Source organism: Roseibium sp. 10G30-5, assembly GCF_055809635.1.
Window position 1 is genome coordinate 3,593,655 of record NZ_CM147918.1, and the last position, 57,671, is coordinate 3,651,325.

Below are 57,671 nucleotides of genomic sequence, written 5' to 3' on the forward strand. Positions count from 1 at the left end.
TCATGAAACACGAGAAGGCCCGACATCGTCGGGCCTTTTTGCGTCAGATCTTCTTTATCTTTGAAATGGGCCGATGGTTGCTTGATCAGCGTCAGGTTTTCCGGCCTGCTCGATCACGAACTGGCGGTGAGTGTGTTGACCTCGAAGCGATTCTTGCCGTCTTTCTTGGCCTGATAAAGGGCCGCATCCAGTGAGGCCAGGATGTCGCGGACATGCAAGTTTGGATCGCGGGCAATCACCAGGCCAAGACTGATGCTGGCGCGGACCATCTGGCCGCCTTCATCAATGGCAATAGGGTGATTGATTGCCGCCAGCAGATCTTCGCAGAGCCGTTCCAGCTCAGAAACAATGGTTGTGCCGTCGATCAGCAGAATAAACTCATCGCCGCCCAATCGACAGGCCGTGCCTTTCCCGACGATAATATCGGTCATGCGGTCGGCAACACTTTTCAAAACAACATCGCCAGCGGGATGTCCGTAGGTGTCGTTGATATGTTTGAAATCATCCAGATCGCAATGGATCAGCGCGAAAGGCTGTTGTCTCAGACGGGCGCGAGCGGTCTCCAGCAGGTCGTTGAAGGCGCGTCGATTTGACAGGCCGGTCAGTGCGTCATGTTGCGCGAGATAGGCGTTCAGTCGCTGGCTGGTATTCAGAGAGACCGTCAGGCGGCCAATGCGCCAGGCAAGACTGAAGGCGATGAACGCCAGAATACTGCTGACGATGATGATCACCGGGATGATCGTCGGCCACAAGCTGATGCCAAACAGATAGCTGCGCCATGCGAAGACACCAATCTGGCGGCCATCGATATCCTTGAGGGGCAGGGTGATCAGATCAGGCTGGTGCGGTGCCTGCAGCGCTGAAAGGTCAGGTCCGAAAAATTCAACTTTTCGTCCAATATGTGCAGCGCCGAGTGGTCAAGGTGTTGCAAGGAAATGAGGATCGTTGGTCCACCTTCTGGCAGATGTGGTTGCTCGTGATCGGGAAGGATGGGGCCGACAACGGCGAGGGACACTGTGCCGTCAATCTCCACGATGCCTGTGACGGCAATCTGCTCAGGTTTGAGCGTCTTTAAGGCTGGATAGCTCAGTCCGCCTTTCACCGCGATGTGGGTGCGGGTGAACATGTCGCGCGCTCGGGTCACCAGTTTCAACAATTGCGGCTGGCGCAGCACTCCTCCGGGTTTGAGAGATGCCTTGTCAGCCTTGGTGAGCGCAAGTAAACGATCATCCGGCGCGACGATCAGGTTTTCATCGAAGCCGAAATCCATCCAGAGACTTTTCATCGCACGCCGAATGATGTCTGGCTTGAAGTCAGTGATCACACTGTCGACGGTGCGATCTGACCGGGTCACTGTGAGTTGCTGGTGAAGCGTTACCTGGATCTGATCATCCACCGCATTTTGCATCAGCTTGCGTTCTGCCTCGATGGTCTGCTCGCGTGAGGCGGAAGATGCAACGAAGCCAATGAAGACCAAAGATAAAGAGGTCAGCGCGATGAGTGCAAAGGCGAGCAGAAAGGCCGTCTTCAATATCCTCTTGTCCGAGAGGCTGGCGTTGGCCTCGGATGTTGGAAGATGTCGGAAAGAGGTCAAGAAATGAAAGTTTCCCTGAAGAGTGTGCGTGCGAACAGACCTGTTTAAGTAAATCAATTTCTATGCGGCAGGACACAATAAAGTTCTAAGATATTTGGATGTTTCGACACACAATCATGTGTTGATTATCCTTGGTTGTAGCGCCGCTGGAAGCCTCTGTTCAGGATGCATTTCTTGTCTGGGCCTGCTTGAAAACGGGACCATGTCTTTTCGAAAGATGATTTATTTTCGCGACAATTTTGATTAGAAGCATGGCCTCATGAAGATGCATTACTTTGGCTATGGGTCTCTGGTGAATGTGAAGACACTTCCCTCGGAGACCGAAGTGACGTCTGGCCTGTTGACAGGATGGGCGCGAGAATGGCAGATCTGCGTGGATCGCGGTGGCGGCAAGGGCGTATGCTCGTTGACAGTGATCCCGGATGCGACGCGATCCATTCGTGGTGTTGTGGTGGAAGCGCCTCTTGCGGGGCTGGCGAAGCTTGAAGAGCGCGAGGCGGGCTATTTCAAGGTCGCTGAAATCTCAGACAGCTTTGCCTGCGATGCCTATGGGCGACCGGGGCCAGACGAATTGTTCCTCTTCCGCGCCAAACAAGAGCATCACCATTGGGGCAATGAGCAGTTTCCCATCCTGCAAAGCTATCTTGATTGCGTGCTTGCCGGATTTTACGCTTTCTGGGGACCTGAGGGCATTGATCACTTCATCGAGACCACGGATGGATGGCATGTGCCAGTGCTGGCTGATCGGGCGTCACCGCTTTATCCGCGAGCGGTGGCATTGCCGCTGGATCTCTATGATCTTATTGATGAAAAACTGACGCCGCTGAACCTCACCATGCTTTCGCCGCAAGCGGAGTTGTGACAGCGTAAAAAAGCGCCATTCAGCGCATTTTTTGTGGTCACCCATGTGGCCTTAGCCCGAGGGGGCGTGTATAAGTCATGCCTCTTCCGAAATGAGCAAAGTGTGGCCCGGACTTCACGAAATTCCGGGTTAGAAGCAGACGAAAGAGAAGGGGCCCGGCCTCTTCATGAGGAGTTAGGTGAAATGGCGGCGAAATGGACACCGGAAAGCTGGAGATCCCAACCGATCTTGCAGGTGCCAGAATATCCCGACAAGCAGGTCTTGGCTGATGTCGAGGCGCGTCTGGGACGCTTTCCGCCGTTGGTGTTTGCAGGTGAAGCCCGTGATCTGAAAAAGCAGTTGGCTGATGTTGCCATGGGCAAGGGCTTTCTGCTTCAGGGGGGCGATTGCGCCGAGAGCTTTGCAGAGCACCATGCCGATCATATCCGCGATTTCTTCCGGGCATTCCTCCAGATGGCCGTTGTCCTGACTTATGCTGGACGTCAGCCGGTTGTGAAGGTCGGTCGCATCGCCGGTCAGTTTGCCAAGCCGCGTTCGTCCGACAATGAAACCAAGGACGGTGTAACGCTGCCGAGCTACCGTGGTGATGTCATCAATGGTATCGATTTCACTGAAGAAAGCCGGATCCCCGATCCTGAGCGCATGACCAAGGCGTACCGTCAGTCGGCGGCAACGTTGAACCTGCTGCGCGCTTTCGCACAGGGTGGCTATGCCAATCTGGATCAGGTTCACCAGTGGATGCTGGGCTTTGTTTCGGGAAGCCCGCAGGGCAATCGCTATCAGGAACTGGCAGATCGTATTACGGAATCGCTCGATTTCATGCGCGCCTGTGGCGTGGATGCAGCCAGCGTGCCGCAGTTGCGGTCAACCGATTTCTTCACCAGCCATGAAGCCTTGCTTCTGGGCTATGAGGAAGCGCTGACCCGTGTCGACAGCACCAGTGGTGACTGGTACGCCACCTCAGGTCACATGATCTGGATCGGCGACCGCACACGTCAGCCTGACCATGCGCATGTCGAGTTTTTCCGCGGCATCAAAAATCCGATTGGCCTCAAGTGCGGCCCGTCGATGACGCCGGAAGGACTTCTGGAGCTGATCGACATTTTGAACCCGGACAATGAGCCGGGTCGCCTGACGCTCATCTGCCGTTTCGGTTCGGACAAGGTCTTCGATCATCTGCCGCAACTGGTTCGGGCTGTTGAGCGCGCCGGAAAGATTGTCGTTTGGTCCTGTGACCCGATGCATGGCAACACCATTACGGCGAATGGCTACAAGACACGCCCGTTCGAGCGCGTTCTCAAAGAGGTCGAGGATTTCTTTGCGGTTCATGAAGCCGAAGGCACACACGCTGGCGGCATCCACATCGAGATGACCGGAGCCAATGTGACTGAGTGTACCGGTGGCGCCCATGCGCTGACCGCCGACCAGCTTGGCGATCGCTACCACACGCATTGTGATCCGCGCCTCAATGCTGATCAGGCTCTGGAACTGGCGTTTCTTGTCGCTGAAAAGCTGCGCAACAGCCACGATGCGCGTGCCAAAGGGGCTCCGGTCGCCGTCAACGGCTGATCCGAAATAAGGCAGGGCGCTTGACGTCCTTTGAATGACAAACGCCGCGATGCAAGTCGCGGCGTTTTGTCTATTTGATCGGGTTTCTTGCGATTGAGAGACGAGGCTTGTGCTTTTCGTCGAAAAGCCGTGCTGGACAGTGTCTCGGCAGTGCTCCGCAGGGCATTGTTCTGGTGGGGCAAACAGGTTTTTGCTTGCACTGCACTGTCTTCTGTCGGAAACAAGCCGGTATCACGTTCATGCCGATGGCATGATTGCAAGTTTTCGCCGAAGCGATTAGATCGACCCCATGAGCGCATCTTCTTCCCAAAAAGTCTTCACGGACCGCTTTCGTCTCGCGGTCGCACAGATCAATCCCACCGTTGGCAATGTCTCGGGCAATGCCGACCTGGTGCGCGACGCGCGCAAGCAGGCGGCGGCGGCCGGTGCGGATCTGGTGCTTTTCCCTGAGTTGACGATCTCCGGTTATCCGCCCGAAGATCTGGTGCTGAAAGAGGCTTTCCTGAAGGCATGCATGGAAGAGGTCTCCCGGTTGGCGCGCGAGACCATTGATGGTGGTCCGGCCCTGCTGGTGGGCTCTCCCTGGTTGGAAAATGGTAAGCGCTACAATGCGGTCTGTCTGCTTGACGATGGAGAGATCAAGGCCCGTCGTTACAAGGTGGATTTGCCGAATTACGGCGTTTTTGACGAAAAGCGCGTTTTCGAGGCAGGCGATTTGCCAGGACCTATCGACTTTCATGGTCTGCGCATCGGTGTGCCGATCTGCGAAGACATCTGGAAGGAAGAGGTAATCGAGTGCCTGACCGAAACCGGGGCCGAAATCCTCATGGTGCCGAATGGTTCTCCTTATGCCATGCACCGGCTGGACGAGCGCTTGCAGGTGGTTGTTGCCCGTGTTGTCGAAAGCGGTCTGCCGCTGATTTATTGCAATCAGGTCTCCGGGCAGGACGAGTTGATCTTTGATGGCGGTTCGTTTGGTTTGCATGCAGATCGGTCGCTGGCTTACCAGATGCCGCAGTTCGAAACGGAAATAGCCGTCATGGACTGGACGCGCAATGAGGCGGGCGACTGGCGCTGTGACAATGGTCCGAATGCGCCCTTGCCAGACATTGATGAGGCAAACTATCGCGCCTGCGTTCTGGGTTTGCGCGACTATGTGCTCAAGAACGGGTTTCCGGGCGTGGTGCTGGGGTTGTCGGGCGGTATTGATTCCGCCATTTGCGCGGCCATGGCTGTCGATGCCCTTGGCGCCGACAAGGTTCATGCGATCATGCTGCCTTATCGCTATACGTCGAGCGAGAGTGTCACGGACGCTGCGGCTTGCGCCAAAGCGCTTGGCATTCGCTATGATCATGTACCGATTGCCGAGCCTGTCGAGGGCTTTGGCCGGGTACTGGCCAACCTGTTTGCCGATTGCCAGCAGGACACGACGGAGGAAAACATCCAGTCGCGTGCGCGTGGCGTCATCCTCATGGCGATTTCCAACAAGTTTGGCTCCATGGTGGTGACCACGGGCAACAAGTCGGAGATGTCTGTTGGCTATGCAACGCTTTATGGCGACATGAACGGCGGCTACAATCCGATCAAGGATCTCTACAAGACGCAGGTCTATCATCTGTCTAGCTGGAGAAACGAGAACCATCCCAAGGGGTTGCTTGGCCCTGCGGGTGAGGTGATCCCTTCCAACATCATCACCAAGGCGCCCTCGGCGGAATTGCGGGAAGATCAGACCGATCAGGACAGCCTTCCGCCCTATGATGCGCTGGACGACATTCTGGTCTGTCTGGTTGAGCATGAGATGGCGGTCACGGATATTGTGGCGCGCGGACATGCGCCCGAACTTGTTCACAGAATCGAACACTTGCTCTACATTGCCGAATACAAGCGGCGTCAGGCTCCACCCGGCGCCAAGATCACCGAGCGGAATTTTGGCAAGGACCGCCGGTATCCCATTACAAATCGTTTCCGGGACCGCAGCTGAGGAGGCTACGGTTCCTCCCGTTTGAGGATCTGGCACAGATGTGCCGCAACTCTGATGTTCTACGTGGACCGACTGGTCCGCGTCGGACGAGGGCGCGCGGCGCTCGTTGTCATGTCGTCAGGCGGGTGAGACACTTTCAAAAGACCTTTGGGGGGCCTGTGTCGTATATCCGTTTCCTGCGTGAAAACGCGCGTTGGCTGCTTGCCGGATTTTTGTTGTCGGGCTTTTCTGCCTTTGGTCAGACCTTCTTCATTTCGCTGTCGTCCGGCTATGTACGCGCGGAATACAGCCTGTCAAATGGTCAGTTCGGTCTGCTCTACATGATGGCAACGCTGGCCAGTGCAGCCCTTCTCACCTATGTCGGCAAGAGCGTCGACACTTATCCCTTGCAGCGCGTTGCAATGGTGGTGATGGCGCTGCTCGGGTGTCTGTGTCTGCTCATGGGCTTCAGCACCAGTGTCTGGCTTTTGTTTTTCATTTTATTCGGGCTGCGCATCTGCGGGCAGGGCATGATGGTGCATATCTCGATGACGGCCATGGGCCGCTGGTTTGAGGCGCAACGCGGCCGGGCCGTTTCTGTCGCCAGTATCGGGATGCCCTGCGCGGAGGCGATCTTCCCCATCAGTTTCGTTGCCCTTGCCGCATTGATTGGCTGGCGTGAGACATGGATGTTGGGTGCGGCGTTGATGCTCTTGGGGGCATTGCCCTTGATCTCCTGGTTGCTGTCCGAAAGCCGCCAACCGAAATCTGAGCCGCGCAAGGCGTCTTCCAAGGATACAAGACACAACTGGACGCGGCGCGACGTGTTGCGTGACCCGGTGTTCTGGCTCGTTTGCGTTGGCATTCTTGCGCCGCCCTTTATCGGCACGACGGTGTTTTTCAATCAGGTCTATCTGGTGCATTTGCGGGGCTGGACAATTGAGGTCTTCGCGGCTGCCTTTACTTTCCTTGCCGTCTCGTCCTTCCTGTCAGTGCTCTTCGTCGGGGACATCATCGATCGGTTCAGCGCTCGTTCGATCCTGCCCTTCGTGCTGCTGCCGCTCACGGTCGGGTGTTTCGTGCTGGCCTTCTATCATGGCACCGCGTCGATCTTCATCTTTATGGTGCTGCTGGGCTTTGGCAACGGCCTGTCGTCAACGTTGAACGGGGCGCTGTGGCCGGAAATCTATGGCACGCGCCACATCGGCTCTATTCGATCGGTTTCCTATGCGCTGCTGGTGTTTGCCAGTGCTGCAGGGCCGGGGCTGATCGGCGTGTTGATTGATGCCAATATCTCCTACGATCTGCAATTGGCTGGTATGGGTGTCTACTGCGTGATTGCCAGTGTTTCGCTCTTTGTTGCCTCGCGCATTCTGCTCACGCGGCGCAAGACCGAAGACCGGCTGGAGGCTGCCAACGCATCGCCGCTTTGATGACCTGTCGCACATGAGAGGCGGCGAAATCCGGGTGCGCCCTCGACATTGGCCTTGAAGTGCCGGACGCGGGCCTTTAGAGCAGAAATCCAATCTGTCGCGTGCCGCAGACGAGTGCGCATGCGAGCGGCAGGCCGAGCGCCTGTCTCCTTTTTCAGTGCGTTGCCTATCCAACGGCGCAAGAGCAACTCAGGCGAGGATCATGACCGTTACCGTTCGTTTCGCACCGTCTCCCACCGGACTCCTGCATATCGGAAATTTGCGTCCGGCTCTGTTCAACTGGCTCTTTGCCAAGAAAAACGATGGCCAGTTCATTCTTCGCTTCGATGACACCGATGTGGAGCGCTCGCGGGAGGAATACGTCGATGCGATCCACCGCGATCTTGGATGGATCGGAATTGCGCCCGACCGGGTTGAGCGCCAGTCCGCACGGGTGGCAGCCTATGATGCGGCGGCCGACAAACTGAAGTCTGCCGGTCTTCTGTATCCGTGCTACGAGACGCCTGAAGAGCTGGAGCGACGTCGCTCGCGCGCTCGTGCGCTTGGCCGTCCGCCAGTCTATGATCGTGCTGGCTTGCAACAGACGGCGGAAGAACGCGCCGCTTTTGAAGCAGAAGGCCGCACGCCGCACTGGCGCTTTTTACTGCCAAATTTTGCCGATGATCCGCTGACGCCCCAACGCACCGAAGAAAGCTGGAGCGATCTGGTGCGCGGTGATCAGCAGATCGATCTGGCCTCCATGTCGGACCCGGTGTTGATCCGTGGTGACGGCACCTATCTCTACACGTTGCCGTCCATCGTGGACGATATCGACATGGGCGTCTCGCACATCATCCGTGGCGAGGATCATGTGGCGAATACGGCCGTGCAGATTGCAATCTTCAAGGCACTGGGCGCTACCCCGCCGATCTTTGGGCATCACAACCTGCTGACCACCCGTGACGGCGAAGGCCTGTCGAAGCGCAAGGGCGCTTTGTCCATCGGTTCGCTGCGCGATGCGGGCTATGAGCCTATGGCGGTTGCGTCGCTGGCAGTTCTCACCGGCACGAGCCACGCTGTCGAGCCGGTGGCCGATCTGGACACGCTGGCCGAGAGTGTTGACCTGACCAGCGTGTCGCGGTCCTCGGCAAAGTTCGACCCGGAAGAGGTTGGTCAGTTGAACGCCCGTCTGGTGCATGCGCTTGAGTTTGATGACGTGGTCGAGCGGCTGGTGGCGCTTGACATCAAGGGCGGCGAAGATTTCTGGCTGACCGTGCGCGAAAATTGCGAAAAGGTGTCGGATGCCAAGGGATTCTGGCAAATCATTGAAGGACCGGTCGAAGGTGTTGTCGAAGACGACGACAAGGATTTTCTGATCAAGGCACGCGAGATGTTCCCGGATGGAGAGGTTTCCCTCGACACCTGTGGGGGTGGACATCAGCCTTGAAGGCGGAAACCGGGCGCAAGGGACGCGGATTGTTCATGCCCTTGCGCAAGGCGCTGACAGGCATGAGCTATGGCCCGGACATGAAGGCCATGCTGCCGCTTATCGGACGACAAAATATTTTGGACCGACTCGCCTGATCGGTTTTTTGGCGGGCAGATCCGAGCCAGTGGGATTGGCAGAGCCGGTGGTTGAAAAGGGCGCTTGCGCAGATGTCGCAGGCGCCTTTTTTGTGTCCTGAGCGGCGGCGTCATCGCTCGGCAGCGTCAATGGGCGCAAGGGGACATCTTTGTTTTGGCCGGATTGAGACGCCTGCACCTGACACCTGCACTGAGGCACCCAATGTTTGCGGTACAGCCAAGGCATTCTTGAGGTCGGTGTAGAGGTGTCCTTCCAGTGTGGTCATGTTTTCTTCCGAGCCGCCTGGATTGGGATAGACGTAGAGGGCCGAAGGCGCGCCGGGGCACAATTGGTCACACCGCTGCGCATCAAACGTCAGTTGCTGTGTGGGCGCGGAAAAGCTCAGGGGAAAGAAGTATCCATCGCAGGTGCGCACACACAAGGTGCGATAGGTGCGCGCACGGGGGAGATGCCACTGGCCGTAATCGGGCATATAGCTCTCATCAATCTGCGGGTCCACAGGGCTGTCTGATGTGAGTGGCGTCAAACCGCTTGTGCTGTCCAACGTGCCACGCAGGGTGCTCAAGGGGGAGGGTTCCCGCAGGGGATGAGGGGAGGCCTCGTGCCGTCCGGTCGAAGGGGTGAGGGTGCTGTGAGAGCGCAGTTCCGGCAAATTGCTGTCCTCACAGGAATGCACTTCGATCAACCCACCGTCCTTGCTCGAAGGGGCGGCGTTTTGCTGTACCCGACTGCCTAAGGCATGTGGAGTGCGCGCCGGCGCGCGCCGATGTCGTCTCGGTGCACACAACACCAGTCATTGCTGAGAAAGCCAGAGAAACGGAAAGAATCAGTTTGATTCGCTTGCGCTGCAGCGTCAATGAGGGGGCAGCCATGCGGTTTTTCACTAAAAAAAGAAAGAACATTTGAACGGGCGAGACCAGATCTTGATGACGTTGCGTTGCCAATAGCCTTTGCAGGTCTTTCGGTTGTGGTAGCCTGACAGTCTAACGTTTGGCGTGTGGGATGTTGCGTCTTTTGGCCATCTGGTCAAACCTGCCACGAAACAAACACGTTCTTGGTATTGAGCTGCCTGTTTGCTTGTCTGCATAAAGCGTTATAGCAGACAGCCCGAAAAGACATCCCCTTGCAAGGCAGATGTCTCTGTCTTGCGGTGCGCATGGCAGGCGAAGGTGGCTCCAGATTGCCGTTTCGTTTGCTGCCTTAGCGCGACCTTTGCCAGAGAATGCTGTCGCAGCCCGAAAAGTGCGGACGACTGTCCGGATCAAGAAAAGCAGGTTTATGTATGAGTCAGACCGTTTCGGCTTCAAAGATCAAGATCGCTCACCAAAGCCTCGGGCATGGCTGCCACTCATTTGCAGTTGAAGGCGGCTCCAACACGGGCGTGATCATCGGGCAGCGCGGCATTCTGGTTGTCGATCCGCAGTCGTCTCCCGTCCTTGGCGCAAGGGTTCTGGAAAAGATCCGCGAAATCTCTGACAAGCCCGTGAAGCATATCGTTCTGACGCATCATCATTGTGACAGCACAGCCGGGGCGGCTGCCTTTGAGGATGCAGAGATCATCTGTTCGGACCTGACCAAGCGTATGCTTGATGATCGGGGCGAGGATGATCTCGAAGTGGCTCAGACACGCTTCCCAGGTCTTTATTCTGACGTGAAAACGCGCTTGCTCCCCCTTGCGCCAACGCTGTCGGTGGCCTCTTCGATTTCCCTGAACCTTGGAAACCGCGATGTGCGCATCATGCACCTTGGTCGCGGTCATACCATGGGCGATATGGTTGTCTGGTTGCAGGATGGCGGCGTTGTGTTTGCCGGTGATCTCGTGGTCAATCGCGTGTCGCCCTATTGCGGCGATGCGCATCTGAACGACTGGCCGCGCGCGTTGCAGCGTGTGGGGGTCTTTCGTGTCAATGCTCTCGTGCCAGGGCGTGGGGCGACGTTGCAAGGGGCGGATGCAATTTCCACGGCCTTGAGCGCGACAGGATCGTATGTCGAAACGCTTCGCAACACCGTCGGGGAATGCGTTGAGGCTGGTCAGGGGCTGAAAGAGGCTTACAGAACGGCTCTCGGTCGTCTGCAAAGCCATTACGGTCAGTGGGACTTGTTCGAAACTCTGCTACCCTACAATGTCGCTCGGGCCTATGACGAGGCGCAAGGCATCGACAAGCCCCAGATCTGGACATTGCGCAAGGATAAGGATCTGGCGGATCTGCTGGCGGGCGCTCATGCCGATGACGGTGCGCCTGTTTCCGAGACCAGGCAGCCGACTGCCGGGCTGGAGGCCGACGAGGGGCTTGAGGACATCGCAGCCCCGGTCGATGACAGTGCGGAAGAGCCCGCTGTCGACGATCATGAGGATGATGCGGGTGACGAGATGGCGGGTGCGGCAGGTCTCGTGGATCTGGGGTTGCTGGAAGATCAGCTGTCCGATGGCGCTGGCGAGGTCGACGAGGCTGATGTTGAAGACAACAATGATCGGGATGATCTGACGGCGTCTGACGCGGAAGACGAGACAGTCTCTGAGGATAAGGTTCAAACCGAAAAGGCGTGAGCCCCTTCCCCTCGTTCTTCATGGTAAGGTCTCCCGTGTCTGAAACTTGGCCTGTTTGCGGCTCGCTCCACATTTTTTATGTGGCGCACGTTGCCAGTTTGACGACCATCTGGACAGGCACGCAAGTGTGCGGGCAAGCACTCAAGCAGGAGAGATCAAGCGGTGATGGGGGAACAACGGATGAAGACTGTTGCAAAAGGCCTTGGGGTTCTGGCAACCGCATTGGGGCTGATGTCAGCAAGTGCAGCCATGGCCGCCGAGCAGCCCGACCTGATCTTCAAGAAATCCACCGTGTGGAAGTTCCTAGGGCCGGATCACAAGCTGGCCACTTACGCCATTGATGATCCTGTCGTGAAGGGTGTTGCCTGTCACTTCACCGTGCCGGAAAAGGGCGGCATCAAAGGCTGGCTTGGCGTGGCCGAGGAAGTATCAGACGTGTCGCTGGCCTGTCGCCAGATCGGACCGATCTCATTTCGGGAAAAGTTTGAGCAGGGCGATGAGGTGTTTCGCCAACGCCGGTCGCTTTTCTTCAAGAAAATGCGGATTGTGCGTGGCTGCGATGCCAAGCGTAACGTTCTGGTCTATGTCGTTTATTCGGACAAGCTTGTGGAAGGTAGCCCGAAGAACTCGACCTCGACCGTGCCGATCATGCCGTGGGGTACGCAGATGCCTGTCAAATGCGGCGAGTATCTCAAGAAATAGTCACCGCCGACACTTCGACCACCTGATTGGCGGGCTGTCGTGCTTGTGCTCAGAAGCTGTAGCGTGGCTCGTCACAGCCAATGCCTATGTAGGAGCAGGCACCACGTTCGACCGTGGTCTTGACGGTGCCCAGATAGTTTGCGGCAATCTTGTTGTCTCGCTGAAGATCGACAAGATGTCCCATCAGCGGCGCCATGGGGGCCGTCAACAAGATGATGATAAAACTGATTACAAACAGACGTTGAAGCATGTCAGCCCCCTGCATTCGTCAAGACTATGCTCAAACTGTGGCATGCCGCCCTTGAACCAGCCCTGATATAGCCATTCATACAACATTCAGAATGATGAATCAGCGGCTATTGACAGCCTTTCAGAATTTACCCGCGCTTCTCTGGCAAGGCTTGACCCGGCTTGTGAAACCGGTCAATAAAGGCGCATGAAAACGGCACATCGCACCCTCATCGCGATCACGCTTATTTGCAGCTAGCACCATTGCTGGCTGTGGCCGTTCCCTCTTGGCAAAATTCTCTCTGAGGTGGATCGCCCGGCCAGCCGGCCAGGAGACGATCTGACATGAGCGCACCCGCGTCCGCGTCGCAAGAGCTGAAGCTCACCAACACATTGACCCGGCAGAAAGAGACCTTTCAGCCGATTGATGCCAAGAACGTGCGTATGTATGTCTGCGGGCCCACGGTGTATGACTTTGCTCATATCGGCAATGCGCGTCCGGTCATTGTTTTTGATGTGTTGAACCGGCTGCTCAAGCACCTCTATGGCGCGGAGCACGTCACCTATGTGCGCAACATCACCGATGTGGACGACAAGATCAATGCGCGGGCGCTGCGCGACTATCCGGACCTGCCGTTGAACGAGGCCATTGCAAAGGTCACGCAGAAGACGGCCGATCAGTTTCATGCCGACGTAGCCGAGCTTGGTTGTGAAGAGCCGACCATCGAACCGCGTGCCACGGACAATATTCCCGGCATGATCGAGATGATTCAGGTTCTCATCGAACGCGGCCATGCCTATGAAGCTGCTGGGGAAGTTCTGTTCGACACCAAGTCCATGCCCAATTACGGCGGTCTGTCGAAGCGTAATCTGGATGACCAGCGCGCAGGTGCGCGCGTGGCCGTTGAGACGCATAAAAAGAACCCGGGTGATTTCGTCTTGTGGAAGCAGTCTTCAGCGGAAGAACCCGGCTGGGATAGCCCTTGGGGGCGTGGGCGTCCGGGGTGGCATATTGAATGCTCGGTCATGAGCGCGCGCTATTTGGGCGAGACCTTCGATATTCATGGTGGCGGACTGGATCTGATCTTCCCGCATCATGAAAACGAGATTGCACAGTCCTGCTGCGCGCATGATACCGAGGTGATGGCCAACTACTGGCTGCACAACGGTTTCGTGCAGGTGGAAGGGCGCAAGATGTCCAAATCCGAGGGCAACTTCTTCACCATCCATGATCTGCTGCACACTGATACGTTCGGTGGTCGCAAGTGGCCGGGCGAGGTGCTGCGCCTCGCCATGCTGATGACCCACTACCGCGAGCCTATCGACTTCTCGGTCAAGAGACTGGAAGAGGCGGAACGTCTTCTGACAAAGTGGCCTGATCTGGTGGAAAGCAATGGCGCTCCGGCAGACGAAGTGCTTGCGGCTCTCGGCGATGACCTGAACACAGCATCAGCAGTGCAAGCCTTGCACGGACTGGCAAGTGAAGCCGTAAAAGATGCCGGGAAGATGGCCAGCTATTCGGCGACGGCCCGGTTGCTTGGTGTCGCGCCTGTTGGCCGCGAAATGGGAAGCCTCGATGAAGCTTCCATCGACGCTCGTGTTCAACAACGTCTTGATCTTCTGGAAGCCAAGAACTGGGCGGAAGCGGATCGTATTCGCGATGAACTGGCCTCTGAAGGCATCCAGCTAAAGGATTCAAAAGACTCTGAAACCGGCAAGCGCGTCACAACATGGGAAGTGAAGCGCTGATCGGCTGACACGTCGGGACAGCGGAAGGAGAGGTGCATGACAGACGCAGCAGACATGACCGCGACAGGCGGGTGCCAGTGTGGTGCCATTCGCTTTCGTGTCGACGGACCGCTGGGGCAAGCCTCCATCTGTCACTGTCGCATGTGCCAGAAGGCCTTCGGCAGCTTCTACGCGCCGCTTGTTTCCGTGCGTGAAAACGAAGTGGTCTGGACGCGGGGAGACCGAAAGATCTTCCAGAGCTCCAATCACGTGAAGCGTGGCTTCTGCGCCGACTGTGGCACACCGCTGACCTATGAGGCACCGGACGGAATGGCGCTTGCCATTGGTGCATTCGACAGGCCCGAAGCCGTTGTTCCAACCAAACAGTTTGGCACGGAGGGCAAGCTTCCCTATGCCGATGGTCTGTCAGAGCTGCCCGGCATGGGCAGTCTGGAAGACCCCGAGGCCTTGCCTTTCCTGCGGACGCTGGTGTCCTACCAGCACCCCGATCACGACACGAATGTGTGGCCCGAGAAAAGGGCTGCAGAAGGATCCGACCATGAGTGACACTTTGCGCAAGCTTTATCCCGAGATCGAACCCTATGACAGCGGCATGCTGGATGTGGGCGACGGCCACCAGATCTATTGGGAGCGTGCGGGCACCAAAGGCGCAAAGCCCGTTGTGTTTCTGCACGGGGGGCCGGGTGGCGGCTGTTCAGCAGACCACCGCCGCGCGTTTCACCCCGAAAAGTATGATGTGCTGTTGTTCGACCAACGCGGCTGTGGGCGCTCTGTGCCACACGCCAATCTGGATGCCAACACAACCTGAGCATCTGGTGGCGGACATTGAACGGCTGAGAGAAATGATTGGTGTCGATAGATGGCAAGTCTTCGGGGGATCCTGGGGATCAACGCTGGCTCTTGCCTATGCTGAAACGCATCCGGATCGTGTGTCCGAACTGGTACTGCGTGGCATCTATACGCTGCAAAAGTCCGAGATGGATTGGTACTACGTCGAGGGCGTGTCCAGCATGTTCCCGGAGAAGTTTGAGCGCTTCCGCGATTATATTCCGGCCGATGAACGTCACGACATGATCGCGGCCTACAACAAGCGACTGACGGCAGATGACCGGGCGACACGCATTGAAGCGGCCAAAATCTGGAGCTTGTGGGAAGGCGAGACCATCACGCTGCTGCCGCATGCGTTTAATTCGGCGCATTTTGCCGAGGATGATTTTGCGCATGCTTTCGCGCGTATCGAAAACCACTTCTTCTTCAACAAGGGCTGGCTTGAGGAAGGCCAGCTTTTGCGCGATGCCCACAAGCTGAATGGCATTCCTGGCGTCATTGTGCATGGGCGCTACGACATGCCGTGCCCGCTGAAGACTGCCTTCCAATTGGACAAGGCGTGGAAGGATGGCGAGTTGCAGGTGGTCGAAGGGGCGGGTCATGCGTTTGACGAGCCGGGCATTCTCGACAAGCTGATCCGCGCGACGGATCGCTTTGCCGGACTTTGAGGGCACACAGGAGACGGTCGGGGCATTCCCGGCCGACAGAATGATTTTGAGGGGAGGGGCGTGATGCGGCAGCGAGTCTGGCGCGCACGCAGGGCGAGACTATGATGAAAGAACGTCTTTATCTGTTCGACACCACTTTGCGCGATGGCGCGCAGACCAGTGGCATCGACTTTTCGCTGTCGGAAAAGATGGCAGTGGCCGAGCTGCTGGATCGGCTGGGCGTCGACTATGTCGAGGGCGGTTATCCGGGTGCCAATCCCACCGACAGCGAATTCTTCACGGAAAAACGCGTCACACAGGCAACCTTTACTGCTTTTGGTATGACCAAGCGAGCCGGGCGATCTGTGTCCAATGATGCTGGCTTGCAGCAGATCCTCTCGGCCAGCGCTGATGCCTGCTGTTTCGTGGCCAAGGCGTGGGATTATCATGTGCAGGTGGCTCTGGGCTGCACGCTGCAGGAGAATCTCGAAGGCATCGCCGAAACCGTTCAGGCTGCGGTGGCAATCGGGCGTGAAGCCATGATTGATTGCGAGCATTTCTTCGATGGTTACAAGGCCAATCCGGAGTATGCATTGGCCTGCGTCACCACGGCCTACGAAGCGGGCGCCCGCTGGGTGGTGCTGTGCGACACCAATGGCGGCACGCTGCCCGGTGAAATCCGCAAGATCGTCGAGACGGTGATCGCGCATGTTCCCGGCGATCATCTGGGCATTCACACTCATGACGACACTGGACATGCGGTGGCCAATGCGTTGGTCGCGGTTGAGGCGGGGGTCCGCCAGATTCAGGGCACACTGAATGGGTTGGGCGAACGTTGCGGCAATGCCAATCTGATCACCCTCATTCCGACCCTTATGTTGAAAGCGCCTTATACGGATCAGTTCGAGCTGTCCTTGAGCGACGAGCAACTGACCAGTGTATCGGCCATTTCACACGCCTTTGACGAGATTCTTAATCGCACTTCGAACCGCCACGCGCCTTATGTGGGCGAAGCAGCCTTCGCCACCAAGGCGGGAATTCATGCCTCCGCCATCCTCAAGGATCCGCGAACCTATGAGCATGTGATGCCGGAAAGTGTGGGCAATCAGCGTCGTGTGCTGGTGTCCGATCAGGCAGGAAAAAGCAATCTTCTGGGAGAATTAAAGCGCATTGGTCTGTCGGTTGACAAGGCCGATCCGCGTCTTGACCGGTTGCTGGCAATGGTCAAGGAAAAGGAAGGTCAGGGCTATGCCTATGAGGCCGCAGGTGCCTCGTTTGAACTATTGGCTCGCCGGACCTTGGGAGATGTGCCGCAACATTTCGACGTGGAAGGTTTCCGCGTCATGGTGGAGCGGCGTCACAATGCAGTGGGTGAACTGGTCAGTGTGTCGGAAGCGGTGGTCAAGGTCTCGGTCGACGGCGAGACCCGTATGTCTGTCGAAGAAGGCAATGGCCCCGTCAATGCGCTCGACAGGGCCCTGCGCAAGGATCTGGGTCGGCTGCAATCCATCATCGAGCCGATGGAGCTTGTCGACTATAAGGTGCGTATCCTCAATGGCGGTACCGAGGCGGTCACCCGAGTTCTGATCGAAAGCCGGGACACACGCACTAACAGGCGTTGGTTTACCATTGGCGTCTCAAGCAATATCGTCGATGCTTCGTTTCAGGCGCTGGTTGATTCTGTCAATTTTGCCCTGCTCAAAGCGGACAAGATCTGATCCTCTCCGATGACTGAAAGGGGTTTCCTTGCGCAATGACGGCAAGGGCTCCGGCTAGAAGGTACTCATAAAATGGCTTCGAAGGCACCGTCGGTCGCGTCTGGCGACGACATTCGTGCGGGCTTGCTCTTTGCGCTGGGTGCCTATGGCATCTGGGGTTTTTTGCCACTCTATTTTCACATCATGACGGATGTGTCGCCCTACCTGATTGTTGCTCACCGGATCATCTGGTCGGCGCTTCTGGTCGGGGGCTTTCTGATGCTTCGTGGAAGATTCTCCGAGGCGCTGGCGATCCTTTCCACTCCGCGGTATCTCGCAGGTCTCAGCCTGTCCGCGGTCACGATCAGTGTCAATTGGATCGTCTTTATCTGGGCGGTGGGGCAGCACCGGGTGCTTGAAGTCTCGCTTGGGTATTTCATCAACCCGCTTGTCAGCATTCTCATTGGCCTGATTATTCTGCGGGAGCGGGTCAGCCGTCTTCAGGGGCTGGCAATTGCCATCGCCGCTTTGGTCGTGGCCATCAAGGCGGTGCTGACCGGCGGGGTGCCGCTGATTTCGCTGGCACTGGCTTGTTCCTTTGCCACTTATGGCTTTATTCGCAAGGTCACACCGGTGCCTGCGACGCCGGGCCTCTTCGTTGAAACACTGGTGCTCAGTCCGTTTTGCCTGCTGTATATCTTTTATGTTCAGCAGCAAGGACAGATCGCCTGGCATTTCCAAAACCCGGGTACGCTGGCTCTGTTGATCGGCAGTGGCGTTGTCACGGCGGTGCCGCTGGTGATGTTCTCCGCCGGTGCCAGACGCTTGCCAATGGTGCTGATCGGACTGATGCAATATCTCGCCCCGACCTTGCAGTTCCTGTTGGCGGTCTTCTTGTGGGATGAGCCGATGGACACGGCAACTCTCTTGGAGTTCGTCGTCATTTGGGGCGCGCTGGCGCTGTTTACCTATGATTCGCTGTCTCGCTGGCGTCGCCGGATGCGACAGAGCGCCGCAGAGACCAAGACTCCGGTGATCTGAGGCCTCAACGGCATTGCGCTTTGCGGCCGTCTTGGCAAGAGTGAGGCGTTCTTGAGCTGCACGACCCGTCAGGTGCCGTGCGGTCTGGCTTTCCCGATGGGTATCCGATGCTGTCCAAGTTTCTGTCCGGCGGTCGACGCAGAGCATTTTCCTCTCTCAACGAGCAGGAAATCCTGGCGCTCGCCATTTCGTCTGAAGAGGACGATTCACGCATCTATCAGGCCTATGCCCGTATCCTGCGAGACGAGGCCCCGCATTCCGCGCAGGTGTTTGAGGAAATGGCGCAAGTGGAAGATAGTCATCGCCGTGAGTTGATCGATCAGTTCAAGGTACATTTCGGTGATCTCATTCCGCTGGTCCGTCGTGAGCATGTCTCCGGATTTTATGATCGCAAACCTGATTGGTTGATGCAGAACCTGTCGCTTGAGACCATCCGCGCTGAAGCCGCCTTGATGGAAGCGCAGGCCGCACGGTTTTACCGCGAGGCTGCCAAGTCGGTTTCCAATGCAGATATTCGCAAGCTGCTGGGTGATCTGGCGCTGGCCGAGGATCACCATGAACAGACGGCCCTGACCCTGTCTGAGGAGCATCTGACAGAAGATGTTCAGGAGGAAGAGGACAAGGCGGCGCGGCGGCAGTTCATCCTGACCTATGTGCAGCCGGGTCTGGCTGGGCTGATGGATGGGTCCGTCTCGACCCTTGCTCCGATCTTTGCGGCGGCCTTTGCGACGCAGAATACCTGGCAGACCTTCCTGGTGGGCCTGTCCGCGGCTGTCGGAGCCGGCATTTCCATGGGGTTCACGGAAGCGGCGCACGATGATGGCAAGATTTCAGGGCGGGGCTCGCCGCTCAAGCGCGGTCTGTCTTGCGGCCTGATGACGGCGCTGGGAGGGCTTGGTCATGCCCTGCCGTATCTGATCCCGTCTTTCTGGCCGGCGACCATTCTGGCAGGCATCATCGTTTTCATCGAGCTTTGGGCAATCGCCTTCATCCAGAACCGCTTCATGGAAACGCCGTTCTGGCGAGCCACTCTTCAGGTGGTTGTGGGTGGTGCCCTGGTGCTGGCCGCAGGGATTGTGATCGGGGCGGGCTAGGCGCGCGCCCCGATGTTGGCCGAGCACGTTATGCCCCGATGTTGGCCGAGCACGTTATTAAGGGGTGGGGCGGGGCAAGGCTCCTGCCTTTTGAGGTCTCAGCGTCAGAAGTTGTCTTCGTTGATCGCCTGTTCGTTGAGTGACGGGTCTTCTGGATGGCGCTGCAGAGCTGGGACAATGTCCTCGATCGTGTTGCAGACCATATAAGGCACGTCGCTGGTGCGTCCGATGAATCCTTGCGCCCGCATGTGATTGATCAGCGAAATCAGTGGCGCCCAGAAGCCATTGATATTGGCCAGAATAACGGGTTTCTGATGACGCCCGAGCTGGCCCCAGGTCATCATTTCCACGGCCTCTTCCAGAGTGCCAATGCCGCCGGGAAGCGCGATAAAGGCATCTGCCTTCTGGAACATCAGTTGTTTGCGCTCGTGCATGTTGGTGGTGACGATCAGTTCGTCCAGGTCATCAAGCATGTGTTCGCGCTGTTCCAGAAAATCCGGAATGATGCCGACAACGCTGCCGCCTTCATCGCGCGCCGCACGTGCAACGGTGCCCATCAGGCCAACGTCGCCGCCACCGTAGACCAGCCGCCAGCCTGAATTGGCGATCAGGCGTCCGAGTTCATTCGCGGCCGCCTCGTATCGTTGGTCGGTCCCGAAGCTGGAACCGCAATAAACACAAACGCTTTTCATCTTGCTCATGAACAATGAGTCGCATCGGGCTGAAAGAACGTCAAGCGCTGCTTTCTCCCGTAATTTATAATCCCCGAATACCTTGTTGAACGGCTGGAATTCTTGCCGTTTCTAGCAAACCCCATTATCTATGGAGCTGTCTTTCAGGCAATGTTAGGCTTTTGCATGCTGGGCGGTGTTTCACCGCGCTTTTGGAAATGATATATCGCGGCGGGCTTGGGCTGATGAGCCGGACGTGGTGAATGGGGTGCTGAATGTCGAAAAATGCTGTGATCCGCATGGTTATCCTTGCGGCGATCGTCGGAGCCATAGCGGTTGTGACCGGATATGTTTATCTGGAAAAACCGACATCCTCTTCCGGCGGGTCCGTGACTGCAAGTCAGGAGAAATCTTCTGGCTCTATGACATCCGGTGCCAGTGAACAGGCTTTGGAGGCCAATGCCGGTTCTGATGCCAAAGGCACGGCCCAAGATGGGTCCTCCGAACAGGTAGCCGCAACCCCGGCACCAGTTGAAAATGCACCGGCCACGACACCATCAGTCACAGGCACACCGGGGGCAGACACACAGGGTACTGGCACCTCGGACGCAGACAGCAAGAATAGCAGTGCATCGGCGGATGTGACCGCCCCCACCGACAAGGACCAGTCCAAGCCGGGTCTCGCCAAGCAGGATCAGACTGGGCAAGAGCAGGCCCGCAAAACCGGCGAGATGGACAAGACTTCTGCGGGGACGCCCAAGACTGCAGATGTGCAGAAATCGTCTGCTGCGGACACCGCCGAGCTTTGATGTAGTCGGCGTTCAGCCCAATGGCGATACGGTTGTTGCGGGGCGCGCGGATGCTGGCTCAATTGTTGCCCTGTTGGCCAATGGCAAGGTGGTTGGCAAGGGCGTTGCCAACACCGAAGGGGAGTGGTCGATCATTCTTGACCAGCCGCTAAAGCCGGGTGACTACAATGTTGGCCTGCAAAGCGAAGACAAGACCACCAAGGAAAAGACGAATTCCACCGACGAACTGGCTGTGTCCATTCCAAAAGATGGCAAGAGCCAGCCGCTCGTCGTGTTGAGTGCGCCAGATGCGGCTTCCAGAGTTCTGCAAGAACCGAAGCCAAAAGACGCACCAACGCAGGTTGCACAAGCTGAGACAGCGCCTAAGCCAGAACCGACGACTACGACCGCTACGGACAAGGCGGATACCGCGTTGGCACAGGCGGACGATAAGGCGGAAATTCAGACCTCGACGGCTTCCGAGAAGAAGACCGATCTGGCCGACCAGTCTGCTGCGGCAACGCAGGCCGATACTAGTCAGCAGGCCGTTCCGGGTCAGATCCCTGACGCAGCGAAGACGGCTGACATGCCCTCGGAAGCCGAGATGAATGACGCGGCCGCTATGAGTGATGCGGCGACTGCACGCGCACCCGCTAAGGAAGAGGACGATACTGCGAAGGATGCGTCGCAGAACGCCGCACCGGAGACGTCGACCGTCGTTGCGGAAACGCCAAGGACGGATGACCAATCTGCCGAGATGGCCAAAACCTCGACAACACAGGCTGCCAAGGCAGGGATGCCGGGCGCAGGCGAGAGCGTTGCCGCTGCACCAGCCAAGACGGACATGCCGCTTGCGGTTGAAACGCCCGTCGTCACCGTCGATACGGTGGAAAGCCAGACCGGGACCGTTTTTGCTGCAGGCAAGGGCGGAAAAGGTTTGCAGGTTCGGGTCTATGTGGCCGACAAATTGTTGGGTGAAACCGATGTCACGCGCGATGGAAGTTGGAACACCAAGGGCGACATGAAGCTCAAGGTCGGCAGCGTTGAAGTGCGCGCCGATATGGTGGATCCCAAGACCGGCAAGGTCGTGGCTCGTGCCGCAGTGACATTCGACAAGGAGCCAGAGGCCGTCGTGCTGACCCGCATGGATGCGACTGGCTCGTCGGACGTTGGCGATGCAGGGGGGCAGGGCAGCGTGACCAAGGAATTGCCGAGTGTGATCATTCACAAGGGCGACAATCTGTGGCGCATTGCCCGCAAGCTCTACGGCAAGGGCTTCCGCTTCACCACCATCTATCAGGCCAACCGCGGTCAGATCCGCAATCCGGATCTGATCTATCCCGGGCAGGTGTTCCTGACCCCGGAAGGTGACATGCAGTGGAAACCACTGAAGGGGGATGAAGGCGGCGCGTCGAACAAGAACTGACGCGTGCTTGTCGGTGAGCCTCACCAAGAAGCCTGCCGATTGAAAACAGAAAACGGCGGCGTCGACAGACGATCCGCCGTTTTTCTTGCCGCAAAATCTGTGTTTTGTTGGATGGCAGGCCTATATGCAGCACAATCGTCATGCGCAGTTGATGCTTTTATTGCAGGTTGAGCGCCTTCGTCCGACCGACCTGCAAAGTCCTGCAACCCTTTGTTCTTCATGCAAGACGTTACGTTGATTTTGACTAAGGAGACGTTTTCGCCTCCGAGAGCCTTTGCAGACCTCGGAGCATTCGACGTCACATAAAATGATGCGGGAAACCCGCACAGACCTTTCAGGAGACCCCGTTGTCCTCATCAAAAGACAATGCAAAGCAAAAGCAAGCAGCCAACGACGGGCCTGCCAAATCGACCGTTTCGGCAGATGAAGGTTCGACGTTCCGAACCCTCGTCAATCTGTGGCCCTACATCTGGCCCGCCAAGCGACCCGATCTCAAGCAGCGTGTGGTCCTCGCCATATTTGCGCTTGTGGTTGCCAAGGTCGTGACGGTGTTCTCGCCCTATTTCTTCGCCTGGGCATCAGATGCGCTGACTGGCCAGAAGGATGGCCTTCCAGCGTTTCTCGTTGCTCCGGTCATGTTGGTGATTGCCTACAATGCGACGCGCGTCATGGCAGTTGGCTTCAACCAGTTGCGGGATGCCTTGTTTGCCCGCGTTGGTCAGCACGCCGTGCGCCAGCTCGCCTTCATTACTTTCACGCACTTGCACCAGTTGTCCTTGCGCTACCATCTGGCGCGGCGAACCGGTGGCCTGAGCCGCGTTATCGAGCGTGGCGTGAAGGGCATCGAGTCGATCGTGCGCTTTACCATCCTCAATGGTATTCCGACTCTGTTGGAATTCGCCTTCATGGCGATCGTCATCTGGTTCCAGTTCGGCGTCATCTATCTGGTCGTGGTGGCGGTGATGATCGTGACCTACGTCTGGTACACCATCAAGGCGTCCAACTGGCGCATCGCCATTCGCCGCGAGATGAACGACAGCGATACGGAGGCCAACTCCAAGGCTATCGACAGTCTGTTGAATTTCGAGACCGTGAAGTATTTCGGCAACGAGAAAATGGAAGCCGCACGGTTTGATGTTTCCATGGCCCGTTACGAGGTGGCCGCGACAAAAACATGGACGTCACTTGCCTTAGCTCAATTTTGGTCAGGCGGCCATTCTGGGGGCTGGTACCGCCATTTGCATGATCCTGTCGGCACGCGCGGTCATGGCAGGCGAGCAGACCATTGGTGACTTTGTTCTGATCAATGCATTGTTGATGCAGATCGCCATTCCGCTGAACTTCATAGGTTTTATCTATCGCGAAATCCGTCAGGGCCTTGCCGACATCGAGGCGATGTTCGGGTTGCTGCAAGTGCCTGCCGAAATCGAAGACAAGCCGGATGCAAAGCTGCTGCCAAGCGTCAAGGGGGACATCACTTTCAAGGACGTGCGGTTTCACTATGATGCCAATCGGGCGATCCTCAAGGGCGTCGATTTCGTTGTGCCTGCAGGCAAGTCACTGGCTATCGTTGGTCCGTCCGGGGCGGGCAAGTCGACAATTTCACGCTTGCTGTTCCGCTTTTATGATGTGACTGGTGGTGCTGTTCTGATCGACGGGCATGATGTGCGGGATGTGGCGCAGGAAAGCCTGCGGGCAATGATCGGCATGGTGCCGCAGGACACGGTGTTGTTCAATGACACCATCGCCTACAACATTCGCTATGGCCGACCGGATGCAACCGATGCGGAGATTGAAGCGGCGGCACGCATGGCCCAGATCCATGAGTTCATCGAGCGTATGCCAGATGGGTATGAGACTGAGGTTGGTGAACGTGGTCTCAAGCTTTCGGGTGGTGAAAAGCAGCGTGTCGCCATTGCGCGGACAATCTTGAAAGCGCCGCCGATCCTCATTCTGGACGAGGCAACGTCTGCACTTGATACGCATACCGAGCGCGAAATCCAGAGCGCGCTGGATCAGGTCTCGCGGGATCGCACCACGCTGGTGATCGCACACCGTCTGTCGACGGTGGTCAATGCCGACCAGATTCTGGTGCTGGACAATGGCGAGATTGCCGAAAAAGGCACACATGCAGAGTTGCTGGCGGCTGATGGGCTCTACACCTCCATGTGGGCACGTCAGCGCGAGGCCGACGAGGCGGAAGAACGTCTGCGTGCGGTACGTGAACTCGATGATCGTGGCATGGTCGTGCGTGGCCCGCGTGCCGAGGACCTCGCGGACGAGGATGGCGACGGGTCCATATCCTAGGCAACGCTGAAACGCTGCGGATGGTCTCCGCAGCGCTCGCTTTTAAGGTTCAAATCGGACCGGAAAGGCGTTAGAAGGGCTGTTTACGGGGCAACGGCCCCGTTTGCAGGCTCAACAGCCAGGGGGCGGCGCGTGTACTCAGGTTTGGTGCAACGACCGGGAGGGGAGACCCCGAGAACCCGGCAGGCCGGTTTTACACTGCTCTGATCAAGGGATCCGTTCATGTCACTTGTGGACTCTGTCACCAAGGCCTTCGTCCCCATCCACCGCGAGGGATGGCCGTTTATTGCCATTTCACTGGCCGCCACGCTGATCATCGGCTGGTTCGTCTCGCCACTGTTCTGGATCGGACTGATCTTTACCGGCTGGATTTGCTATTTCTTCCGGGATCCGCGCCGCGTCACGCCTGTGGGCGAGGGACTGGTGATTTCTCCGGCCGACGGTGTCGTCAGCCATGTTGGCCCGGTCGAGCCTCCGGTCGAACTGGGGCTGGGCAGCGAGCCACTGTTGCGCATTTCGATCTTCATGAACGTGTTTAACTGCCATGTGAACCGGGCCCCGATCTCGGGTCGCATCACGCGTATCGCCTATCGGGCCGGTAAATTTCTCAATGCCGAACTGGATAAGGCAAGCGAGCAGAACGAGCGCAACGGTCTTGTGATCGACACGCCGACAACGCGTGTTGGCGTGGTGCAGATTGCCGGGTTCGTTGCACGGCGTATTGTCTGCTTTGTACGTGAAAATGAAACCATCGGCGCCGGTGAGCGCTTCGGCCTGATCCGTTTCGGCTCGCGTCTCGATGTCTATCTGCCAACGACAGTTGCACCGAAGGTTGCCCTTGGTCAGACGATGGTTGCCGGGGAAACGGTCTTGGCCGATCTGCTTGAAAGCGGTGTGCCGATCAATCCGTTGACCAAGGTCAGTTGAACCGGAAGAGAGCATTTTGACCGACAGCGATAAAGATCCGTCTCCGACACCCTCTGCAAGTGACGCGCCGAAGGTCAAAGCGCCGCGACCGCGCCGTGATCCACGGTTCCGCCGCGTGCCAATGCGCTTGATCTTGCCCAACCTCGTCACATTGCTGGCGTTGTGCTCGGGCCTGACAGCCGTGCGCATGGCAACAGAAGGGCGCTGGGAATTTGCCATAGGGGCGGTTCTTGTCGCCGCAGTCCTGGATGCCGTTGACGGCCGTCTGGCGCGAATGCTGCGTGGTACATCCCGGTTCGGGGCTGAACTGGATTCTCTGGCTGATTTCGTCAACTTCGGCGTGACTCCGGCTTTGATCCTTTATCTCTGGATCCTCAAGGAAGACGGCTCGCTTGGCTGGATTGCTTGCCTTGTTCTGGCGATCTCCGCCGCCTTGCGTCTGGCGCGGTTCAACGCCGCGCTTGATGCGCCCGACAAGCCGGACTGGGCCGTGCATTTCTTTACCGGTGTGCCTGCGCCTGCCGGAGCCTTGACTGCACTGTTGCCGCTTTATCTGGAATTTGTCGGTGTCTTGCCGCATTGGGACAGCTTTGGCCCTGGGATCGCGCTCTACACCATGTTCGTGGGGTTCATGATGATCTCCCACGTGCCGACATTTTCCGGCAAGAAGTTCGGTGCGCGGGTGCGACGTGAATATGTGCTGCCTGTCTTCGTGCTGATCGTTCTGATCACGGCCTTGACGGTCAGCTACACCTTCTTGATGCTGACCATCGGCACCTTGCTCTATATCGCGTCCATTCCTCTCGCCTGGCGACGCTACAAACGCTACATGCGCGAAGAGGGTTGGTCTGACAAGGATGACGACGGGCCCGATGATGATGAGATCGATCTCGATCAGCTTGGCGATCTCGGACGGCACCGTTCGTCCTGATCCTGCTGCGGTTCTCCGCCGACTTTCGATTTGGGTTTGAGAACGAAAAAGCGCTGACCGCCATCGCCGTCAGCGCTTTTTCTTTGACAGGACACTCGATCCCACTGGGGACAGATCCTTTATTCGGCGGCTTCTTTCAGGCTTTCGGGAGTTTTATTCTGTTGATCGGACAGCAGGCACTCGGCGTTTTTGCGTGGTCTGGATCGCCAGCGCTGGCAGGTTTTGCTCCAGACCCCCGGCATCGCCAGCATCACGGGAATGAACACCAGGGTCAACAAGGTGGAAAAGGCCAGACCGAAGATGATCGCCGTCGACAGCTGTACCCACCAGGTGGAGGTGATGCTGGAAAAGGCTGTCACCCGACTGGCAAAATCCAGATTGATTTGGGTCGCCATGGGAATAAGACCGGCAATCGTGGTGATTGTGGTCAGCATGATGGGTCGGATGCGTTGTGCAGCGGTCTGCAACACGGCGATGACGGGATCATCGGTGTCCTCGCGCAGCCGGTTATAAGTGTCGATCAACACGATCGCATTGTTCACGACGATGCCCGCCAGTGCAAAAATGCCTGTCCCCGTCATGATCACCGAGAACGGCTGACCTGTCATCAACATGCCCAGCAAGACGCCCCAGCCCGACATGAGGATGGTCGAGAGCGTCAGGAACGTCTGGTAGAATGAATTATACTGCGTCAGCAGAATGAGGAACATCAGGAACAGGGAGGCGATCATCGCCTTGCCAAGGAAGACCTGACTTTCCTTCTGGTCTTCATCAGCCCCCCGGAAGCGTGTTGTCACGCCGGGGGCAAAGGTTTGCGTGTCGAGCAAGGCCCCCAACTCGCGCACTTTCTGGTCAACGGTGGCCGTGCTTGTCGGATCGACAGTGGCCTTGAGCATCATTGAATAGGCCCCGTCGCGACGGGTGATGGTCGAGACCTTTTGGGCTGGTGTCTGAGTGATGAAGTTGGCCAAGGGCACGCTGCCCAGCGGTGTCTGAAGCCGCAGGTCGGAGAACCGGTCGAGGGTCCTCTCATTCTGCGGCAGACGGACGCGAATATCAACTTCGTCGTCGCTGTCCTCGGGCGTGTATTTGCCAATCAGGACACCATTAGTAACAAGCTGCACCATGGCGCCAACGGACGAAATATCAGCGCCGTAACGGCCAGCCTGCGTGCGGTCAACAGAGATCTGCCATTCGATGCCGGGCAGGGGGCGGTCGTCCTCCTGATCAATCAGATCGGCCATCTGATCCAGGTGCTGTCGCACGCGCGCAGTTGTCACAGCCACCTTGTCGTAACTGGTGGAGCGGACTTCGAGCTGTAGATCCTTTCCAGAGGGAGGCCCCATTTCCATACGGCGGATTTCAACCTTGATACCGGGGATTGAGCGGGTGCGCTGGCGAATTTCTTCGAAGATTTCAACGGCCTTGCGACGGCAGCAAAAATCACTCAGTTCCATATGCAATTCGCCGACCACATCGGCGGGTTTGTCCTGCACCCCGCCAAAGCCGTTGCCGCCTGCGCTGTCGCCGGTCGGGGGAGTGGTCGAGGTTATGACATTCTTGACGCCGCTCACCTGCATGACCTGACGTTCCACATCGCTGACGATGGACAGAGTCTGGCCTGCCGACATGTTACCGCGTGCCGAGACCAATACCACGGTACTGGTCGGGCTCTTCATCAATGAAGAATTCGATGCCGGTTGGATGAGCGACAAATGCCATGACGATGAGCGCACCGCTGCCGATGATGCCGACGAGCGCGATGATGTTGCCCAGGGGCGTTGATACAAAGCGGCGCAGGATGCGGATATAGAGACCCGTCATTCCGCGAATGGCGTTAGGGTCAAACGTGTGGGCATGGCCGAGTTTCTGCGCTTCGGCGTTATCTCTTTGTTTCTGGATTTCAGCGCGGGCCTGTGCCTTGCGGACCAACGCGCGGAGCGGCACGAAACTGACAAGCGCTACCAGACTGCCGAGGGCAATGGCCTGCCAGGGCGCGATGAGGCCTTGTGCGGCCCACCAGACAATCACGCCCAGACACAGCGCATAAATCTGCGCGGCGAAGCGGCTCAGGGCCAGAGAGGCTTGCGCGAAGATGCCTCCGGTAACCGGCAGGAAGATCAAGGCCGTCAGCAGGGAGGCTGACAGAACGATCATCACCATGATCGGCAGATAGCTCATGAACTCTCCAGCCACGCCGGGCCATAGCAGCATCGGCAGGAAGGCGGCGAGCGTGGTGGCGGTTGAGGAGATGATCGGCCAGAACATCAATCGGGCAGCGCGGATATAGGCCTCGCCTTCCGGCATGCCTTCGGCGATTTTCCGGTCTGCATATTCCGCCATGACGATGGCGCCATCGACCAGCATGCCGACTGTCAGAACCAGTCCATACATCACCATGTTGGAGACTGTATAGCCGAGCAGGCCCAGCACCAGAAAACCCATCATGAAGGAAGTCGGGATCGCCAGCCCTACCAGCAGGGCCGAGCGCAGACCAAGCGAGGCAACCACCACGATCATCACCAGAAAGATGGCGGTCATGATCGAGGATTCCAGCGAGCCGAGCACTTCAAAGGTGCGCGAGGATTGATCAAGAAGAATGTTGGCATGAACGGTCGAGGGCCACTGCTGCTGGGCTTCCATCACGGCCTCACGCACGGCGGCATTGTTCTCGATCAGGTTCTTGCCCAGCCGTTTGGTTACATCAAGCGCGATGGCGGGTTCGCCATTAATGCGGATGAAGGTGCTGGGGTCCTTGAAGGTCTTGCGGATCTGGGCGATGTCGCCAAGCGTCACCACCGCTTCGCCAGACTGTTTGATCGGCAGGGAATAGACATCTGCCGGCGTCTCGACCAGACCGGGAATCTTGACGTTGAAGCGCGCGCTGCCAGCTTCGATAAACCCGGCCGGCACCAGTTTGTTGTTGTTGTTCAGGGCCGAGACAAGCTCTTGTTGCGAGACGTTATAGGCATCCAGTTTTTCGCTGGAGATCAGAACTTCCAGCAGTTCTTCGCGGTGTCCCTTGAGATCAGCAGCGCGCACGGTCGACAGGGCCTCGATGCGGTCTTTCAGATCGCGCGCCAACCGAAACAGGGTTCGCTCGGGCACCTGACCAGACAGGGCCACCGTGATGGTCGGCAGCAGGGAGAAATTGGTTTCTGTGACGGTGGGCTCATCAGCATCATCAGGCAATTTGCTGCGCGCCAGATCGACCTTGGCGCGGACATCATCCAGCGCCTGATCCTTGTTGAAATCGACATCAAATTCCAGAATGATCGAGGCGTGTCCCTCGGCGGCAATGGCCGTGACTTCTTTCAGCCCGTCCAGACTGCGTAACTCCGTTTCCATGGGCCGAACCAGCAGGCGGTCTGCATCGCGCGGCGAGATGCCTTGCTGAGAAACAGACACATAAAACACCGGCACATCAATGTCTGGAGATTCTTCCTTGGGAATCGACACATATGTGCTGATTCCGGCTGCAATCAGCGCCAGCATCAGTACAAAGACCGTCTTGGGGCGACGCAGAATGGCGTCCAGCATGCTCGTCATTATTTACCGCCCGTGGAGGGCTGGGGCGTTTTGGAAGCTGCTGCGTCCTCTGTCTGGTCCTGCGGGACAGGCTCTACGGTTTCACCATCGGCGACAAAATCCTGTCCGGTGGTGATCAGCGTGACTTCCTTTGGCAAGCCGCTGACCCAGACGGCCTCTTGCCCCGAATCGAGCAATTTCACGGGCATGAAGCGCACCTTGTTGGTCTCGACAATAGTGCGTACCCCGATCTCACCTACGTCATTCAACGTCAGCGCGTCAGTTGGAATGTGGTGGGCTTTCTCGGAGCCGAGGCGAACTTGGGTGATGGCGGTCAGACCATCGCGCATAGACTTGTCGCCGGGCTGAAAGGTGACTTCCATATCGTAGGTGCGTGTATCGGCATTGGCTGATGGGGAAATATAGGTCACTTGACCTTTTGCGGTCTGTCCGGTGACAAGGCGGATGTCGGCTGGCAGGCCCACATGCAGGCCTGAAATGTCCTGTTCAGAGACAGCACTCAGCGTTTTCATGGGCGAAAGAGAAACGATGGTGGCACAGGTGTCGCCAACGTTGAGCCTCTGTCCGCGCTCTGCCAAGGGCGCGGATATGGTGCCGTCGATGGGCGCGCGAATGCTGGTGCGCTCCAGTTCCAGTTTTGCCTTGTCATACTGGGCTTGCGCCGCGGCCAGTTTGGCAGTGCGAATGGATCGGCCACTTTCTGCGAGGTAGCCCTTGTTCGACAATCTGTCGGCTGCATTCGCATCGATCTGCGCCTGCTTCAGGCTGGCCATGGCCTCTGGCACGGCGGCCTCATAAGATCCACGATCCAACTGGCACAGCACATCTCCAGCCTTGACCGTTTCGCCAAGATCGACAGGACGCTCGGTGATGACGGCAGCGGTCTCCGCGGCAACGCTGACCTTGGCGTTGGCCTGTGTACGACCATGACTGGAAAGAACGACCGGCCGATCTTGTGCGGTGCTCTGGTGTACGCTGACGCGAAAGGCGCTTTCAGGTGTTTGTGCAGCGCGTTCCGCCGGTGGGGGGACCGATCCCTCGTTGTCTCCGCGCCCGCTATAAACCTGCGTGCCGGACAGCATCCAGATGCTGACGGCCAAAGCAATCAAAACGGCCAGAAGATAGGAAAATCGGATCGTCATGCAGCGGTCCCATGCCGGAGTGGTTGAGGTGGTGGGCTGTCGATTGAGCCTTGGCCAAAGGGGAATATGTCAGTCCGTCCTGCCGTAACGGATGCACTCCATTGCCCCATGTTTCCAGTTATGGTGACTGACAGAGACGGCGAGAAGGCAGTCAGGATCACAAATGCGCGAGGCTGCTGGCGTCTTAAATCGACGTTGGCACTTGAATTGCGTCGATCCTTGGGGTTTTCTCGACCTCAAGAAATGCTTCAAGAGGTTGAACGAGATGGCGTCTTCATATCCACGCGACATGATTGGTTACGGCCGATCCACCCCCGATCCGCAATGGCCGGGCGATGCCAATGTGGCGGTGCAATTCGTGATCAATTACGAAGAGGGGGGCGAGAACAACATTTTGCATGGCGACGCCGCATCGGAAGGTTTCCTCTCGGAAATGCCCAATGCGCAGCCGTGGCCCGGCAAGCGCCACTGGAGTATGGAATCGATTTACGAGTATGGTTCGCGTGCCGGGTTCTGGCGGCTGTATCGCATGTTCACCGAGCGCAAGATTCCTGTGACAGTCTATGGCGTCGCGACCGCATTGGCGCGCAATCCCGACGCGGTTGCTGCCATGAAGGAAGCTGATTGGGAAATTGCTTCGCATGGCCTGAAGTGGATCGATTATGCCGATGTTCCTCAGGAGGTGGAGCGTGAGCATATGCTGGCAGCGATCCGCTTGCATGAAGAGGTGACAGGTGCCCGGCCTATGGGCTGGTATACGGGACGGTGCTCGATGCAGACCCAGGAGTTGGTCAAGGAAGAGGGTGGCTTTCTGTATGATTCAGACAGCTATGCCGACGATCTGCCGTATTGGGTTGATGGCCCTCAAGGCGATCATCTTGTCATTCCCTATACGCTCGACACCAATGATATGCGCTTTGCCGCTGTTCAAGGGTTCAATTCGGGCGATCAGTTCTTCACCTATCTGAAGGATGCCTTCGACACGCTGTATGCGGAAGGCGAAGCCGGCGCGCCGAAGATGCTCAACATTGGGCTGCACTGCCGTCTGGCGGGGCGACCGGCACGCGCCGCTGCTCTGGGCCGGTTCATGGATTATGTTGCCAGCTTCGACAAGGTTTGGCTGACGCGCCGCATCGATATTGCCTGGCATTGGCATGCCCACCACGCTCGTGGCTGATCGGGGGATCCGTTTGTAACCGTGGAAAGCCGGTGTCAGGACCTCTGAGGCCGGCTTTTTGCTGCCGAAACACCCATTAACCAGTTGTTAAAATTTTAGACAAATGCGAGTGGCTTGTGTTGTTCGTACGGCGCCTGCTTGTTAGAAGGGTAAAGAAACAATTAACAAGCAAGCGCAGGCTCATTTTAATGCCTTCTTTTTCGCGATCATATTTTCACGTTTATCTCTTTGCTTGCTTTATACTCGGCTTTGCGATCACGGTTGCTGTTTCCAGTGAGCATACGCAAAGCGTCGTGTCCCGGTATCTCGCCGAGGGGCAGTGGCAATATGAGCAGGTCGCCGACAAGATTTCGTTTGAGGAAATGTATGATCAGGGGGCGGACAGCCTTGATGTGATGCGCCTCGGCATTCGCACGCTGATGGACATGCCCTATCTGCCGCTCGAAGAGGTTGCTTCGCGGTTGAAGCGGGTCTCCCATCGGATCTGATTTTTTCGTCCATCCCTGAGCTCTCTTCTTGCCAGGCCAGATGTCATTTGACATTCACGTCTTGCGTTCTGGTTATGCAAACTCCAGCGAGAGCGGAGCATCCTCCTGCCTTTGACGACGTCGAGGTGCATAGGGAAAGGGCTTTTCTGCCGGTAAATGCGGCGCTGATTTGCGCAGAAGTCCGGTTCTCCTGCCGCTTTTTTGCTTCCCAGATCTTCGATGAATGCGCGTCAGGGTACGTGACGGGCCGCCCGCACGAAAATGTCCACAGGTGTTGAAATCGATAGGCCAGCACGCGTTCACTCTTGCTATTCCTACCAAATAAGCGTTCAAATGTATGATAAATGATCAGTCGAATGATCATTTCCGGGTGAGAGGAGGCACCTGCGAGATGGGGTCGTCTGACGTACTGTCACGCGCAAAAGAGCAGGCTTATCTGTTCGAATGGTTATTCTTGTTGCGGTTTTGCGTGCCTTGATCAGACGGTTCTAGAGTTCTCATCCAACGTTGTTTTTCAAAATATCGATCGGTCGCAGGCTTGCGTTTTCGTGCGCTCAAAGCACTCCTGAATCTTGTTGTTTGGAGGCAGGAATGGCTTGGTTCGCCTTCGCATGACGAAGCGTAAGAATTGTACTGATGAGATATTGACTTATTCAAAAACATTAATAACGTTTGGTGATTAAAGTAGGGTAAGTAAATTGGATTGGTCCATAGTGATTTGCCTGCGTCGTTAAAATAACTATTGGTAATGTAATTATGATTGGCAGCGAGAAAGTTATTGATCAGCGGGTCAAATACCGGCACATGCAATGCTTTTGGGAGGTGGCCCGTTGTCGGAGCCTCGTTAAGGCAGCAGATGCATTGTCGGTGACACAGCCGGCGGTTTCCAAGACATTGAAAGAACTGGAGGAAATATTGGGGGTGCGCTTGTTTGAGCGCAGTCGGGCAGGGGTTGAGATCACACGTTATGGCGAGGTGTTGTTGCATTACGCGGGCGCCAGCTTGTCGGCGTTGCGTCAGGGGTTGGATGGGGTCAAGCAGGCCAAGATTTCGGGCGGGTCTGCGCTGAACATTGGTGTTGTCCCGAGCATCACCATGCACTTCCTCTCGGATTCTGTACGCACTTTCGATGATGAAAAGCTCGGGGTTACTCTGAAACTTGTGGCTGCTCCCAACGCCAACCTGCTCGGGCGCTTGCGTCTCGGAGAACTTGATCTTGTCATCGGTCGCTTTGCCCAAGCGGAGACCATGGGGGATCTGTCATTTACGCACCTTTATTCGGAAAGCATTTCCTTTGTTGTGCGCAAGGGGCACCCCTTGATCGGTATGGCGCCGAATGATCTCGCCCAGATTGCCAATTATATGGTGCTGGTGCCGACGGATGATGCCACCGTTCAGCCGCAGATCGGAGAATTGCTGCTTCAGCACGGCATCACAACATTGCCGCGACAGATTGAAACTGCTTCGCTTGCTTTTGGACGCGCCTACACGGTGGAGACCGATGCCGTCTGGATTACTTATCGCGGCGTGGTGGAGCGGGAATTGGAGACGGGTGAGTTCGTTGAATTGCCCATTGATACCAGTATGACCACCAATCCAGTCGGTCTGATGATTAGGGCGGACAGCGCACCGACGCCGGCGCAGATCATGTTTCAGAACATGGTTCGGCGCACGTGCCACGGGACGACCTGACAAGACGTCGGCCTTAGGTGAGCTTGGCCGTGCGTGTTTTTGAGAGGCGCGCACGGGTCTTGGTTGGCGCAGTGACGTGCAGAGCATCGGAAATCGGATTACGTGGCTCGGGCATGCTTTTTGGAACTGCCCGGCATTTCGGGTTTCTTTTGCTAGAAAATCGAAAATGGCGAAAAAGCCGTTTGTTGTGACCCATACTGTCTGCCGTTACGATCCAGTCCAGATACATTGATTTGGACCAAAGGTGCGCGGTGACTGAGAATTCCCAACAGACCACGAGTTTGCTCGATGATCTTCTGGCGCTGACCCTGAAGGCCGGTTCCGAGATCATGACATTCTACCGTGTCGGTTTTGAGGCCCATCGGAAGACCGATGGATCGCCCGTCACTCAGGCCGATCGGTTGGCGGAAGAGGTTATTCTCGAAGGCTTGTCGAAACTCTTGCCCGATATTCCGGTGGTGGCGGAAGAGGCGGTCGAGGCAGGACATCTGCCCGGCATTGGCAGTCGTTATTTTCTCGTTGATCCGCTGGATGGCACCAAGGAATTCGTCAATCGCAATGGCGAATTTACCGTCAATATTGCCTTGATCGAGGACGGTGTGCCGGTGTGGGGCGTTGTCTATGCCCCCGCGATGGACGAGATCTACTGGGGCGGCACATTGCCCGCACAAGAGCCTGATGCAGATGCCCTGACAGCGGGGGCCTTTCAGGCGCGCGTTGAGAATGGCGTTCTTGTTGACCGTCGCGCGATCAGCGTGCGCGCACCATTGGCCGCTGGTCTCACGATTCTTGCGAGCCGCTCGCATCTATCAGATGCAACTTCCCGCTTTATTGAACAGTTCAAGGTGGCGGAGATGGTGTCCATCGGCTCGTCGCTGAAGCTGTGCTGGCTGGCCTGCGGCAAGGCGGATCTTTATCCGCGACTGGCTCCAACCATGTTCTGGGACATTGCCGCTGGAGATGCCGTGCTGCGGGCGGCGGGCGGTATGGCGCTGCACCACGAGACACATCAGCCAGTGTCCTACGCAGCACCGGATACCCCTTGCAAGGATGATTTCAAAAGCCCGTATTTTCTCGCCGTCTCAAGCCGGGGTCTCCTGGAGACTGCTGCAGTCCCCTCGCGCTGGAGAAACGACAGGTCGGGCACCTGACATGAGCTGTCTTCGCAAGAAGGCAGACACAAGATGATTGCATCGAGAGGCAATGGAATGGACGCATTGAATTCGGACGCATCAGCAGAGCGCATGAGCAATCTGCGTCGGCTTGAAGCCGAGAGCATCTACATCATTCGGGAAGTGGCGGCGGAGTTCAAAAATCCGGTGATGATGTATTCCATCGGCAAGGATTCCTCCGTCATGTTGCATCTGGCGATGAAGGCGTTTTATCCATCAAAGCCGCCTTTTCCGCTGCTGCATGTCGACACGACATGGAAATTCCGCGAGATGATCGCGTTTCGCGATCAAACGGTCAAGGATCTCGGCATCGAACTGATCCGTCATACCAATGAGGACGGGCGGGCCAAGGGCATCAATCCGTTTGATCATGGTGCGGCTTATACCGACATCATGAAGACGGAAGCGCTCAAGCAGGCCTTGAGCGAGTATGGCTTTGACGCTGCCTTTGGGGGCGCGCGTCGCGATGAGGAAAAGAGCCGCGCCAAGGAGCGCGTGTTTTCCTTCCGCAATGCGCAGCATGGCTGGGATCCAAAGAACCAGCGGCCGGAACTGTGGAACCTCTACAATGCTCGCGTAGCCAAGGGAGAATCCATCCGGGCTTTTCCGTTATCCAACTGGACAGAGCTCGATATCTGGCAGTACATCATGGCGGAGAACATTCCCATTGTGCCGCTGTATTTTGCCAAGGAACGCCCGGTTGTCGAACGGGGCGGACAGTTGATCATGGTTGATGATGAGCGTCTGCCGTTAGCTCCTGGCGAAGTTCCACAAATGCGCAAGGTCCGCTTCCGCACGCTTGGTTGTTATCCGCTGACGGCGGCCATAGAGTCTGAGGCTGACACCTTGCAGAACATCGTGCGTGAAATGCTGATTGCCCGCACCTCCGAACGCTCCGGTCGTTTGATCGATCAGGACGATAATGCCTCCATGGAAAAGAAAAAGCGCGAGGGGTACTTCTGATGTCCTTGGCTGATGAAACGACCGACGGCACCAACGCAGTTGCCGAATATATCGTGGCGCAGGAAGAAAAGGACCAGCTCCGGTTTCTGACCTGTGGCTCTGTTGATGATGGCAAGTCCACACTCATCGGGCGGTTGTTGTTCGACACCAAGCTGATCTTCGAGGATCAACTGGCTGCGCTGGAGAAGGATTCACGCCGTCATGGGACGGTTGGCGAAGACATGGATCTGGCCTTGCTGGTCGATGGCACTGGAAGCCGAGCGTGAGCAGGGTATCACCATTGACGTGGCCTACCGCTTCTTTGCGACCGACAAGCGCAAGTTCATCGTTGCGGATACGCCGGGTCATGAACAATACACGCGCAATATGGCCACCGGTGCATCGACGGCGGATCTGGCTGTGCTACTTGTGGATGCCCGCAACGGCTTGATGGTGCAGACCCGTCGTCATGCTTTCATTGCCTCCTTGTTGGGGATCCGCCATGTGGTTCTGGCGATCAACAAGATCGATCTTGTTGATTTCTCGCAAGACCGTTTTGAGGAAATCCGCAAGGAGTTTGAGAGCTTTGCCAGTGGGTTCGATTTCGAAACCCTGCAGGCAATCCCGATGTCCGCTCGTTTTGGCGATAATGTCACGACGTCCAGCGCCAGTATGCCCTGGTACTCCGGCCCGTCACTGCTGGAATATCTGGAGAGCGTCGAGATCGGGCATCATGAACTGAGCCAACCGTTCCGTTTTCCGGTGCAGTGGGTCAATCGTCCCAATCTGGATTTCCGCGGCTATTCCGGGACGGTCGCAGCAGGCTCCATCAAGGTGGGCGACCAGATCGCCGTGGCCGGGCCGGGCAAGACGTCGCGCGTCAAGCAGATCCTGACCCCGATGGGCGAGCAGCCCAACGCGCAAGCGGGGGAAGCGATCACGCTGACGCTGGAAGACGAAATCGACATTTCACGGGGCGATCTGATTTCCGACCCGCATGCGCGGCCTGATGTAGCGGATCAGATGGCAGCACATGTCATCTGGATGGCTGACGAAGCCTTGCTTCGAGTCGTTCCTATCTGATGAAGATTGGCGGACGCACGGTCAATGCCACGGTCACAGAGATCAAGCACAAGATCAATGTCAACTCCTTCGAGCATGTTGCCGCCAAGCAACTGGCGCTCAACGAGATTGCCTTTTGCAATCTGTCACTGTCGTCCTCGGTGGCCTTTGATCCATATGAATCCAACCGCGACACGGGATCATTCATTCTGATCGACCGCATCACCAATGCAACAGTGGGTGCGGGCATGATCTGGTTTGCCTTGCGTCGTGCCACCAACATCCATTGGCAGGCTCTGGATGTGAACAAGGATGTGCGTGCCGAGGCATTGGGTCAGAAACCGGCCGTGCTCTGGTTTACGGGTCTGTCCGGGTCAGGCAAGTCGACCATTGCTTCGATCGTTGAAAAGAAGTTGCACTTGCGCGGCCGGCATACCTATCTGCTTGATGGCGATAATGTGCGTCATGGCTTGAACCGCGATCTCGGCTTCACCGATGCAGACCGGGTGGAAAACATTCGCCGTGTGGGTGAGGTCTCGAAACTCTTCACCGATGCGGGCTTGCTGACGCTGGTGTCCTTTATCTCCCCCTTCCGGTCTGAACGCCGCATGGTGCGCGATCTGGTGGGCGAGGGCGCGTTTGTCGAGATCTTCGTCGACACGCCGCTGGAGGAGTGCAAGAAGCGCGATCCAAAGGGCCTTTACAAGAAGGCGGAGGCTGGAGAAATCAAGAACTTCACCGGCATCGATAGCCCGTATGAAGCACCGCAAGAGCCGGAATTGCGCCTGGTCAACACCGACCGCGATCCGGAAGAGGTCGCCGACGAGGTGATTGCCTATCTGGAACAAAAGGGCTTCGTTGCCTGATCGGACCTGATCTCACAAAACGAATAAGGCCCGGTGCAAAAACACCGGGCCTTATTTGCAGGCTGGCAACATGGTCCGAGATTGCTAGGAGCCGATCAGAAGCAACACGCCTTATAAGGTGCTGGCCGCATCGTGCCGGATCACGTCGTCTTCTTCCAGATAGGTGCCGGATTGGACTTCGATCATGCGCACCGGAATGCGGCCCGGGTTGTGGAGCTTGTGCTTTGATCCCAGCGGCACGTAGGCCGATTGGTTTTCGCTCAGCAGCTTGGTTTCGTCATTGATGGTAATCTCGACCGTGCCTGACATGACCACCCAATGCTCGGTGCGGTGCAGATGGCTCTGCAAGGTCATGCCGTGCCCCGGTTTGATCAGCAGGGACTGGACCGAGAAGCGCTCACCGTGATTGATTTGTTCACGCCAGCCCCAGGGCCGATAGCTGCGCGGGTGCCGGTCGGTCTCGCTGCGCCCTTCTGCCTGAAGCGCCTCGACGATCTTTTTCACGTCCTGCGCATGGTCTTTGTGGGCGACCAGTACACTGTCTCGGGTGGAAATGACCAGAATATCCGACAGTCCGACGATCGAGACCAGCCCGTGATCGGCATAGGCTAGACAATTGGCGCTTTCGAGAAAGCGTGTGTCGCCAAGGCTGGCATTGCCATCAGAGTCCTTGTCCAATGCGGTCCAGATGGCCGACCACGAGCCGAGATCATCCCATTGCGGCGACATGGGCACGCAGACGATGTTTTCGACCTTTTCCATAATGGCATAGTCGATCGATTTGCTCTCGATGCGCGCGAATGTGTTCGGCTCGATCCGGGTAAAATCCAGATCGCGTGTTCGGGTCGCAAGGGCGGCGCGCACATCTGCCAGGATCTGTGGCTGGTGTGCGGCAAAAGCTGCGACCATGGCCTTGGCCGAATACAGAAAGATGCCGGCGTTCCAGACGTAGTTCCCGGCAGCCAGGAAATCCTCGGCCCGAGCCAGATCCGGCTTTTCGACGAAGGCGTCGACAGCATGAACGGGCGTGTCGGACGCGGCGAGGCGAATATAACCGTAGCCGGTTTCTGGCGTCTCCGGTTGAATGCCGAAGGTGACGATATTGCCCTTGAGCGCAGCGCTGCGCGCGGCGGTGATCGCCTCCAGAAACGCCGGTTCATCCTTGATCAGATGGTCGGAAGGCAGCAGCAGAACCAATGCATCCTCGTCCTTTTCCAGGGCGATCAGCGCCGACATAGCGGCAGGGGCGGCGGTGTTGCGGCCGCAAGGCTCCAAGAGAATGGTGTCCGGCTCGATGCCGATGTCGGTCAGTTGCTCGCCCATCAAAAACCGATGGTCGTTGTTGCCGATGACGATGGGAGCAGCAAAGCCTGCTCCTTGCACCCGCAGCGCCGTCTTTTGAAACAGGCTTTGATTGTCAAACAAGGGCAGGAACTGCTTGGGGCGATCCTTGCGTGACAAGGGCCACAGACGGGTGCCAACGCCACCGGATAGAATGCAGGGAATAATCATCAAGAAATCACCAATGCCAGATCGTTCAATCGCAAATGTACGCAATATGGCTTTAAGCATTCTGAATGGGGATCTGCAACCGGGATGCGCCGCAGAACACGGCCCAACAAGGCGATCGGCTGCGCCGTGCTTTATGGGGAAGGGCTGGGACGGTTGGTTTGCTTTCTCTTGTTTCGAAGGGAGGGAGCGTTATGTTATGCAGTAACAAGCGCGTGGTCGCTTCCTTGTGACCAACAGGGCGACATGCCAACTGATGAAAGTCTAAGAGTGACAGACAGCAACACTCCCCTTGTCAGCCTGAAGAACGCCGGTGTGCAACGTGGCGCGAGCTGGCTTGTGCGTGGCGTTGATCTGGAGGTGCGTCCGGGTGAAATCGTCACGCTGATTGGACCCAACGGATCGGGCAAATCGACCAGTGCCAAGATGGCGCTTGGCATTCTCAAGCCCAGTGAGGGCACGGCTGTCCGGATGCGCGATCTCAAGGTCGGCTATGTTCCGCAGAAGCTGATGATCGACTGGACGCTACCCTTGAAGGTGCGCCGATTCATGTCGTTGACCAACAAGCTGTCCGATACGGATGCAGTCGCCGCATTGGAGCGCACTCATGTGCGCCATCTGCTGAATGAAGACTTGCGCAACCTCTCCGGCGGTGAAATGCAGCGTGTGCTGTTGGCGCGTGCCATTGCACGAGAGCCCAATATGCTGGTCCTTGATGAACCGGTGCAGGGCGTCGACCAAAGTGGCGAAACCGCCATCTACAGTCTGATTGCTGATCTGCGTCGCGAAATGGGCTGCGGTATTTTAATGATTTCGCATGACTTGCATGTGGTCATGGCGGCAACGGATCAGGTGGTTTGTCTCAATGGCCATGTGTGTTGTCGTGGCACGCCACATGCGGTGTCGCAAAGCGATGCCTTTCGTAAGTTGTTCGGGCGCAGCATGGCGCAGACCCTTGCGGTATACGAACATCATCATGATCACGAACATTTGCCGGATGGGCGGGTGCGCCATGCCGATGGCACGATCATGGCGCAATGTGCGGGCGAGCACTGCAACGGGGCACATGATCACTCTGAAGAGCAGGACCATGGCCATCATCACGATCATCATGCGCAGGGTTCCGAGGCCGCGCAGACCACGCCGCCTGCCGATCGGGACACGGGGGAGGCGCGCTGGTGAGCCTGCTTGATGATTTCTTCATGCGGGCGCTTCTGGCCGGCATTGGTGTGGCGCTGGTTGCCGGCCCCTGCGGATGTTTCATCGTCTGGCGACGGATGGCCTATTTCGGCGATACGCTGGCGCATGCCTCGCTGTTGGGGGTGGCCCTTTCGCTGCTTTTGCAAATCAACACGACGCTGGCTGTGTTCGTCGTGTCGGTGGGAATTGCAGCCCTTTTGCTGGCGCTGCGCTCGCGCCAGACGCTGTCGTCAGATGCATTGCTTGGGTTGTTGTCGCATTCGTCCCTGGCCGTCGGACTGGTGTGTCTCGGTTTCATGACCTGGGTGCGTATGGATCTGCTCGGCCTGTTGTTCGGGGATATTCTGGCGGTGGGAAAACAGGATATTCTCATTGTCTGGGCTGGTGGCGCGGTGGTTCTTGCCGTTCTTGCCTGGATCTGGCGGCCGCTTTTTGCTGCAACCGTCAGCCCGGATCTGGCGGGCGCGGAAGGTATGCGGCCCGAGCGTGCCAACATGATCTTTGTGTTTCTGCTGGCGGCGGTCATCGCCATTGCCATGAAAATCGTCGGCGTTTTGCTGATCACCGCTTTGCTGATCATGCCGGCAGCAACCGCCCGTCGAGTGTCGGCAAGTGCCGAACAAATGGCGCTTTTCTCCGCCATCATTGGGGTTTGCGCTGTTGTGGCCGGATTGTTCGGCTCACTGCAATGGGATACGCCCTCGGGGCCGTCCATTGTGGTCGCCGCAATGGTACTTTTCATTCTCGTCATTCTGCCATGGCCGGGACTGAAGGCGAGAGAACGACGGCGCGCGCTGGAAAGGAAAGGGTAGTCATGGACACGTCTCACAAGCATGATCATCACGATCACAAGCTGACGAAAAATCAGGCTCTGGTGTTCGACGCTCTCACCGAGGCAGAGGCCCCTTTGGCCGCCTATACCATTCTGGACCGCCTTCGCGATGAGGGGTTTCGCGCGCCCTTGCAGGTCTACCGTGCGCTGGACAAGCTGGTCGAGTTCGGCATGGTGCATCGTCTGGAAAGTCTCAATGCCTTTGTTGCTTGCAGCCATCCTCAGTGTGCTGCACATGAGACGGCGGCCTTTGCCATTTGCAACAAGTGCGGCGGCGCAGCGGAATTTACCCCGGACGAGGCCACCCGCATTCTGAAAGGCTGGGCGGATCAACACGCGTTTGCGCTGTCAAAGATCACCGTTGAGTTGCGCGGCATATGTGCGCAATGCCGCTGCAGGCTGATGGGGTCCTGACAGGAGCATAGGTGTGTTGTCTCCTGAAGGACGCCGTTCAAAGCCTTCAGTTTTAAGATTGAAACCTGCGAGTTCATCCAAGGGAAAGAATTACAATTTATCCTTGCGTTTGATTGAATGACTTTCAGGATATTTCCTTGACTGAGTTTATGAGCCGCTCAGGTTTATCTCCGCATTCCCCGGTCGAGCATGGTCAGGATCAACATGGCGGTGGCGTCTTTAATGTGATCCTTCTCGTTGCCGGGTTTATCTGTCTGTACCTCTATGCCGTGTCCGAGCCAAAGCTCTTCTGGCACTTTCCGGCATCGGTGCTCGACGCCTCGAATGAAGATTTGATTGTGTTTTACAGGGCCGGGCAACTTGCCATGCAAGGGGTGGCAGAACAGGCGTATAATTCGGCGATTTTTCAGTCTGGAATAGCGCCAGACAGCCGCTATCTGCTGATGCTCAATCCGCCGCATTTTTTCCTGTTTGCCGAACCAATGGCGCATTTTTCCTATGGCACGGTGAAGCTGGCGCTTCTGCTCTTGTTGGCGCTGTCATCTTTCATGGTGTGTCGAGCGGTTTCCGCGGGAACATTTCTGTCCGTTGCGATGATCCTGAGTCCGGTCGCTTATTACAACTATGCTTGCCTCAATATAGCGGCCATCGTCATCACCTTTCTTGCCTTCGGAGCCGTGAACGCCGGGACGCGGCCGTTTTGGGCCGGGCTGGCGTTGGCCATTGCGACCGTGAAACCGCAATATGGTGTGCTGATCGCCATCTATCTTTTGTTTGCCGGCCATTATCGGGCAATCTTCTGGGCCTGCCTATGGACGGCTGTTCTGTGTCTTGTGGCTCTTGCACGCTATGGCATCGCGCCTTTCGAGGCCTTTTTCAATATTCTAAGTGACCCGGCCTATGCGACATTCTTCTCGAATGTGCAGTCCACGAGCCTGACCGTGTTTCATTCTCTTGGCAAACTTGGTGTGGCATCAGATATTCGCTGGCCGGTGCAGATGACAGTGATTGTTCTTGGATGTGTCTGGTCAGCCTATGTGGCGCGAGCGTATCGACGCGACGCCGCGCTCGGGTTGATCTTTCTGACGGCGGGTTTCGTATCACCAAACCTGTTCTACTATGATTGGTATCTCCAGACGGTCGGTGTGCTTCTGATAATCCGCGTGTTGGGGCAGGTGCCGCTGCCGTTTCAATTCGCTGCTGGCCTTCTTCTGGTGCAACCGTTGATGACGATTATCATTTCCAGGTTTTCGCATGATGTGTCCTATTTCTATTCCGCGCTGGTGCCTTTGAACACGCTCTTGGTGATTATCATGGCGTGGTTTCTGGTGAAGAAAGCTCGGAAAGCGGTCAATGCGTCTGTGCCAGATATCGCTGACCTGCAAGGGGCTTGAGGAGAGGTCATGGCCATAGGCAGGTCCAAGGAGCAGTTAAAGGTAATGTCTCGAAAGGTGGGTTTTGGCTTGTGTGATCAGGCAGGCAGGGCGTGACCACAGGTCCTGAAATGACAAAAGCGAACAGTGACGGTCTGCATAGTCAGATGGATGGTGAGTGCTCGGGCAGCGATCTCAGGGGCCTGCGTGACGTTCCGATGTTTGCTCTTTGCATCTGCCTCACTGCTGTTTTGTGCGTGCTGATTTATTTTTCCAATGCACAAACCCAGTTCTGGCAGTTCCCCGCAGATGTTCTTCATGCTGGTCATGAAGACCTGACGGCGTTTTATCGTGCTGGGCAGATGGCGCTGGGCGGACAGGCAGCTCAGACTTATGATCCGGCGGTTTATCAGCCGGGTCTGCCGGCCTCGACACGGGATCTCTTTTTCATCAATCCGCCGCATTTTCTGTTTTTTGCCGAGGCCATGGCCTGTGTCGGTTATGGGACGACAAAAGCCATCATGCTGGCGTTGTTTGCCTTGAGCTTCTATGCAATGGCCCGCATGAGTGGCTTTGGTCTTGGTATGGCCGTCCTGCTGGCGACCTCAAGCGGCGGCTATTACGCTTTCACGGTGCTCAATATTTCCTGCTTGGTCATCACGCTGATCGGCTTTGCGCTGATCCATGCGCGAACACGACCCGTTCTGGCCGGGCTGGCTTTGGCTGTGGCAACGGTCAAACCGCAATATGGCGTGCTGGTGCCTGTCTTTTTACTGCTGGAGCGTGACTGGAAAACATTTGCCAGCGCCACCATCGCTACATTGGTGTTGCTTGCCCTGTCTGTCGTCGTTTTTGGCTGGCAGACGTGGCAGGCCTTTTTCGATATCTTTCAGATCAAGACCTACACCGATTATTTCGCAGTTCTGGCGCCGGGCAATTTCACTTTGCAAAGCGCGTTGGGCAAAATGGGTGTCGATGAAACCATTCGGTGGGCCTGCGGCATTCTGGCGGTGCTTTTGGTCGTTGGCGTGCTTCTGGTCAGGGGGCGGCACTGGCCGCGCCCTGCATTGATTGGTGTGACGCTCATCCTGTCGGGTCTCGTCTCGCCGTCATTGATGGCTTATAGCTGGCCGCTATTTTCGTTGGGGGCCATGTGCCTGATGAAGACGCGGAACAAGTGGCCGGTTGCCTTGCAGGTCTCGCTGGGGGTCTTGTGGGCACAGCCGATCATCGCCACCATCCTGTTCAACGTCATGGCGCAATATGCGCTGGCTTATTCGGTTGTGGTGACCTTCAACATCGTGCTGGTGGCCGGTCTTGTCGTCGCATGTGACTGGAGCAAGGAGCAGGTTCTTCACGCGGGTCAGGGCGCGTCGGGCACACCTTTGGGCCCCGCCTGACGCAGAGTGATTTGATCCGGGGGACATTGTCTTGAATGAAGCGAGGCTGCGCGAGGGCGCTTAGAGGCGGGCCAGTGACAGCCAGTCCCGGTTTCACATCAGGTCATCGATTCAAACGGGCCGAGAAATCGAACACCAAGGCGATCAGGTGTTCGCCACATGACTTCGGCGGGGCGCTTCATACCTTCGTTGATGAAGTAGAGAATGAAGGCACTCGGCACACCCAAAGTGCTGGGCATGTGAATTTGTGCGCCCGTGTCGCTGGTATTGCGGATCGTGCAGTCAAACGACTTGCTCAAGCCAGCGAAATAAATGCGTCCGGACTTAAGCGTACGGCGTCGCTCGCTGCTTCTTCTGTCTTCGTTAGTCATTACTCACACTTGTCTCTATACCGGCTCATATACGGTCACTTTAATCCTGAAGGATCAAACATCACGTTAATGAGATTATAGGCATTCTTTCAGCGGTTTATCATGACAGATATGTGTTGCAAACGAGCCTGTGTGGAAATTCGTCCTGAAACGGCACCCGAAAGCTTCAAATCAGTGTCGCAACTGCCAAATGAGCCCTGCACCAAGAGGAATGCTTGTCATAGGCTTTTCCTTGCCGTAAGCACAGGCGGAGAGACTGGGTCTGGGGACAAGTGGAAACTTGCGCGCGTTCGCGCCAAACTTGCGCCATGAACCCGGGTGATGACACATGGTGAACTTGGTTTGCCAGATGTGCGTCAAATCGATAGTGTGGCCGCCCGACAGTCAGGCATCCAGCCTGGGGTAAAGACAGTAAATGCAGGAACGAGACACGTATGTCCGATATTTTTCGTGAGGTCGACGAAGATATTCGTCAGGAGAAGTACCGGCAGCTTTGGGACCGATTCGGTCTCTGGTTGATTGGCTTTGCCGTTCTGGTGGTCATCGCGACGGGTGGGTATCGCGGCTGGATTTACTGGCAGGACCAGCAGGCAAAAGCCGCTGGCGACAAATATCTTGAGGCAGTCAGCCTGACTCAAAAGGGTGATGTCGCGGCGGCCGACAAGATTTTTGCCCAACTTGACAATGCCACTGGCGCTTACCCGCTTCTGGCCAAGCTTCGCATTGCGACCGACAAGGTCAAATCGGGCGATCCCAAAAAGGCTCTGGCCGAATTTGAAGCTATTGCCAATAATCCCAATAATCCTAAGGCAATCGTCGATGTGGCGCACTTGCGTGCAGCCTATCTGGCGGTTGATGAAGATGATTATTCGACGGTGGCCGACCGCGTTGGTGGTCTGACCGGAGACGACAACCCGTTCCATGCGGCCGCGCGTGAATTGCTGGCAATTTCTGCTCGAAGAACGACAAGGTCGATGAGGCGCAGAAGTGGATCAAGCAGATCTCTGATGACCCGGCGACGCCGCAGGACATTGCATCGCGCATCAACCTGCTGTCGGATGTGATCAAGGCGTCGGGCAAGAACGACAAGACTGTGCCAGACTCTGCAATCGCGCCGGTGGTTAACGCCAGCGCCGATGCTTCGGCCAATGACAATGCAGCTCCTGCTGCACCGGCCGGTCTTGGGTTGCCGGGTATGCCTGCACCGTCCGCTGCGACCCCGGGAGCAACGGCCCCTGCGGCGACAACGGCTCCTGCAGCAACTCCGCAGGCCGATGCTCCCGCACCTTCGATGCCGGCCGCGCCGGATGCGGGTGCTGCAGCCACGCCATCGGCAACAAACAGCCAGACGCTGAACAACGCGGCCTCGGCCATGGATGCTCTTGCTCCGGCACCTGCTGCCGGTTCTGATGATACTGCGACTGAGGCAACGCCAGACAACGGTGCGGCCAGTTCGGATTCCTCCGAAAATAAGGAAGACGCAAAGTGATTTTCGCCTGTTCCAGAAAACGATTGCTTTCTGTTTGTTCCGTTATTGCATTGACCGTCGGCCTTGCAGGGTGCGGCAGCATTGCCGGCATGAACCCATTTGCCTCTGGCGACAAGCCGCTTGCAGGCAAGCGTGAATCCCTGTTTCAGGGCTCGGATCCAGCAAACACCGTCCGCACGAGCCAGGCCAGTATTGGCGCGGCAAGTGGCGGCTCTGCCTGGACGACAGCAGGTGGCGGTGTCACCAATGATCCGGGCAATGTGGCCGTTTCCATTCGCGGTGCGCGCGTCTGGCGGCAGGACATTGGCAAGTCGGGCGGCGGCCTGATGTCGGATGCGCTGCGCCTGTCGGCCAGTCCGGTCAGTGATGGATCGCGGATCTACGTCTACAAGCCGGATGGTTCAGTCGTGGCCTTGTCCCCTGGTGGCGCAAAGGTCTGGAGCCAGTCGTTGCGTCCGGAAAACGAAAAGATTCTGCACCTGGTGGCGGTGTGGCCGTGTCCGGTGGTCGCGTCTACGTCAGCACCGGCTATGGCAATGTTGCCTCGCTGGATGCTGGGTCGGGCAAGGTTCTCTGGACGGCCAAACTTGACGGCCCGGCACGCAGTGCACCGGCCGTTGGTGCAGGTCACGTCTTTGCCGTGACCGACAACAACGAAGTCTATGCCCTGTCCGAGAAGGATGGCAGCCAGGACTGGATGTACACAGGCATCTCGGAACAGGCGAGCCTTCTGTCCGCCTCAAGCCCTGCCGTAAGCGGCAATACCGTTGTTGTTCCATCGTCTTCGGGCGAAGTGATCGCGCTTAACGTCAAGTCGGGCGATGTGATCTGGTCTGATGGTGTTGCGCGCGGGTTCCGCACATTGGCGCTCTCTGGTCTGGCGGATATGTCAGCCAGCCCGGTCGTCGAAGGTGGGATGGTTTATGCCACGGGCGTCGCCGGCAAGACGATCGCATCGTCACTGCGCACAGGTGATCGTGCGTGGGAAAGGGACCTCGGAAGTGTCCATACGCCGGTGGTTTCGGGCAATGCCGTGTTCATGGTTGATCTCGATGATCGCATGGTAGCACTTGACCGCAAGACCGGTGATGTTCTATGGGCGACAACCCTGCCGCGTCCGAAGAAGAAATCGCGTCGGCGGAACTGGGCGGGCCCGGTTCTGGCGAATGGCACTCTGATCGCTGCTTCTACGGATGGGCGTCTTGTCATGGTTGATGCTCGTACGGGCCAGATCAAGACAACGCAGGATGTGAAAACCGACGTCTTTGTCTCGCCCATTGTGGCGGCAGGACGCATGATCGTTCTGGACGGTGTCAGCGCCGTCGCCGCGTTCCAATAAATCAATAAAGATTTTGGCGCGCGAGGCATTTCAGGAGTAAGTGACGTGGGCGCCAAAGTCGCCATCATCGGACGGCCGAATGTCGGCAAGTCCACCTTGTTCAACCGGTTGGTCGGCAAACGCCTGGCTCTGGTCGACGATACGCCGGGTGTTACCCGCGATCGTCGCCCAGGCGATGCCAAGCTCGGCGATCTGCGCTTCACCATCGTCGATACGGCGGGTCTGGAAGACGCAGACAACGCCAGTCTGGCAGGCCGCATGCGGATGCAGACGGAAGAGGCCATTCAGGAATCGGATGTCGTTCTCTTCGTCATCGACGCGCGCGCCGGTGTCACACCGCTGGACGCCCATTTCGCAGACGTTGCCCGTCGGACCACTCGACCCGTTATCCTGTTGGCCAACAAGGCTGAAGGTCGGGCCGGTGAAAGCGGGCTGTTCGAAGCCTTTTCTCTCGGACTTGGCGAGCCAATCGCCATGTCGGCCGAGCACGGCGAAGGCCTGGCCGATCTTTACGATGCCTTGAAGCCGCACGTCGATCGGATCGACGATGAAGAAGAGGCTATTGAAGAAGCGCGCACCAGCGTGGACGTCAACGAAGAGGGCGAACTGGTCGAGGAAGAAGACCCTGTCGGCACCAAGGAGCGACCTTTGCGGGTTGCCATCGTTGGCCGTCCGAATGCGGGTAAGTCGACCTTGATCAACACCCTGCTCGGGGAAGATCGTATGCTGACTGGCCCGGAAGCCGGCATCACACGTGATTCGATTTCCGTCGACTGGACCTGGCGCGATCGTCATATCAAGCTGTTTGATACTGCCGGTATTCGCCGTAAGGCGCGTGTTCAGGAAAAGCTTGAAAAACTGTCGGTGGCCGATGCGCTGCGCGCGATCAAGTTTGCTGAAGTGGTTGTGGTCACGCTTGATGCGACCATGTCCTTCGAGAAGCAGGATTTGCAGATCATTGATCTGGTCGCCCGTGAAGGCCGTGCGCTGGTGATCGCCATCAACAAATGGGATCTCGTCGAAGATCGTGAGGCTGCGTGGAAAAAGATCCGCGATGCTAATGAACGCTACTTCAATCAGATCCGCGGCGTTCAGATCGTCACCATGTCTGGTATTCAGGGGCAGGGGCTCGACAAGCTGCTGGAAAACGTCTTCACGGCTTATGAGCATTGGAATGCGCATGTGTCGACATCGCGTCTCAATCGCTGGCTGGAACGTGTGACCGGGAATCATCCGCCCCCCGCTGTGGCCGGTGGTCGTCGCGTGCGGCTTCGCTACATGACACAGCCGAAGACGCGCCCGCCGCATTTTGTGATCTTCTGTTCGCGTCCCGAACAGCTTCCGGAAAGCTACACCCGTTATCTGGTCAACCAGATGCGTGAGGCATTCAGCATTCCGGGTGCGCCGATTCGCTTGTCTTATCGCAAGGGTGAGAACCCTTATGCGAAAAAGAAGAAGCGCAAGATTCAGTAGAACTTCAGCAAAAGGCGGGACCAGTGGTTCCGCCTTTTCCATTTGCAGATAAGTGTACAAGGAGACGTTCATGCATTCCGACAGGCTTAAATTCGCCTTCGATCTGGCTCGCAAGGCCGGAGGCCTCGGATTGGATTATTTTCGCAAGCTGGACGAACTGGTGGTCGATTCCAAGGGGCCGCAGGACCTGGTGTCGGAAGCGGACAAGAACGTCGAGACACTGGTGCGTGATGCTATCGCGGCGACCTATCCCGACGATGGCATCGTTGGCGAAGAGCACGGTCGTGTGCAGGGCACTTCTGGCTACACCTGGGTGATCGACCCGATTGATGGAACTGCAAATTTTGTCGCCGGTATCCCGCAGTGGTGCGTGATCCTGGCGTGTGTGGAAGACGGCGAGGTTGTCGGCGGAGTCATTCACGAACCTTGCACGGGCGAAACCTTTCATGCCGAAAAAGGCAAAGGGGCCTTCGTCAACGACAAGCCGATCAAGGCGTCAGACAGTGACAGCCTCGGCGTCGGCTCTCTCGGCCTTGGCTATACAAGCCGTATGCGCAAGGATGACATTCTGGCAACAACCGGCAAGTTGATCGACGCAGGCGGCGTTTTCTTCCGCAATGCATCGGGCGGGCTGATGCTGGCTTATGCAGCCTCGGGACGTCTGATTGGCTACCTCGAGTTCCATATGCACGCCTGGGACTGTCTGGCCGGCCTGCTGATCGCCGCTGAGGCTGGATGTGAGGTTCGCCCCTATGACGCGGAGAAAGTGCTCTCAGAGGGCGCTTTTGTCGTTGTCGGCGGCCCCAAGGTTTACGGTCAGATCAATCAGCTTGCCCTGGATACGTTCACAGGCCTGAATATCTGATCTGTGATATAGCGCTCGCTGCTGCTGAGCGAATAAATGAATTGAAAAAGGCCGCTCACTGGAGCGGCCTTTTTGCATTTGAAGTGTCGGACCCTTTCCGGTGCTGCGGAAGGGGGAACCTCAAAAATCCATGAATTCGCCCGAGACCCGGTCGTAGAGCTTGCCGGTTGCCGTCTGTGTTGGGGCAAGAAGCGTCAGAAGTGAGGCTGGAACGTCGGCGGGCAATGCCAGCCGGTCCTTGTCCTCGCCGGGCATTGCCTGCGCTCTGAGGGCGGTTCTGACAGGGCCGGGATCGTAGAGGTTGACCCGCAGGCTGGATTGTTCGGTTTCACCAGCGTAACAGCGCACCATCGCTTCAAGGGCGGCTTTGGTCATGGCGGTCAGCGACCAGAACGGCGTGCATGTTGTAACTTGAACGGAGGTCATGAAGGCAGCGCGTCCGGCATCGGAGCGTTGCAGCAGCACATCGAGCGAGCGGATCAGCCGCCAGTTGGCCGTTACATTGACTGCCAGGGCCGTGTCGAAGGTTTTTGGATCGATATGCGGCACAGGGGCCAGAGTTCCCAGCATCCCGGCATTGGCGACCAGCATGTCAAGCTTGCCCCAGCGCTCGTAGATAGCTGCGCCAAGACGGTCGAGCGCATCGTGGTCGGTCAGGTCGGCTGGCACGAGGGTTGCCCCACCGCCAGCCGCCTTGATTTCATCGTCAAGCTCCTCCAGCCCACCAACGGTGCGGGCAAGGGCGATGACATGGACACCGCGGGCGGCAAGCGCCTTCGCGGTTTCGTAGCCAATGCCGCGGGAGGCACCTGTCACCAGGGCCACCCGTCCACTCCAGTCGTCCATGTTGTTCCTCCCCGGCTCAACGTGTGCGGTCTGCGCCCTTACGATACCTCGACGAGACGCGGGCTGTCGTATTCACGCTCTTCCGACAGATCCGTCAGCGGTGTCGGATAATCGCCGGTGAAGCAATGATCCGTGAACTGCGGGCAAGCGTCGTCACGACCGTCGTATCCGGCAGAGCGGTACAGGCCGTCGATGGACAGGAAGGCGAGGCTGTCAGCACCGATGTAATTGCGCATTTCCTCAAGGCTGTACTTTGCAGCCAGAAGCTTTTCGCGCACCGGTGTATCGATGCCGTAATAGTCGGAATAGCGGATTGGCGGGCTGGCAAGGCGGAAGTGAACTTCCTTGGCGCCGGCATCGCGGATCATCTGCACGATCTTCACCGAGGTGGTGCCACGCACAAGGCTGTCATCAATGAGGATGACGCGCTTGCCCTGGATCTGCGCCTTGTTGGCCGAGTGCTTGAGCTTGACGCCCAACGTGCGGATCTGCTGCGTCGGCTCGATGAAGGTACGCCCGACATAGTGATTGCGGATGATGCCCAATTCAAATGGCACGCCGCTTTCCTGGCTGTAGCCGATGGCCGCGGGAACGCCACTGTCGGGAACCGGTACGACAACATCGGCTTCGACATGGGATTCACGTGCAAGCTGTACACCCATTTCACGACGCACATTGTAGACGCTACGACCGCCGATGATGGAATCGGGCCGGGAAAAATAGACATACTCGAAGATGCAAGGGCGGGCAGGGCGACGACCGAACGGGAAGTGGCTCTCGATGCCGCTTGGCGTACATACCACGACTTCGCCATTCTCGACTTCACGAATGAAGGTCGCACCAATGATGTCGAGGGCGCAGGTCTCGGACGCCAAAATGGGTGCGCCATTGAGATCGCCCAGCACCAGCGGGCGAATGCCGAGCGGATCACGCGCACCGATCAGCTTTTTCGACGTCAGTGCGACCAGCGCATAAGCGCCTTCCATCTTGGTGATGGCATCAATAAAGCGATCAACAATCTTGGTTTCACGCGAGCGGGCAATGAGCTGCAACACGACTTCGGAATCTGATGTCGACTGACAGATGGCGCCATCACGGATCAACTGCTGGCGCAGGGTCAGTGCATTGGTGAAATTGCCGTTGTGGCACACGGCAATACCGCCCCCGTCCAGCTCGGCAAACAACGGCTGAACGTTGCGCAGAATGGTTTCGCCCGTGGTGGAGTAGCGCACGTGGCCCACGGCCGCGCGTCCCGGTAGGCGGGTGATCGTCTCGACCTTGGCAAAGTGATCGCCAACGAGGCCCTGGTGGCGCTCGGAGCGAAACTGGCCCTTGTCGAAGGTCACGATCCCGGCCGCTTCCTGACCGCGGTGCTGGAGCGCGTGCATGCCGAGTGCGGCCAACGCGCTGGCGTCTTCGTGTCCGAGAATGCCGAATACGCCGCATTCCTCACGCAAGGTGTCCGCGTCCGGATCGAAGGGTTCGTTGAAATCGATCGCGTCCTGCATGGTATGTCCTCTCATGCGCAAATACTCTGTAGTCCGGTGGCCGGACAAGGCGTCAGTTGTTGTTGCTGTCGCCCGTGGTCAGTTGCTCGATGCCCCGCCGCTGCGACGCACTGTAACCTGTGTTGTCCGACGGATCATTCGCATCGGTATCGACAGTGGAACTGGACGTTTTATCTTCGTTCAGCCTCTGCATGATCGCCTGTTCCGGGTCTTCCGGCAGAATGGCGACAAGTCGTTGACCAATTGCAATCAGCATGGGTCGGGACTTGGCATTGACGATCCAGTTCGGCTGCTGGTCCTTGTGAACGAACCAGTTGAAGAACATCATCGCCACGGCCACCAGAATGATGCCACGCACAGCCCCGAAGACGAAGCCGAGAGTGCGATCCAATGCACCGATACGGCTGTCGAGGATAAAGTCGGACAGACGCATGGTGATATAGGAAATGATGATCAGAGTTACCAGAAAAATGATTGCCGCAGCTGCGCCTGTCGCCACCATCTTGTTGGAGATGTACTGGGCGGTGTAGGGAAGCAGGTACTTGTAGAGTCCGAAGGCGGCAATCGCTGCCACAATCCACGAGACAATCGACAATACTTCTCTGACGAAGCCTCGGATCATCGCCAGAAGGGCGGAGACGAGCATGATGACGAGGAGGAGTCCGTCAAGTAGAGTAATCGGCATCTGTCTAGTCAGTCCCTCATCCCTGGCCGTCTCGCATTTTGCCGGGCAAGACGGTCAAAACGGGTGGCTGTCCGTCGGTCATCTTGTGGCCGCGGCGCCAGCCCTTGCTGAAATTTTGGCGATGAAGTCCCCGAGATCCTCGAGGCCATGCGCCGTGAATGTCGATTGCTTCCTGTCCTTCAGGTTGCCCATGGGACAGTAGGCCTGATCAAAGCCAAGCTTGTCGGCTTCCTTCAACCTGGATTGCGCCTGGGCAACCGGCCGAATTGCTCCTGACAGACTAACCTCGCCGAAATAGACGCAATTGGCCGGAAGGGCAAGCCCGCTCAACGAAGAGACGAGTGCTGCGGCCACTGCCAGATCGGCTCCCGGCTCGCTGATCCGCAATCCACCGGCAACGTTCAGGTAGACGTCATGCTGGGAAAAGCGGACACCGCAACGGGCCTCAAGCACGGCGAGGATCATCGACAGGCGGGCGGTGTCCCAACCGATGACAGCGCGCCGTGGCGTGCCGAGAGAAGAGGGCGCGACCAGCGCCTGCACCTCGATGAGCAACGGGCGCGAGCCTTCAAGCCCGGCAAACACGGCCGCTCCGGGCGATTTCGTGCTGCGTTCTCCCAGAAAAAGGGCAGAGGGATTGGCCACTTCGCTCAATCCGGCGCCGGTCATTTCGAAGACGCCGATTTCGTCGGTGGCACCGAAGCGGTTCTTGACCGAGCGCAGGATGCGGAACTGGTGGGCGCCGTCGCCCTCAAAATACATTACCGCATCAACCATGTGCTCGACTACACGAGGGCCGGCGATCTGGCCGTCTTTGGTAACGTGCCCGACCAGCACCAGTGTGGTGCCGGATTTCTTGGCGTAGCGTACCATGGCTTGAGCGGCGGCACGCACCTGGGTCACAGTGCCCGGGGGCGAATCTGCCTGTTCTGTCCATAAGGTCTGGATCGAATCGAGGATGAGGAGAGCGGGAGGTGTGTCTACTTCCAGCGTGGCGAGAATATCCTCTACGCTGGTTTCGGCGGCAAGTTGCACCGGCGCATCCGTGAGTCTCAGGCGTTCGGCGCGTAGCCGGACCTGTCCGATGGCTTCTTCGCCGGAAATATAGATGGCTTTCTGGCCAAGCCGCGCAAAGGCCGCCGCAGCCTGAATAAGCAGAGTGGATTTGCCGATGCCGGGATCGCCGCCCACCAGAATGGCAGAGCCGCGCACGAAGCCGCCGCCAGCCACCCGGTCAAGTTCCTTGATGCCACTTTGAACACGCGGTGCTTCACGGGTATCGCCTTGCAGACCGACCAGAGGCACAACCCGTCCCTTGGAGCGCCGTGCAGCAGCCTTTGACGGGCCACCGCCGATGCCGCCGCCAGCCTGTTCTTCGACGATGGTGTTCCATTCACCACAGGATTCGCAGCGTCCGGTCCACTTGTTGGTGATGGCCCCGCAGGATTGGCAGATGAACTGTGTGGTACGGCGCGCCATGCGGGCGGCTCTCCTTGTGGTGCGGTCGTCTCGTTCGTCGCAGGCAGGCGTCGGCTCAGGTCTCGTTCAAGCTGGCATAACGGCGCTCGTAGCGCGGGCTCAGGCCCGTGAGGTATTCATAATCGATGGTGCGGGCATACGAGGCCAGATCGCTGGCTGCAACATGGGGGCCGATCATTTCCACAAATGCACCACGATGGACAAGCTCCTGCGGCACATCGGTTACATCGAGTGTGGACATGTCCATTGAAATGCGACCACACAACGGCGCTTTGTGCCCTCCGATCACACCAAAGCCGCCGGGAGCATCATCACTGGAGCTGCCGGTGCGCAGCAGTCCGTCGGCATAGCCTGCGGCGACCATGGCCACTCGCGTCGGGCGTTTTGCCGTCTGGGCGCCACCATAGCCGATGCGGTCTCCCTCGGGTACATCGCGCAGCATGAGGATGCGCGCTTCGACCTTGAAGACGGGGACCATCGGATTGGGCTGCGTCTCAATGGCCTTGCCGCCATAAAGCGAGATGCCGGGCCGTGCCAGATCGAAATGATAGTCTGGCCCCAGAAAAACGCCGGCCGAATTGGCAAGAGAACGAGGAATATGTGTGAACCCGTCGGTTGCGGCCAGAAAAGCCGCAAGCTGGCGCGCATTCATCGGATCGCCGGGGTCTGATCCATAGGCCAGATGGCTCATCAGCAGACACGGCGTAAAGGCCTTCATCAAGCTGTCAGTCGTCAACAGGCTGCGGAAATCGGTACTGCGAAAGCCCAATCGGTTCATGCCGCTGTCGATATGCAATGCGGCAGGAAATGCCTGTCCGCTGGACTGACAGAACGCAGCCCATTCCTGCACTTCGTCCAGCGACCCGAGGCAGGGGATCAGCCGGTGTTCGGCGTAAAGCGCCGCCTGGCCGGAGAACAGGCCGTCGAGTATGTAGATCGTGGTGTTTGGAGCTGTCTGGCGCACCTCCATGCCTTCCTAGGGCAGAGCCACGCAGAAGGTGGTGCATCCGGCTTGCGTCAGACGGGAGGCGACCTGACGCGCTCCCAATCCGTAGGCATTGGCCTTGATGGTGGCCGCACAGGTCTTGCCCGTATAGCGGCTCCTGAGGTCCAGCCAATTGGACGCAATCGCGTCAAGATCAATCGTAAGAAGGGCACCGGCTGTGGTATCAGGCCGGGGGTGGGATCGGACACGGAACCAGCTTCTCTTTTTTGCGAATCAAACACCGTTTGTTTGCACAATGATAGCCTATGGCCCCCCTCTAACGACAGTGTAGAAAACTGGCAGACTGGGTGCCAATTCCGCCGTTTTCGCAGGCATGAGGCGTCCGCTCCGGCCTATTCGTAGCGTTCAGGCAGATAATCGTCTTCGGCCAGATCCGAGAAGCGGGTGAACTCGCCCTGGAAGTGCAGGTTTGCTGTACCCGTTGGACCATGACGCTGCTTGGCAACGATGACTTCAGCCTTGCCCTTCACACGTTCAACCTTGTCACGCCAGACTTCGTATTCCGGTGTGCCTTCTTCAGGCTCGGACTTGGACAGATAATATTCTTCGCGGTAGATGAACATCACCACGTCGGCATCCTGCTCAATCGAACCGGATTCACGCAAGTCGGACAACATCGGGCGTTTGTCGTCGCGCGATTCGACCTGACGCGAGAGCTGCGACAGCGCCAGAATGGGAACGTTCAGTTCTTTTGCCAGCGCCTTGAGTCCGGTGGTGATTTCTGTCAGTTCCTGCACGCGGTTGCTCGAGTTCTTGTTGGAGCCGGATAGAAGCTGAAGGTAATCGACCACGATCAGATCGAGGCCGCGCTGTCGCTTCAGGCGACGGGCACGGGCCACGAGGGAGGCAATCGAAATACCACCGGTCTGATCGACGTGCAGAGGCACGGTTTGCATGTATTGCGCTGCAGCGGCCAGCTTCTCGAATTCGTTTTCGGTGATGTCGCCACGGCGGATCTTGGAGGACGAAATTTCGGTCTGCTCGGAAATGATACGTGTGGCGAGCTGTTCTGCCGACATTTCCAGCGAGAAGAAGCCGACGATCCCGCCATTAACCGTCTTCAAAGTGCCATCCGGTTGCTCTTCAGCCTGATAGTTCTGTGCAACATTATAGGCAATGTTGGTGACGAGCGACGTCTTGCCCATGGCAGGACGTGCAGCCAGCACGATGAGATCCGAAGACTGCAGGCCGCCCATGAGGTTGTCGAGCGCGTGCAAGCCACTGGA

At 57.5% G+C, this 57,671-nt stretch carries 44 protein-coding genes and 7 pseudogenes (1 of these 51 only partly in view); 35 read left to right on the forward strand and 16 right to left on the reverse strand.

Annotated features, from left to right (window positions below; translation table 11 throughout):
- Positions 1-113: 113 nt before the first annotated feature.
- Both AC0L7U_RS18170 and AC0L7U_RS18175 read right to left on the reverse strand, forming a co-directional pair.
- Positions 114-752 (reverse strand): GGDEF domain-containing protein, encoded by a 639-nt coding sequence (locus tag AC0L7U_RS18170; RefSeq protein ID WP_473692692.1) that lies wholly within the window; start codon positions 750-752, stop codon positions 114-116.
- Between the two features lie 77 nt (positions 753-829).
- A complete protein-coding gene (locus AC0L7U_RS18175) occupies positions 830-1,594 on the reverse strand; it encodes a CHASE4 domain-containing protein (RefSeq protein ID WP_473692693.1) in 765 nt (254 codons plus the stop codon).
- A gap of 259 nt (positions 1,595-1,853) precedes the next feature.
- On the opposite strand from AC0L7U_RS18175, the gene AC0L7U_RS18180 reads away from it, so the two are divergent.
- The 5 genes and pseudogenes from AC0L7U_RS18180 (at position 1,854) to gltX (ending at position 8,981) form a co-directional block, all read left to right on the forward strand.
- Positions 1,854-2,456, forward strand: a complete 603-nt coding sequence (locus tag AC0L7U_RS18180) for a gamma-glutamylcyclotransferase family protein (RefSeq protein ID WP_473692694.1) — start codon at positions 1,854-1,856, stop codon at positions 2,454-2,456.
- 183 nt (positions 2,457-2,639) lie between these two features.
- A complete protein-coding gene (locus AC0L7U_RS18185) occupies positions 2,640-4,025 on the forward strand; it encodes a class II 3-deoxy-7-phosphoheptulonate synthase (protein WP_473692695.1) in 1,386 nt (461 codons plus the stop codon).
- 289 nt (positions 4,026-4,314) lie between these two features.
- A complete protein-coding gene (locus AC0L7U_RS18190; RefSeq protein ID WP_473692696.1) occupies positions 4,315-6,006 on the forward strand; it encodes an NAD+ synthase in 1,692 nt (563 codons plus the stop codon).
- Between the two features lie 158 nt (positions 6,007-6,164).
- Positions 6,165-7,418, forward strand: a complete 1,254-nt coding sequence (locus AC0L7U_RS18195) for an MFS transporter (protein ID WP_473692697.1) — start codon at positions 6,165-6,167, stop codon at positions 7,416-7,418.
- Positions 7,419-7,620: 202 nt separating this feature from the next.
- Positions 7,621-8,981 (forward strand): annotated as a pseudogene (gene gltX, locus AC0L7U_RS18200) (glutamate--tRNA ligase).
- 110 nt (positions 8,982-9,091) lie between these two features.
- On the opposite strand, the gene AC0L7U_RS18205 reads toward gltX, so the two are convergent.
- Positions 9,092-9,547: a DUF2865 domain-containing protein gene (locus AC0L7U_RS18205; protein WP_473692698.1), complete on the reverse strand. Its 456-nt coding sequence runs from the start codon at positions 9,545-9,547 to the stop codon at positions 9,092-9,094.
- 717 nt (positions 9,548-10,264) lie between these two features.
- Here AC0L7U_RS18205 and AC0L7U_RS18210 point away from each other — a divergent pair.
- Positions 10,265-11,530, forward strand: a complete 1,266-nt coding sequence (locus AC0L7U_RS18210) for an MBL fold metallo-hydrolase (RefSeq protein ID WP_473692699.1) — start codon at positions 10,265-10,267, stop codon at positions 11,528-11,530.
- A gap of 180 nt (positions 11,531-11,710) precedes the next feature.
- A complete protein-coding gene (locus tag AC0L7U_RS18215; RefSeq protein ID WP_473692700.1) occupies positions 11,711-12,232 on the forward strand; it encodes a CreA family protein in 522 nt (173 codons plus the stop codon).
- Between the two features lie 49 nt (positions 12,233-12,281).
- On the opposite strand, the gene AC0L7U_RS18220 is transcribed toward AC0L7U_RS18215, so the two are convergent.
- Positions 12,282-12,482: a hypothetical protein gene (locus tag AC0L7U_RS18220; protein WP_473692701.1), complete on the reverse strand. Its 201-nt coding sequence runs from the start codon at positions 12,480-12,482 to the stop codon at positions 12,282-12,284.
- A gap of 323 nt (positions 12,483-12,805) precedes the next feature.
- Here AC0L7U_RS18220 and cysS point away from each other — a divergent pair, with 323 nt between their 5' ends.
- The 6 genes from cysS (at position 12,806) to mbfA (ending at position 19,516) form a co-directional block, all read left to right on the forward strand.
- A complete protein-coding gene (cysS, locus tag AC0L7U_RS18225; RefSeq protein WP_473692702.1) occupies positions 12,806-14,209 on the forward strand; it encodes a cysteine--tRNA ligase in 1,404 nt (467 codons plus the stop codon).
- 36 nt (positions 14,210-14,245) lie between these two features.
- The gene (locus AC0L7U_RS18230; RefSeq protein ID WP_473692703.1) at positions 14,246-14,755 is read left to right on the forward strand and encodes a GFA family protein; all 510 of its coding nucleotides are present in this window, start codon (positions 14,246-14,248) and stop codon (positions 14,753-14,755) included.
- 53 nt (positions 14,756-14,808) lie between these two features.
- Positions 14,809-15,705 (forward strand): prolyl aminopeptidase, encoded by an 897-nt coding sequence (gene pip / locus AC0L7U_RS18235; RefSeq protein ID WP_473692704.1) that lies wholly within the window; start codon positions 14,809-14,811, stop codon positions 15,703-15,705.
- Between the two features lie 101 nt (positions 15,706-15,806).
- Positions 15,807-17,402, forward strand: a complete 1,596-nt coding sequence (cimA, locus tag AC0L7U_RS18240) for a citramalate synthase (protein ID WP_473692705.1) — start codon at positions 15,807-15,809, stop codon at positions 17,400-17,402.
- A gap of 72 nt (positions 17,403-17,474) precedes the next feature.
- On the forward strand, positions 17,475-18,422 hold the full coding sequence (gene rarD, locus AC0L7U_RS18245) for an EamA family transporter RarD (RefSeq protein ID WP_473692706.1): 948 nt from the start codon (positions 17,475-17,477) through the stop codon (positions 18,420-18,422).
- A gap of 107 nt (positions 18,423-18,529) precedes the next feature.
- Entirely contained in the window at positions 18,530-19,516 is a 987-nt protein-coding gene (gene mbfA, locus AC0L7U_RS18250) for an iron exporter MbfA (protein ID WP_473692707.1), read from the forward strand.
- A 104-nt stretch (positions 19,517-19,620) separates the two neighbouring features.
- Here the strand turns inward: mbfA and AC0L7U_RS18255 are convergent, their stop codons facing one another.
- Positions 19,621-20,217: an LOG family protein gene (locus AC0L7U_RS18255; RefSeq protein WP_473692708.1), complete on the reverse strand. Its 597-nt coding sequence runs from the start codon at positions 20,215-20,217 to the stop codon at positions 19,621-19,623.
- 245 nt (positions 20,218-20,462) lie between these two features.
- Here AC0L7U_RS18255 and AC0L7U_RS18260 point away from each other — a divergent pair, with 245 nt between their 5' ends.
- The 5 genes and pseudogenes from AC0L7U_RS18260 (at position 20,463) to AC0L7U_RS18280 (ending at position 26,566) form a co-directional block, all read left to right on the forward strand.
- Entirely contained in the window at positions 20,463-20,996 is a 534-nt protein-coding gene (locus AC0L7U_RS18260; protein ID WP_473692709.1) for a hypothetical protein, read from the forward strand.
- A complete protein-coding gene (locus AC0L7U_RS18265) occupies positions 20,956-22,401 on the forward strand; it encodes a LysM peptidoglycan-binding domain-containing protein (RefSeq protein WP_473692710.1) in 1,446 nt (481 codons plus the stop codon). The genes AC0L7U_RS18260 and AC0L7U_RS18265 overlap by 41 nt, the downstream gene beginning before the upstream one ends.
- Before the next feature lie 455 nt (positions 22,402-22,856).
- Positions 22,857-24,708: pseudogene (locus AC0L7U_RS18270) on the forward strand (ABCB family ABC transporter ATP-binding protein/permease).
- A 222-nt stretch (positions 24,709-24,930) separates the two neighbouring features.
- The gene (locus AC0L7U_RS18275) at positions 24,931-25,635 is read left to right on the forward strand and encodes a phosphatidylserine decarboxylase (RefSeq protein ID WP_473692711.1); all 705 of its coding nucleotides are present in this window, start codon (positions 24,931-24,933) and stop codon (positions 25,633-25,635) included.
- A gap of 121 nt (positions 25,636-25,756) precedes the next feature.
- Positions 25,757-26,566 (forward strand): CDP-alcohol phosphatidyltransferase family protein, encoded by an 810-nt coding sequence (locus AC0L7U_RS18280; protein ID WP_473695896.1) that lies wholly within the window; start codon positions 25,757-25,759, stop codon positions 26,564-26,566.
- A 197-nt stretch (positions 26,567-26,763) separates the two neighbouring features.
- On the opposite strand, the pseudogene AC0L7U_RS18285 reads toward AC0L7U_RS18280, so the two are convergent.
- Positions 26,764-30,115, reverse strand: a pseudogene (locus tag AC0L7U_RS18285) (efflux RND transporter permease subunit); the annotation flags it as partial.
- Positions 30,115-31,257, reverse strand: a complete 1,143-nt coding sequence (locus AC0L7U_RS18290) for an efflux RND transporter periplasmic adaptor subunit (RefSeq protein ID WP_473692712.1) — start codon at positions 31,255-31,257, stop codon at positions 30,115-30,117. The gene AC0L7U_RS18290 and the pseudogene AC0L7U_RS18285, both read right to left, overlap by 1 nt.
- Positions 31,258-31,522: 265 nt before the next feature.
- Between AC0L7U_RS18290 and puuE the strand changes: the two are divergent.
- The 6 genes and pseudogenes from puuE to cysN all read left to right on the forward strand — a co-directional run.
- Positions 31,523-32,422: pseudogene (gene puuE / locus AC0L7U_RS18295) on the forward strand (allantoinase PuuE); the annotation flags it as partial.
- A gap of 305 nt (positions 32,423-32,727) precedes the next feature.
- A complete protein-coding gene (locus tag AC0L7U_RS18300) occupies positions 32,728-32,922 on the forward strand; it encodes a hypothetical protein (RefSeq protein ID WP_473692713.1) in 195 nt (64 codons plus the stop codon).
- Between the two features lie 804 nt (positions 32,923-33,726).
- A complete protein-coding gene (pcaQ, locus tag AC0L7U_RS18305; RefSeq protein WP_473695898.1) occupies positions 33,727-34,614 on the forward strand; it encodes a pca operon transcription factor PcaQ in 888 nt (295 codons plus the stop codon).
- Positions 34,615-34,865: 251 nt separating this feature from the next.
- Entirely contained in the window at positions 34,866-35,765 is a 900-nt protein-coding gene (cysQ, locus tag AC0L7U_RS18310; protein WP_473692714.1) for a 3'(2'),5'-bisphosphate nucleotidase CysQ, read from the forward strand.
- A gap of 57 nt (positions 35,766-35,822) precedes the next feature.
- Positions 35,823-36,749 (forward strand): sulfate adenylyltransferase subunit CysD, encoded by a 927-nt coding sequence (gene cysD, locus AC0L7U_RS18315; RefSeq protein ID WP_473692715.1) that lies wholly within the window; start codon positions 35,823-35,825, stop codon positions 36,747-36,749.
- Positions 36,749-38,656 (forward strand): annotated as a pseudogene (gene cysN, locus AC0L7U_RS18320) (sulfate adenylyltransferase subunit CysN). The gene cysD and the pseudogene cysN overlap by 1 nt, the downstream one beginning before the upstream one ends.
- Positions 38,657-38,767: 111 nt before the next feature.
- On the opposite strand, the gene AC0L7U_RS18325 reads toward cysN, so the two are convergent.
- Positions 38,768-40,168, reverse strand: coding sequence for a mannose-1-phosphate guanylyltransferase/mannose-6-phosphate isomerase (locus AC0L7U_RS18325; protein WP_473695900.1), 1,401 nt, complete (start codon positions 40,166-40,168; stop codon positions 38,768-38,770).
- A gap of 267 nt (positions 40,169-40,435) precedes the next feature.
- On the opposite strand from AC0L7U_RS18325, the gene AC0L7U_RS18330 reads away from it, so the two are divergent.
- From AC0L7U_RS18330 to AC0L7U_RS18350, 5 genes are all read left to right on the forward strand, one after another.
- Positions 40,436-41,347 (forward strand): ATP-binding cassette domain-containing protein, encoded by a 912-nt coding sequence (locus AC0L7U_RS18330; protein ID WP_473692716.1) that lies wholly within the window; start codon positions 40,436-40,438, stop codon positions 41,345-41,347.
- 2 nt (positions 41,348-41,349) lie between these two features.
- The gene (locus AC0L7U_RS18335) at positions 41,350-42,177 is read left to right on the forward strand and encodes a metal ABC transporter permease (protein WP_473695902.1); all 828 of its coding nucleotides are present in this window, start codon (positions 41,350-41,352) and stop codon (positions 42,175-42,177) included.
- Between the two features lie 2 nt (positions 42,178-42,179).
- Positions 42,180-42,611 carry a Fur family transcriptional regulator gene (locus AC0L7U_RS18340; RefSeq protein ID WP_473692717.1) on the forward strand — a complete coding sequence of 144 codons (432 nt, stop codon included), beginning with the start codon at positions 42,180-42,182 and terminating at the stop codon, positions 42,609-42,611.
- A gap of 137 nt (positions 42,612-42,748) precedes the next feature.
- Positions 42,749-44,005: a glycosyltransferase family 87 protein gene (locus AC0L7U_RS18345; protein WP_473692718.1), complete on the forward strand. Its 1,257-nt coding sequence runs from the start codon at positions 42,749-42,751 to the stop codon at positions 44,003-44,005.
- A 110-nt stretch (positions 44,006-44,115) separates the two neighbouring features.
- Positions 44,116-45,384 carry a glycosyltransferase family 87 protein gene (locus AC0L7U_RS18350; protein ID WP_473692719.1) on the forward strand — a complete coding sequence of 423 codons (1,269 nt, stop codon included), beginning with the start codon at positions 44,116-44,118 and terminating at the stop codon, positions 45,382-45,384.
- 98 nt (positions 45,385-45,482) lie between these two features.
- Here AC0L7U_RS18350 and AC0L7U_RS18355 read toward each other — a convergent pair whose 3' ends face one another.
- Complete coding sequence (locus AC0L7U_RS18355) at positions 45,483-45,755, reverse strand: PilZ domain-containing protein (protein WP_473692720.1); 273 nt, start codon at positions 45,753-45,755, stop codon at positions 45,483-45,485.
- A gap of 434 nt (positions 45,756-46,189) precedes the next feature.
- Between AC0L7U_RS18355 and AC0L7U_RS18360 the strand changes: the two genes are divergently transcribed.
- From AC0L7U_RS18360 to AC0L7U_RS18385, 6 genes and pseudogenes are all read left to right on the forward strand, one after another.
- Positions 46,190-46,819, forward strand: coding sequence for a tetratricopeptide repeat protein (locus tag AC0L7U_RS18360; protein ID WP_473692721.1), 630 nt, complete (start codon positions 46,190-46,192; stop codon positions 46,817-46,819).
- Positions 46,816-47,244 carry a hypothetical protein gene (locus AC0L7U_RS18365; protein ID WP_473692722.1) on the forward strand — a complete coding sequence of 143 codons (429 nt, stop codon included), beginning with the start codon at positions 46,816-46,818 and terminating at the stop codon, positions 47,242-47,244. The genes AC0L7U_RS18360 and AC0L7U_RS18365 overlap by 4 nt, the downstream gene beginning before the upstream one ends.
- An 89-nt stretch (positions 47,245-47,333) precedes the next feature.
- Positions 47,334-47,537 (forward strand): annotated as a pseudogene (locus tag AC0L7U_RS18370) (hypothetical protein); the annotation flags it as partial.
- Positions 47,538-47,680: 143 nt separating this feature from the next.
- Positions 47,681-48,583 carry a PQQ-binding-like beta-propeller repeat protein gene (locus AC0L7U_RS18375; RefSeq protein ID WP_473695904.1) on the forward strand — a complete coding sequence of 301 codons (903 nt, stop codon included), beginning with the start codon at positions 47,681-47,683 and terminating at the stop codon, positions 48,581-48,583.
- 45 nt (positions 48,584-48,628) lie between these two features.
- The gene (gene der / locus AC0L7U_RS18380) at positions 48,629-50,056 is read left to right on the forward strand and encodes a ribosome biogenesis GTPase Der (RefSeq protein ID WP_473692723.1); all 1,428 of its coding nucleotides are present in this window, start codon (positions 48,629-48,631) and stop codon (positions 50,054-50,056) included.
- A 70-nt stretch (positions 50,057-50,126) separates the two neighbouring features.
- The gene (locus tag AC0L7U_RS18385; protein ID WP_473692724.1) at positions 50,127-50,921 is read left to right on the forward strand and encodes an inositol monophosphatase family protein; all 795 of its coding nucleotides are present in this window, start codon (positions 50,127-50,129) and stop codon (positions 50,919-50,921) included.
- 120 nt (positions 50,922-51,041) lie between these two features.
- Here the strand turns inward: AC0L7U_RS18385 and AC0L7U_RS18390 are convergent, their stop codons facing one another.
- The 7 genes and pseudogenes from AC0L7U_RS18390 to AC0L7U_RS18420 form a co-directional block, all read right to left on the reverse strand.
- Positions 51,042-51,767, reverse strand: coding sequence for an SDR family NAD(P)-dependent oxidoreductase (locus tag AC0L7U_RS18390; RefSeq protein ID WP_473692725.1), 726 nt, complete (start codon positions 51,765-51,767; stop codon positions 51,042-51,044).
- 38 nt (positions 51,768-51,805) lie between these two features.
- Positions 51,806-53,275, reverse strand: coding sequence for an amidophosphoribosyltransferase (gene purF / locus AC0L7U_RS18395; RefSeq protein ID WP_473692726.1), 1,470 nt, complete (start codon positions 53,273-53,275; stop codon positions 51,806-51,808).
- A gap of 52 nt (positions 53,276-53,327) precedes the next feature.
- Positions 53,328-53,960 carry a CvpA family protein gene (locus tag AC0L7U_RS18400; RefSeq protein WP_473692727.1) on the reverse strand — a complete coding sequence of 211 codons (633 nt, stop codon included), beginning with the start codon at positions 53,958-53,960 and terminating at the stop codon, positions 53,328-53,330.
- A 78-nt stretch (positions 53,961-54,038) separates the two neighbouring features.
- A complete protein-coding gene (gene radA / locus AC0L7U_RS18405) occupies positions 54,039-55,439 on the reverse strand; it encodes a DNA repair protein RadA (protein ID WP_473692728.1) in 1,401 nt (466 codons plus the stop codon).
- A 55-nt stretch (positions 55,440-55,494) separates the two neighbouring features.
- Positions 55,495-55,917, reverse strand: coding sequence for an alanine racemase (locus tag AC0L7U_RS18410; protein ID WP_473695906.1), 423 nt, complete (start codon positions 55,915-55,917; stop codon positions 55,495-55,497).
- Positions 55,918-56,004: 87 nt separating this feature from the next.
- Positions 56,005-56,583: pseudogene (locus AC0L7U_RS18415) on the reverse strand (alanine racemase); the annotation flags it as partial.
- A 194-nt stretch (positions 56,584-56,777) separates the two neighbouring features.
- Positions 56,778-57,671, reverse strand: partial view of a replicative DNA helicase gene (locus AC0L7U_RS18420; protein ID WP_473692729.1) — the 3' portion only. Its footprint extends 591 nt past the window's final position; only the last 894 of its 1,485 coding nucleotides appear in the window; its start codon lies beyond the right edge, outside the window; its stop codon occupies positions 56,778-56,780.

Bases quoted from the DNA above. Each gene is read 5' to 3' on its own strand.
- cysD (WP_473692715.1), top strand. From the start codon at position 35,823: ATGGACGCATTGAATTCGGACGCATCAGCAGAGCGCATGAGCAATCTG.
- cimA (WP_473692705.1), top strand. From the start codon at position 15,807: ATGATGAAAGAACGTCTTTATCTGTTCGACACCACTTTGCGCGATGGC.
- AC0L7U_RS18385 (WP_473692724.1), top strand. From the start codon at position 50,127: ATGCATTCCGACAGGCTTAAATTCGCCTTCGATCTGGCTCGCAAGGCC.
- AC0L7U_RS18350 (WP_473692719.1), top strand. From the start codon at position 44,116: ATGACAAAAGCGAACAGTGACGGTCTGCATAGTCAGATGGATGGTGAG.
- AC0L7U_RS18275 (WP_473692711.1), top strand. From the start codon at position 24,931: ATGTCACTTGTGGACTCTGTCACCAAGGCCTTCGTCCCCATCCACCGC.
- AC0L7U_RS18325 (WP_473695900.1), bottom strand. From the start codon at position 40,168: ATGATTATTCCCTGCATTCTATCCGGTGGCGTTGGCACCCGTCTGTGG.
- radA (WP_473692728.1), bottom strand. From the start codon at position 55,439: ATGGCGCGCCGTACCACACAGTTCATCTGCCAATCCTGCGGGGCCATC.
- AC0L7U_RS18400 (WP_473692727.1), bottom strand. From the start codon at position 53,960: ATGCCGATTACTCTACTTGACGGACTCCTCCTCGTCATCATGCTCGTC.
- cysS (WP_473692702.1), top strand. From the start codon at position 12,806: ATGAGCGCACCCGCGTCCGCGTCGCAAGAGCTGAAGCTCACCAACACA.
- AC0L7U_RS18260 (WP_473692709.1), top strand. From the start codon at position 20,463: ATGTCGAAAAATGCTGTGATCCGCATGGTTATCCTTGCGGCGATCGTC.
- AC0L7U_RS18255 (WP_473692708.1), bottom strand. From the start codon at position 20,217: ATGAGCAAGATGAAAAGCGTTTGTGTTTATTGCGGTTCCAGCTTCGGG.
- AC0L7U_RS18185 (WP_473692695.1), top strand. From the start codon at position 2,640: ATGGCGGCGAAATGGACACCGGAAAGCTGGAGATCCCAACCGATCTTG.
- AC0L7U_RS18340 (WP_473692717.1), top strand. From the start codon at position 42,180: ATGGACACGTCTCACAAGCATGATCATCACGATCACAAGCTGACGAAA.
- mbfA (WP_473692707.1), top strand. From the start codon at position 18,530: ATGCTGTCCAAGTTTCTGTCCGGCGGTCGACGCAGAGCATTTTCCTCT.
- purF (WP_473692726.1), bottom strand. From the start codon at position 53,275: ATGCAGGACGCGATCGATTTCAACGAACCCTTCGATCCGGACGCGGAC.
- rarD (WP_473692706.1), top strand. From the start codon at position 17,475: ATGGCTTCGAAGGCACCGTCGGTCGCGTCTGGCGACGACATTCGTGCG.
- AC0L7U_RS18290 (WP_473692712.1), bottom strand. From the start codon at position 31,257: ATGACGATCCGATTTTCCTATCTTCTGGCCGTTTTGATTGCTTTGGCC.
- AC0L7U_RS18265 (WP_473692710.1), top strand. From the start codon at position 20,956: ATGTGCAGAAATCGTCTGCTGCGGACACCGCCGAGCTTTGATGTAGTC.
- AC0L7U_RS18390 (WP_473692725.1), bottom strand. From the start codon at position 51,767: ATGGACGACTGGAGTGGACGGGTGGCCCTGGTGACAGGTGCCTCCCGC.
- AC0L7U_RS18220 (WP_473692701.1), bottom strand. From the start codon at position 12,482: ATGCTTCAACGTCTGTTTGTAATCAGTTTTATCATCATCTTGTTGACG.
- AC0L7U_RS18230 (WP_473692703.1), top strand. From the start codon at position 14,246: ATGACAGACGCAGCAGACATGACCGCGACAGGCGGGTGCCAGTGTGGT.
- pip (WP_473692704.1), top strand. From the start codon at position 14,809: ATGTGGGCGACGGCCACCAGATCTATTGGGAGCGTGCGGGCACCAAAG.
- AC0L7U_RS18215 (WP_473692700.1), top strand. From the start codon at position 11,711: ATGAAGACTGTTGCAAAAGGCCTTGGGGTTCTGGCAACCGCATTGGGG.
- AC0L7U_RS18180 (WP_473692694.1), top strand. From the start codon at position 1,854: ATGAAGATGCATTACTTTGGCTATGGGTCTCTGGTGAATGTGAAGACA.
- pcaQ (WP_473695898.1), top strand. From the start codon at position 33,727: ATGCAATGCTTTTGGGAGGTGGCCCGTTGTCGGAGCCTCGTTAAGGCA.
- AC0L7U_RS18190 (WP_473692696.1), top strand. From the start codon at position 4,315: ATGAGCGCATCTTCTTCCCAAAAAGTCTTCACGGACCGCTTTCGTCTC.
- AC0L7U_RS18410 (WP_473695906.1), bottom strand. From the start codon at position 55,917: ATGGTCCCCGTCTTCAAGGTCGAAGCGCGCATCCTCATGCTGCGCGAT.
- AC0L7U_RS18280 (WP_473695896.1), top strand. From the start codon at position 25,757: ATGCGCTTGATCTTGCCCAACCTCGTCACATTGCTGGCGTTGTGCTCG.
- AC0L7U_RS18355 (WP_473692720.1), bottom strand. From the start codon at position 45,755: ATGACTAACGAAGACAGAAGAAGCAGCGAGCGACGCCGTACGCTTAAG.
- AC0L7U_RS18360 (WP_473692721.1), top strand. From the start codon at position 46,190: ATGTCCGATATTTTTCGTGAGGTCGACGAAGATATTCGTCAGGAGAAG.
- AC0L7U_RS18210 (WP_473692699.1), top strand. From the start codon at position 10,265: ATGAGTCAGACCGTTTCGGCTTCAAAGATCAAGATCGCTCACCAAAGC.